Below are 54529 nucleotides of genomic sequence, written 5' to 3'. Positions count from 1 at the left end.
CGTTACCTAGTGCAAGGCCTTGTTCTTTCGGAGAAATGACGTGAACGCCATCGATACCGCCATCCGCACCGCGGCCACCAACATCACGCTTGCAGGCGTCACCAAGGCCTATGACACAAAGGCCGTCGTTATTCCGCCGCTCGATGTCGAGCTTCGCGCCGGCGAATTCACCGTCGTTCTCGGCCCGTCAGGCTGCGGGAAATCCACGCTGCTGCAGATGATTGCGGGGCTCGAAGCCGTCAGCGGCGGCAAGATCCTGTTCGGCAATCGCGAGGTACAGGGCCTGGAGCCGAAGCAGCGCGGCTGCGCCATGGTTTTTCAGAATTATGCGCTCTATCCGCATATGACCGTGTTCCAGAACATGGCCTATAGCCTGAGGGTCGCCGGCCTGCCGAAAGCCGAGCGTCAGGAGCGGGTCGGCGCTGTCGCCGAAATGCTCGGACTTGCCGCCTATCTCGATCGCAAGCCGGGGCAGCTCTCGGGCGGGCAGCGCCAGCGCGTGGCGATCGGCCGGGCGATCGTGCGCGAGCCCGGCGTGCTTCTCTTCGACGAGCCGCTTTCCAACCTCGATGCACAGCTGCGCCACGACATGCGCGTCGAACTTGCCGATTTGCATCGGCGCATCGGTGCGACTACGGTCTTCGTTACCCATGACCAGGTGGAGGCCATGACGCTTGCCGACCGGATCCTCATCCTCAACAAGGGCAGCGTCGAGCAGTTCGATACGCCGAAGGCGATCTATCATCGCCCGGCCTCGGTCTTCGTCGCAAAGTTCATCGGCGCGCCGCCCATGAATATCCTGCCGGTGACATCAGACGGCTCTGTGCTGCGCCTGGCGGACGGGCAGGCGGTTACGGGATACCACAAATCCGGCTCGTTCCAGCTGGGCATCCGCCCCGAGGATATCGCCGTTGAGACAAACGGCGCGATCAAGGGCCGGCTCAGGCATTTCGAAGATCTCGGCTCGCATGCGGTGCTTGCGGCCGATCTTGCCGGCACTTCCATCCGTATCGCCACACCCTTCGGCGCCGATATCAATCCCGCCACAGAGCTTTCCTTCTCCTTCCCACGATCCCGGTTGCACCTGTTTGACAGTGAGACAGGTCGCACCATTGCGGATGCATTCGCCGACCATTGAAAGACCTCTTCATGAACTACACTGACTATGTGCGGGACCCGGGCAGGGACTGCGCAATCGTGGCGCATCGCGGCATATGGCGCGATGCTCCCGAAAACAGCCTTGTTGCCATCGAAGCGGCGATCCACGCCGGCTGCGATGTCGTCGAGGTCGACGTGCGCCGCAGTGCGGATGGCGGCCTCTTCCTGCTGCATGACAAGACGCTGCAACGCATGGCCGGCATCGATGAGGCACCGGAGGTGATTACATCCGCGCGCCTTGCCAGCCTCGCACTGAAGAATCGCGATGGCGGCGAACAGAACGAGATGACCAGTGAAAAACTGCCGAGCCTGCGGCATCTCTTCGAGCTCACGCGAGATCGCATCTTCCTGCATCTCGACGTGAAGGACCGGGCCATCATCCCTGAAGTCATCGCCTGCGCCCGCGATATGGGCGTTGAGGCCCAAGTGGATTTTTGGGGCAATCTCCGCTCGGCAGAAGACCTTGCCTGGATACGCGAGACGGTCAGCCCGCACGGCGTGCTGTTCATGGCCAAGTCACGGATCGGCGCTACGCATGCTGAAGCCGAGCTGGATCTGCTGTTCCAGCTTTCACCTGATGTCTGTGAAGTCTGCTTCGACCACATCGAGGATATCGTCGCTCTCCGCGCCCGCCAGACGGGCATGGCGCTCTGGGCAAACACGCTCGATTCCGTGGCCTTTGCCGGCTTCACCGATACGGCGGCCATGCAGGATCCCGGCGCCATCTGGGGCCGGCTTATCGAAGCCGGCATCTCGCTGATCCAGACCGATGAACCGGTCGCACTGAAATCATATCTCGCCAGCCGCCGTGGCTGACACATAAGGACGTAAACATGAGCTACAAAGACTTCATCGCCGACCCGAACCGCAGCTGCGCCATCGTCGCCCATCGCGGCGCCTGGCATGGCGCGCCGGAGAACAGCCTGGCCTCCATCGAAAAGGCCATCGCCGTCGGCGCCGATATCGTCGAGATCGACGTGCGCAAGAGCGCCGATGGCGAGCTTTTCCTGATGCATGACGACACGCTCCTGCGCATGGCCGGCATCGACCGCGACGCCGAGACCTTCACCATCGCGGAACTGCAGGCGATCGCGCTGCGCGAAGACAATGGCGGTGAGGGCCGCGCCACCACCGACCAGCGCATTCCGACGTTGAAGCAGGTCTTCGAGACCATTCGCGGGCGCATGTTTGCCGATCTCGACCTGAAGGATCGCGGTCTGTTTTCGGAAGTCGCAGCCTGCGCCCGCGAGATGGGCGTGGCCTCCTCCGTCGACCTGAAGACAACAGTCATGACCCGCGAAGATCTCGCATGGGTACGCGCCCAGACTATCGAGGGCGTGCCCTTCATGGCGATGGCGCATTTCACCGCCGCCGGTATCCATGAGACGCTTTCGCTGCTCTCGGAAATCCGGCCCTTCATGTGCGAGCTGCGCTTCGATCAGCTCAACACGATCGCAAACAACCAGCAGCTCTTCCGGGATGCCAATATGGCGATCTGGTTCAACACGCTGGATATGGCGGCGAGCGGCGAATGGATCGACAGTAGAGCGCTCACCGAGCCCGACGCCATCTGGGGCCGCCTCATGGACGCCGGCATCAGCACTATCCAGACCGACGAGCCGGTCGCGCTGCGGGCCTATATCGAGAAGCGGAGAGCGGCGCAAAATCCCGTAGCAACCCGCGTCGCGGGTTGATCCTCTGCCGATCTGCGGGCCACCCGCCGACGCGTGGTGGCCCGCATCTTCCGCATTCGGGCCGCCCGACACAGTGAGTCTAGGAGTCCGTCCTGAAATTCAGATCTGCTGGTGACGTATCCTTTCGGCGCGATCGTCCGTCTTGGTTATTGTTGGCGGTCGTCCTCGACATCGCCCCCTAACAAATTGGAGCGTGACAATGGATAGCAAGCAGAGCTTGGCAAACAAGATATACTACGAAACGAACGCAGAGGCTTGGCGCAGCGGTCGAGAATTGCCGCCGGAAGCCTCCGAGTGGTCCGTTCTGACGGCGGAACCGGGCGGCGTCGATTACGTCGAGACGAACCTCGGCGACAAGACTGCGCTGTGGGTGCAGCCAAAACTGGCGGCCAGGGATCGGGTCATGCTTTACGTGCACGGCGGTGGATATGTCGGCGGATCGATCTGGACGCATCGCAAGATGGTCGGACACCTCGCCAAGGCGGTTGGCTGTTACGCTTTGATCGTCACTTACGACCACTCGTTTCAGAGCAAGTTCCCGCGGCAAATCGAACAGGTCGTGGCCGCGTTCGACTGGCTGGCCGGGCAGGGTATCGGGCCGAAGCATACTATAGGTGCAGGCGATTCCGCTGGCGCAGGCCTGATCATTGCAGCCGCGATGAGACTCCGTGATGCGGGACGTCCGCTGCCGGCCGCGCTCCTCAGCATCTCTGGCTGGCACGATCTGTCGGCGAGCGGCCTCTCTTACGATGCTAACCGCGAAAAGGACGCTTTCTTCCAGAAGGCGACCGTGGATATGCTGGCAGCACAAGTGCTCGGAGGTGCCGATGCTCGAAATCCATTCGCCAGCCCAATCTTTGCCGATCTCAAGGGCCTGCCGCCGATCTGTCTGCAAGCGGGCGAAGACGAAACCCTGCTTGACGACAGCCGAGTGCTCGCGGACCGCGCGAAGGCGGCCGGCGTCGAGGTGCGCTTAGAGGTATTTCCGGGGATGCTGCACTCGTTCCAGATGATGGCTGGCCGCGCTCCCGAAGCCGACGATGCGATAGAGCGGTTTGCACAGTGGGTTCGCCCCAAGCTCGGCCTGACCGAAGCCGCGGCAGCACGCGGTGAAAGTCACGAAGTCGCATGACTCGTATCTTCCTCAATGACGCCAGGATGTGACAGGTGAAGGACATGCGGGAGCGACCGGTCGGTTTATTTGACGTGCGATATCGAGCCTTCCTTGAGACGGTGTCAGACATTCGTGCCCAGTTGCATCGCTACTGCGCCCGCATGACCGGCTCACGGCTCGACGGTGAGGATCTCATGCAGGAAACGCTATTCGAGGCCTACATGAAGATCGAGACCCTCGATGAGGCCCGCAGGCTGAAACCCTGGTTGTTTCGCATCGCTCACAATCGCTGCATCGACTTTCTGAGGCGGCGCGATGCTCGCGAGCGCGCAGAGAGCGCCTATTCGGACGACATCGGCGGCGTCGCTGCGGAGCCGGCGACGACCGATGCACGTCGCGCCATCGAACGGCTGGTCGGCAGACTGCCGCCCAAGGAGCGCGCCTGCGTCCTGCTAAAGGATGTGTTCGACTATTCACTGGAGGAGACAGCAGAACTTGTGGATTCGACGGTTGGCGGCGTCAAAGCCGCGCTCTCCCGTGGACGGGCGAAGCTCGCCGGCTTGCCCGCTGAACCGACAGGCGAACCGAGCCGTCCGCTTGATCCCGACACCGCTCGGCTCCTGCAGCACTATGTTGACCTCTTCAACCGCCATGATTGGGATGGCGTGCGGGGTCTCACCAGCGCCGATGCCCGGTTGCGGGTCGCCGACTGCTTCGACGGTCTGCTCAGGAACTCTCCTTATTTCTTCGAATACGAGCGAAACCCGGAAACGTGGACCATGGAGTTGGGAGCGATCGACGGGGAGCCTGTCCTGCTCGTGCTCTTCCAGCGAGGAGGCCTGTGGCAGGTCGCGTGGCCGGTTCGCGTCCATGTCGCCGGCGGCATCATCGACCGCATCGAAGACTATTATGCCTGCCCGTGGGTCATTGGAAACGCCTCGGAGTCCGATCTAGAACTCATGACCGAACCGGCAGTATTGCGAGGAGCATGACGGAGGCGGGAAGTCTCGGCGGTGGCGATAGTGGTCTCGACGTCGTTGGCGAGGCGATGGTTTCGGGTGATCCAGGCGAAGAAGCACTCGACGAGCCGGCTGAAACCCGCGTCCGCGGGTTGATCCTCTGCCGGTAGGCCGGCCACCCGCCAGAGAGCGCGGTGGCCTGTATCTGCCGTTACTTCACAGGCACGACGAGCGGCGAACCCTTCGTGACGATATAGGTTGCCAGTTCCGAGGCCTTGCCGTCGCCGACATTCCGCGCCGAATGGGCAACGCCCGTGGGGATGAACAGCGACTGGCCGGCCTTCAGCGTTACCGGCTTCTGGCCATCGAGTTGATATTCCAGCACGCCCTTGATGACATAGGCGATTTCCTCGCCCGGATGATGGTGCTTGGGTGCAGAGGCGCCGGGTGCGAAATCGACGCGAACCTGGACGGCCTCATGGCCGGGCACATCGATGTCGTTCTGGACGAGATCGGTGCGCTGGATGGGCTCTTCCGCATTGGCCTTGGTCAGCTGCATTGCGCCGGCAATGACGAGAGCGCCTGCTGCCATGATCATGATGGTCCTCATCTGTCTATCCTTCCGTCAGATGGTTGAAGCCCGCAATCGGACGACGGGTTCATTTGAGCAGAGGGATGAATTGGAAATGTTTCAGCAGAGAGGGCTTTTTGTATCGCCGTGTATCTGCGAAGCGCTCCGTCAAGGCTTTGTCTGCACTGCTTCAAGATGCTCATCGAGCGTTATCCTGCCCCAACGGCGACGGGCGGGCATTTCAAAGCCGGTGTCGATGGTGACTTCGGTCATCTTCGCATAACAACGGGCGGCAGCCCATGAGAAGCCGAGCCCGAGGTAGTATTCCTCAAATTTTTCGCGAGGGATCGTCTCGGCCGTGACGGGGCGGCCGAGACGCGATGAAAACGCCTTGGCGACATCGGCAAAGGAATGGCGCTCCGGACCTTCGATATGGTCTATCCCGATGTCGCCGATCGGGCTTTTGAGGCGCGCGGCGGCGGCTTCTCCGAGATCCCTTGGCGAAACCATGGGCATCTTCATGTCCTCGGGGAAGGGCGTCGCCAGACGTCCGGTCTCTTTCGCGGGCTGCAGAAGCATGTCGAGATTGGTGAAGTAATATGCGCCGCGGTTGATGGCGGCCGGAATACCGCTTGCCTTCACGAGGCGTTCGAATTCGTACAGCACCGAGAGATCGCCGATGCCGGCGCCATCAAGCGCTCCGTAGGTCGAGGCCACGACCAGCTTCTCGAGCCCGGATCCTTCGAGTGCCGCGGCAATGCTCCTGGCGGTCTTCAACTCCTCAGCGTTCGTGTCGCCTTTGATATCGGCCGGCGGGTTCAGCAGAAAGGCTCGGCGCCCTTTTTGCAGAATGGAACGAAGCTGCCCGGTGTCGGCCACATCGGCAATGACGGTCTCAACGCCGTCTTGCTTGATTGCGGCAGCCTTTTGCGCGCTGTGAACGACGGCAATGATTGTCTCGCCCGACACCCGCAATGCGTCGATGACGGCAGAGCCTATGTTTCCGGATGCGCCGAGCACGACATACATGGTGAAACCTCGCAGACGCTCACATGCATAACTGCGCATACCGGCCTGAGGTTCCGTCACTGATACCGCCGAGCAACACGGGTGAGGACGCGCCGCGACAGCAATCATGAAATGTCGTAAAATCCGCGGCGGTTAGCTCCTACGAGGAGAGGGAGCTTGGGCAATCTTGGAGAAACGCCTTCGGGCGTCCCGTCGCTTTCCGCAGCCTCGGCTTGGCGATCCTTCTGATCGCCGTCCATGCGCTCGCCATGTTGTTTTCGCTGCGCCCGCACCGGGAGCTTCTTGCCAGGGTCAGCCACGCCGCCGAGGAAGAAAAACCCTCGCCGCTTGCTGTGCGCATCGGCGCGCTAGTGAGCGAGATTTTTACCGCCGCGAGTGTGCAGGCGCTCGATGCAGCGCCCGAACCGAGCAGGGTGATCTCACCGATACCAGATCGTAAGGCGTCACGCGGGTTGCATCACCCGTTTTCGATGCGCGATCAAACACAATAGTGTTGACTAATTGATTAGCGTCAGCTATTTGATTTTCCATGATCGAAGCCGAAACCATAACCGCAGTCATGCGTGCCCTTGCCGATCCCACGCGGCGGGCCGTGTTCGAGCGCATCGTCAATTCCAAAGAGATCACCGTGGTCGAGTTGACCCGCGGCAGCAATGTCACGCAGGGCGCCATCTCGCAGCATCTCAAGTCCCTGAAACAGGCCGGCCTCGTCTGCGAGCGCCCGGAGGGGCGCAATGTCTATTACCGCGCCGAGCCAAGCGGTCTGGAGCCGCTGGCCGACTGGATGGGCCATTACGGCACCTTCTGGCGCGAACGCTTCACCGATCTCAGAAAGCTCTTGAAGGAAATCGACCCTTGAACCAAGCCATGAATCCCGAAAGACACGCCTCCGACACGCAGGCCATCGTGGTCGATGAAGTCTTCCCGCATGCGCCTGATATCATCTGGAAGGCGCTGACCAGCGGTGCGCTGATCGGTCGCTGGCTGATGCCGCCTGATGGATTTGCGCCTGTGGCCGGCAAGTGTTTCACCTTTCAGACCAAACCGGCCGGCGAATGGGATGGCACCATCCATTGCGAGGTGCTCGAGGTCGTGCCGAACGAGCGGCTGTCCTATGCGTGGAAGGGCGGCAATGAGAGCAATGCTGACGGTTATGGCTCGAAACTGGAGACGGTTGTCACCTTCACCCTCGCCAGGACCGATACAGGCACACGCCTGCGCCTCGTCCATTCCGGCTTCGTGCTTCCGAAGAACGACACCGCCTATCGCAACATGGGCGAGGGGTGGAAGAAGGTCATCGAGCGGCTCGATGCTGTCGTCGCCGAAGAGGCGTCTACGCAGACACGGCATTGAATCAAGAGGAGAGCGAAATGACCAAGTCCTATACCGGTAGCTGCGCCTGTGGCGCGATCCGCTACGAGATATCAGGCGAACCGGCCGTTATGGTCGATTGCCAGTGCCGGCAATGTCAGCGTTCCAGCGGCACTGGACATCAATCGCATCTGACTTTCGTCGCAGTGGAGGTGAAAGTCGAGGGAGAGGCATCCCTGTGGCAGACGGTCGGCGAAGGAGGGACCGTCAAGCAGCGCGGCTTCTGCCCGACATGCGGTTCAGCCGTCTACATGACGTTCCCCGATATGCCCGAGGTCTTCATCGTCACGCCGGCAAGCCTCGACGACCCAAGCCGCTACCAGCCGCAACTGGTGTCCTGGACCGCAGCCGGCTTTGCTTGGGATCACCTCGACCCGGCCGTGCCGAAATTCGAGAGGATGCCGCCGGCGTGAAAGCGGGCGTCCTGACTTCGCGTCGAGGATGCGCCGGTACAGGGATTGTTGCTCTCGGCTTCGCCTGACATAGTGCTGCAAACACAGCAGGTGATGTCTTGCCTTTTGCCGTCTACATGGAGCTGGACCCGTACGGCGCCGCAGAGCTTCAGCCGATCGTCGAGCATGTGGAGCGTGTTTCGCCCAATGCCGTGACCCCAGGCCGTTTGAACATGGAGCCGCACATAACGCTCGCCGTCTATGACGGGCTGGACCCCGAGCCTATCGCAAAGGCGCTCGACCGCTTCAGCGCGGATATCAGCACTCCCAGCGTCAAACTTTCGAGCATCGGTCTTTTTCCCGGACCGGCCTCGGTTCTGTTCGCCGCGCCTGTCGTCTCCGCAGAATTGCTCGCCCTTCATCGGGACTTTCATGCCGCGGCCGCCTCGGCAGGGGTGGCGTGCTGGCCGCATTATCTGCCGGGAAACTGGGTGCCGCATATTACGCTCGGTGAGCAGCTGAGCCCCGAGGAGGCCGGAGCGGCAATCAGCGGTGCGATAGGCCTCTGGCAACCGGTGGCCGCAAGCCTGCACCGGATTTCACTCGTGCACTTCCATCCGGTCGAGCTGTTGTGGCACCGGCAGTTGCCGGGCTGAACCTTTCGGTGGCTTACGCACGCCAGAAGGGCCGGTGGCTCTGCTGGTAGGCGATTTCGCGTGTCATGCCGAAATCCCGGAGCGTTTCGTCGGGCAGGGTATCCAGTTCGCGAGCGAAGAGGCGGCGTTCGGTCCAGCGTTCGCGCCACAGGCGGAGTGTATCTGTCATGTGCATGATGAAGTTTCCCTTCTCTGTTGGCAAAGCTCACCTATTGTGAACGGAGATTTAAGCAGAAATTTCCGCTTGTTTGCTTGAATGTCATGATTTTATGGTAGTCTCAGAGACTGCGAAAGCGCGTTATCTTGACGACATCCGTTAGTAAAACTCACATAAGAGTAAACCATGGCCCGCAATCTGCCACCACTCTCCTATCTCCGGGCCTTCGAAGCCACCGCGCGTCTCGGCTCGGTGACACGGGCAGCCGATGAGCTGGGGCGCACGCATGGAGCCATCTCCAAGCAGCTGCAGCTTCTGCAGGAGCAACTTGGGCTTCCGGTGTTCGAGAAGTCAGGCACGGGCCTTCGGCTGAATGAGGATGGCGCTGCCTTCTTCACCACGGTGTCGCGGGCCTTCGATCTTCTGGAGGAGCGCTATCAGGACCTGAAGGCGAGCCGGAACGAGGCGAGCGTGCACCTTTCCTGCAGCGCCACCTTCGCCATGGTCTGGCTGGTGCCGCGTCTGGCGGAATTCTACAGCCTCTATCCGAATTGCCGCGTGCAGCTGACCATGTCATCGAGCGCGCGTGACGGCGGCACGAACCGGGCGAGGGACGGGGTGGATATCATGCTGAGCTGGGATCGCCTGTCGCGGCCGCAGCTCAGGCGCGAGCATATCCCGCTCGCCTCCGTTTCCTTTGGCCTGGTATCCGCACCGGATTATCCATTCAGTGCCGATGGCGATGATTTCAGTTTCCCGACCCGTATTTCGCCCGACCATATGAGCGAACAATGGACAAACTGGCAGGCGGCGACCGGGCACGGCATCTCGGCGCAGTCGGAGCTTTATTTCCCGCATATGTATCTTTGTGTCAGCGCCGCCGTGACCGGGCTCGGCGTGGCGCTGGTGGAGCGGCGTTTTGCGCTGAACGAGCTGAAAAGCGGCAAGCTGGTAGAGCGGTCGGAATTCCTGACTTACGAAAATGGTTTCGTGGCTGTCATTCAGCCCGGCCGGGCGCTCTCGCCAGCCGCAAGCCATTTCCTCGACTGGCTGCGGAGCGCCTTCGTGCGGGAATAGGCCGGCGAAAGCTCGCTTCAGCGTAGAAGAAGCAGATCCGATGCAAGCCAGATGCAGAGGGCGGCTGCGAGCAGCCAGATGATCACGACCGCCACAAGGCCCGCACGGCTGACCGGGCGCTGCGCGCGCTCGGTGGCCATGCCCCTGAACTCCGACATCAGAGGCGCGGGAACGAGGCGGATGGCGATGAGGATGCCCAGCGGGACGATGATGAGATCATCGAGATAGCCAAGCACCGGCACGAAGTCCGGGATGAGATCGACTGGCGAAAGCGCATAGGCAGCAACCGCGCCGGCGACAATCTTGGCCAGCATAGGCGTGCGGCCGTCGCGCGCCGCAATCCAGAGCGCGACCACATCGCGTTTCACGCTCCGCGCCCATTGTTTCGCCGCCTTCAACCATTCGCCCATTGTTGCGCTGCCTCTCTGTTTGAGCATTCGGTCCGGATCGTTGCAGGCGTGGTTTATAATTTGATCTATTGAGTGAGAGCGGAGCCCAAATGTTTTCTGTTTGTTCTTTTTCATCGCTCAGTTACATTGCACTCATACGCGACGCCGATTTTCGCGAAAAGGGAGTTTGCATGAAGGCGGTTTTGTTTGGGTTTTTCTTGTTGGCCGCCGGGAATGCGTCTGCTTCCTGCGAGCTGGTTTCGGCTCCATGCTCCACTGACAGTTCAGGCAATACCTATATCAGAGAGCAGAATCTCGGCGGCGGCTACAATACTTATCGAAACGGAGATCTCTACTCCCAGACACATCAGCAGCTCAATGGCAGCTATCGGGAGACCTATTCGGGCGGCGGCTACCGGACGTATTACAGCGAGCCCAATCGCAGCGACCCTTATCGGACCAATCCGCAAGGCATGGTCGGCCACTGAGCGAGGCCTATCTTCCTGCAGCACACTGAGCAGTGGTGACAGCGACAGCACTATCGCTGCAGAGGCCGGCCAGAGCATTTCCGGCCTTCCTCGAATGCCGGAAATGCTCCAGCTCTTTGTTATCACGTAATTCCGGACACTAAACCGCTGCGCACTTTTGCTGGAATTGCGCTAGTGATGCTTGAAGTACTGCACCTCACGCTCGTGCTTCTCAGCCGCTTCCCGGGTCTTGAAAGTGCCCAGGTTCTTGCGTTTGTGCGTCTTCGCGTCGGGCTTGCGGGAATAGAGACGATATTCGCCTGACTTCAGTTTGCGGATCATCGGAACCTCCTGTGCTGAGGGGTAAATCCCCCTCAGCCTCATCCGGTTCCCGCTTGCGAGAACAATCTCTCTCAAAGTCACCGTGCAGCGACAATAGGCCTGAGCGCGTCGATCAACTCGGTGGGGCCTTTGCGGACATCGCGTGCATTCGGCTCGACGTCGATGAGGCCACCCCTGCTATGCACGTCGTAGAGCTCGGTCAGAAGATCGGCAGCGCTGGCGCTCATCACCCGGCCCAGGCTTTCCCGCCATTGCGAGCGGGGCAGGGCTTGAGCAGTAATCGTGCGGCCCAGCAACTGGCTCAGCGCTGCAGCCACGTCGCTCGCGCTATAGCGGCGCGGGCCTTCTGCGTGAACGATCTGCTCGCGCGTTTCGATGTCGGGTCGAAGCAGGAGAGCTGCGGCAATCCGGCCGACATCCTGCGCCGAGACGTTGGGGATCGGCTTTTCGACCGGGTCATGAAAGCTCGGCAGAATGCCGGTTGCGATCGCTGCCGGCGCAACGCGACCCCAGCCTTCCATATGCTCTGCCGACCGCAGGAATATCCGGCGCATATCCAGTTGGCGAAGGCGCTGTTCGAATATGTGGAACATGCTCGGCATGGCGAAACCCTCGCCGAGATGGGCGCCATAGTCGGAAATGGCAAGCACGAGGGCGGGGCGCGCCTCTTCCAATGCCTCGGCAATGCTTTCCATCGAGCGGCGCATATCGCCTTTTATGTCTTCGGCCCGCGGGTCGGCCGGCAGGATGACCTGAACGCTGTCCGCACCTGATATCGCTCCGGCAAGCGCCTTGGCGTCCTGCAGATCGGCAAATGCGACATCGCAGCCGATGGCGGTCAGGCGGTCAGCCTTTGCCGGATCGCGCAGGATAGCGCGCACGGGCACACCTGCCTCGCGCAGTGCCTTGGCGGTCGAATAGCCGATTTTTCCGGCGGCTCCGAGGATTGCAATCATGTGTTTCTCCTTGCTGATGACGCGCAAGGACTAAAGGGCGAGCCCGAAGGCGTCGCACAAATTCAGGCCGGTCTTTGCAGTTTCGGGCGGAATTCGCCGACTTCGCGCAGGATCTCGCCGGGTGTCTGGCCCGTGAGCCGGCGCATGGTCGTTGCCATATGGCTCTGATGGGCAAAGCCCGCGGCAAGCGCGATCTCGCTTGCGGCCATATCCGTCGTCGTCATCAGGGCGCGGGCATATTCGACGCGCCGGCGGATGACATATTGGTGCACGGAAACGCCGGTGCTCTTGCGAAACAGGCTCTTCAGCCGTGTGATGCTGACACCGGCAACGACCGCAAGGTCGGCCAGATGCAGCTTCCGGTCCAGATGGGTCTCGATGAATTCCGTCAGCATCCGCAATTGCCGGGCCGAGAGTTTCGGTTCGCCGTTGATCTCGGGCCGCGGCGCGGCGGCGCTCGACGTCTCGATCAGCCGGATGGCGAGCGCGTTGGCAAGAAGATCGATGTAGAGCGGGTCGGAGGGCGTATCGGCTTCCAGATCCGCCTTGATCGCCCGGCAGATCGCCTCGATGCCGGCGTCACGCAGCTGAAATCGCGGCTGCAATTCGATCTTGCCGGCATCCCGTCCGAGATCTTCCGCGACCTGTTCCAGCCGCGAGGGATCGAGACTCACGCGCAGGATCCGGCAATCGGCATCATCCTCCCAGGACCCGTCGAGGCCGGCCGGGATGACATCGATATCGCCGGGCTTCTGCACGCGGCGCATGCGCCGGCCACCGCAGTGGCAATCGGCATTGACGGGCGGGCCGAAGTGGATGCCCAGACGATGCATGTCACCACCCGGAACACGAGAGATGCCGCGCGGAATATGCAGGAAGTCGGCCGCGAGCCCACTCCACGCCCGTCCGGCGCTGGTCAGCAGGATCTGCGGTGAGGTCTGCAGGGATGAAGCTGTCATGATCTGTCTTTGCTTTTAGCTTGGGGCTTTCGGCTTAAGGCCGGATGCTACGTCTCAATCGCCGCCTTGCCAACCGGCCATGCCTGAAAGCTCAGATGATCGCCTCGATGAGAAATGGTCCGCGGCGCCTGAGCGCGCTTTCGAAGAGATCGGCAAATTGCTCGCAGCTATGCGCACCCGCGGCATCGACGCCCATGCCCTTGGCGACCAACACCCAATCCCAGGCCGGGTGATCGAGGTTCATCATCCGCCGCGCGTTCTCGCCGATGCCGTCGACGCCGACATTGCGCATCTCGGCATGCAGAACGGCATAGGCGCGGTTGGCGAAGATGATCGTGATCACGTCGAGATTTTCCCGCGCCTGCGTCCACAGGCCCTGCACCGTATACATGCCGCTGCCATCCGCCTGCAGATTGATGACCTTGCGGTCGGGGCAGGCGACCGCCGCACCCGTCGCAAGCGGGATACCGCAGCCGATCGAGCCGCCGGTGTTCATCAGGTAGTCGTGTGGCGCCGAGCCGGCCGAAAGTTCGAAGAAGCGGCGGGCCGAGGTGACCCCCTCGTCGCAGATAATGGCATTGTCGGGAAGTCTTGCCGCCACCATCACTGCGATCGCATCCTCGGTCAGATGCCCGAACGGAACGATATCGTCGGAAAGGCCTGATGATCGCGACGGAGGTAGTGACTGCCTGACGCCGAGTTCGTCCCTGAGTGCTTCCAGCGCGCCTTTCAGATCTTCGCCATGCCTTGCAAGGGTCAGAACCTTGCAGCCTTTGCGCACCAGCCGTCCAGGCTTGCCCGGATAGGCAAAGAAGGCGACAGGCTCTGGCGCGCCTGCCAATATCAGCACATCAATATCGGCCAGCAGATCAAGGGCGGCGTCGATCGGATAGGGGATGCGGGTCAGAGCGACACGGCCGCGGCCGCGCTCGACCCTCGGCAATTGCATTTCACTGAAGAGACGCACATCCTTGGCGGCCGCAATTGCACCCGCAATCTCCAGGCAGTCGGCACGGGCAGCCGCACCGCTGACGAGGATTCCGGCCTCGCCGGGCGTATCTCTGATAGCGGAGGCAACCTCGCGCACGACGTCCATGTTCACGGCCGATGGCACCGGCCGGGACAGCCTGACCGGCTGATCCGTTTCGACATGGCCCCAGGCAGCGTCTGCCGGCAGGATCAGCGTTGCCACGCCAGGAGGTGACAATGAGGCACGGAAGGCAGCCTCCGTCGCGTCTGCCACATCCTCGGGGCCGCTGATGCGACGCACCCAGTTTGACATCGGCGCGGCGAGGCTTTCGATATCAGATGTCAGCGGCGCATCAAGGGCAAGATGATAGGAGGCGTGATCGCCAACGATGTTGATGACGGGAACCCTTGCCCGGCGCGCATTGTGAAGATTGGCAAGGCCGTTCGCCAGCCCCGGTCCGGTGTGGAGCAAGGTCGCTGCCGGTCGGTCGGTCATGCGCGCATAACCATCGGCCGCTCCAGTGACAACGCCCTCGGAGAGGCCGAGAACGCAGCGCATCTCGGGCTTGCGGTCGAGCGCCGCCACAAAATGCATTTCCGATGTGCCGGGATTGGCAAAGCACACCCTGACATCGTTTGCCAGCAGCGTATCACACAGGCTGTCTGCACCATTCATGGCCGTTTCCTCCTGTTTACAACAGCCTTGCACGGGAAGAATATAAGAACAACCTTGAATATTGCATCCGGCCGGCGTGAGCTTTTGTGATGGGGCTTCAAGCCGCCTTTATAATCATCGCGGCCGCGGCAGCCATTGGGGAAGTTGGCGATGAGCATGCTGTTCAGGAACGAGTTGCATGAGGATTTCGGCAGCTGGCCGATCGCCTATATTCCCTATGGCGGGGCGGATTTCGGCGAGATCCGGGCCGTGGCGGAAGCTGTCGGCGACGGCGATCACGGTGCTTTCTACGAGGCGTGGGTTTCGGCTGGCGACCGGCTGAAAGGCGAAGCCGAAGCTGCGCTTTCGGCGGGGCATAAGGTCAGCGCGCGCGAGCTTTATTTGCGGGCAAGCGTCTTCTACTCCGCCTCCTATCATCCGCTCTACGGCGCGCCTGTCGACCCGCGTCTGCTTACCGCCTTCCGCAAGCAGACAGATGCGCTGGAGATGGGGCTAGGGCTCTCGGCACCGACGATCGAGCGGCTTTCCATTCCGCTCGATGAGACGCCGATGCCTGGATATTTCATTCCGGCGCAGGGTCTCGAGCATGAGATGCGGCCGCTCATCATCTTCAACAACGGCTATGACTGCACCATCACGGACACCTATTTCGCCTGCGCGGTCGCAGCCTCGCGGCGCGGCTATCACAGCCTGCTCTTCGACGGCCCCGGCCAGGGCTCCATGCTCTATGAGCACAATATTCCGCTGCGGCCGGACTGGGACGTGATCATCAGGGCGGTGGTGGATTTTGCGGTCAACTATCCGCTCGTCGATCCCGATCGGATCGCGCTCAGCGGCTGGAGCCTCGGCGGGCTTCTGGCGCCGCGCGGGGCGGCGGACGAGCCGCGCATTGCCGCGCTTATTGCCGATCCCGGCACCTGGAGCATTGCCGATGGCTTTCGCAGGGTAATCATCCAAAAATTCGGCGTGCCTGCGGAAGCGGTGGCTGATCTCGGTGCTCTCGACCAGAAACTGATCGATACGATGGATGCCTTCATCCGTAGCAATCCAGTGCTGAACTGGAAGGTGGTGCAGCGGGGTTTCTGGGTGCATGGGGTGGATAGTCTGAGCGCTTTCCTCGCCTCGGCCGAGCTTTTCACCATGCGGGGACATGCGGAGCGCATTCAATGCCCCACATTGATCACCCAGGCGGAGAATGACGGGCTCGCCGCCGATGCCGGCTTTTTCTTCGATACGCTGCGCTGCCCGAAGACGCTGATACGGTTCACCGCCGCAGAGGGCGCGGATGGCCATTGCGAGATGAAGAACCGGTCACTTCTCAACAGGCGGGTTCTGGATTGGCTCGACGCGCAATTCGGGCCGGGCAGCAGCTAGGTGGTCCAGAAGTCTGCGGGCATGGACGGGCAGTTCCGCCCCTTGCGCCGTGCAGACGACCAGTTGCCGTGTCGCCCAATCATCTGACAGGCGGATGATGGCAATCCCGGACGATCGTTTTTGGCGGCGGACCGCCGTATCAGGCAAGATGCCGATACCGACGCCAGCACCGGCCAGCCGGCAGATGGCCTCGAAATCGCGCAGCCGCACGCGGATCTTCAGCCGAATGCCGATGCGGCTGGCCTGCGCATCGATATGATCCTGCAGGGCGCCGCCGGCGAGGCCTATGAAATGCTCATCGACGAGATCGGCGAAGCGGATGCTGCTCTCCAGGGCCAGGGGATGGCTGTTGCTTGCAACGACGACGAGCCGATCGGTCGCGAAAGGTCGCGCCGTCAGCCCGGCCATGTCAGCCGCGGCAGAGAGGATACCGATCTCGGCATGGCCAGCCGCCACGCTTCGGGCAATCTCGACGCTCTGCCGTTCTTTCAATCGCAGATCTACCTGCGGGTTGGTGGCCATCCAGTCCGCCAGCTTTTCAGGCAGGTGTTCCGATATGGCGGCCGTGTTGGCGAGGATGCTGATCGTCGAGCGCAAGCCCCGCGCATATTCGCCGAGCTCGCCATGCATCTGCCTGATCTGGCCGAGGATCACGCGGGCATGGTGAGCCAGCGCTTCTCCGGCCTCTGTCGGAGAGACGCCACGCCGGCCGCGTTCCAGCAGGGTGACTTCGCCGAGCGCCTCCATGTCGCGCAGGCGTTCGCTCGCAGCGGCCAGCGAAAGCCCCACGTCTGCCGCCCCATGGGTGATGCTGCCGGCATCGACGACGGCCAGGAACAGGCGAAGGTCGGTGAGATCAAAACGCATTTCGCCACGATAGGCCATTTCGTGCCTTCGGGCCAGCCGAAGGCAGGCTCGGGAACTTCCGCATTGTGCCGATATCGGAAGCTGCTAGCGATGCGTCATGTCCGATCTTTCCATCATTTTCATGTCAGCCGTCACCGCCACCTTCTTTGCCGCCGGCATCGTCAAGGGTGTCACCGGCATGGGACTTCCGACGGTCGCCATGGGCGTATTGGGGATTTTGACCTCACCGCTGACCGCAGCAAGCCTTCTCATCGCGCCGTCCTTCGTCACCAATGTCTGGCAGTTGTTCGCAGGACCGGGTTTCGGTCCGCTTCTGCGGCGGTTCTGGCCGATGATGACAGCCATTGTTGCAGGAACGATGCTTGGTTCGTCATGGCTTGCGGGCAGCGATACCAGCCTCACGACGAGGGGGCTCGGCGCAACGCTTGTGCTCTACGCGGTCTATGCGCTGTTTGCGCGTCAGCTACAGGTGCCGGAAGCGATGGAACCATGGCTTTCGCCCGTCATCGGTGTGGCGACGGGACTGGTTACGGGCAGCACAGGCGTCTTCGTCATTCCGGCCGTGCCCTATCTGCAGGCGCTGGGGCTTGCGAAGGATGATCTCGTGCAGGCGCTCGGCCTGTCCTTCACGGTTTCCACCATTGCGCTTGCAGCGTCCCTCGGCATACGCGGCGCCTTCGACAACGGCAATCTTGCGCTTTCGGTGCTTGCGATCTTGCCTGCGCTCGCGGGCATGGGGGCGGGGCAGGTGCTGCGCGGTCGGATCGCACCGGCAACCTTCCGCCGCTGGTTTCTCATTTGCCTCCTGCTGCTCGGCGCGGAAATGTGCCTCGGGCCGCATTGAGACTTCACTAGGGCTCCACACCCGTTACATTGCCCTCGGCGTCGGTCGTGAACGTGCCCTTGCTCTGGTCGAGCATGGTCAGCACGTTGCCGAAGGGATCACGCACGACAGCCGCCATGCCGATCGGCAGTTCGAACGGCTCGCAGACCCGCTCTCCGCCGGCGGCCTCGAAACGCGCGAGGGCGGGAGCAAGCTCGCGTACGAGAAGATCCACCTCCGGGCCGGTTTTGGTGTGCAGCACGAGTTCGGCGTCCGTATCCGCCATGGCAAGGCCTGCGGCATCGGGCGTGCGCCAGAGCAGTTTGTGGCCGAGGGTGTGGGAATAAAAGGCCAGGCCTTCGTCCAAGTCGGAGACCCTGAGGATGACGCAGTCGATTTTCTGGAACACGAGTATCTCCTGGCCGTTACGGCACGTCCCGCCGTGCCCCTGGAAATAGAGGGTGGCGGGTGGCGGGCAACGTGAAAAGCTATCACGAACAAGGAGCCTTGGGAGATAGGTGAAGGCATTGTGCCCCGGCACACCATCTCCACGCGATGCATCCACCGCCTTCTTTTGGCCCCGCTCGCTCATCACTAAACTGGCCCCACGCGATGCGCGATTCCTTTCCGTTCAACGAGGGTTTGAGAATGATCAAGACAATGACGATTGCGGCAACCGCCATGCTGGTTTCGGCTCACTATGCCGGCGCCTCCAGCGATGCTGCGTGGAATGCGCTCTTCGCCAAGGTGAACGGCACCTGCATCGGCCAGTCGGGCATGGATACACCAGAGGCGACCGCTCCTGTTGTCTTCGACGATGCGACAGGCAAGGTCGCCGTGCTGCTGCGCGGCTCGATGGGTAAGGGCAAGAGCAAGGTCAAGAACGTCAACCTGATCTGCCTCTACGACAAGAAGACCGGCAAGGCGTCGATCGAGGAATATCGCTGGCTCGGCCGCTAACAGGGCACCAGACCCGTGACCATCATGTGCAAGCATGATGGTCCGTTCGTCTGGCCCCGGCCGGACAATCGTTGCTCGATTCACTCGTGCATCTCACGGATTGGGCGAATTCCCGGCAAAACGAGATCGATGAAGCCCGCGCGATACGACGAGCGGTAGCGGCGGCTCCGCGCGCTGCAGCAGCATCTACCCGGCCAGCCGGATGGCGATTGCGCCCGCCAGCAGGACAAGCAGCACGCCTGCGGTCATCACGCTCACCAGAAAGTGCCGATAGATCTTCCGGCTTCGGGTGCGGCCGGCCATGATTTCGCGTTCACGCGCCAGATAAGTTACGCCGCTGCGGCCGAACATGGGTTTCTTCCTTGATGTCATCGACAGGGTTGCAGGGAGATTTTGCCGAAAAGCCCATATGAAATCGATATTGCTGCGGGGCAGGGAATATAAGAGCTGCGTAAACGCTGGAGCGCCCTTGCGGGCACCAGCTGCGCCCGAATTCTCGAACTAGAGCCTTTCCTGGTTAGATTGCAGCATTCTGTTGGCTCAAACGGAGTCGGATGGTCGACCGGCCGGCGCGCGTCGTAGCCCAGATCTACGGCCAAGCCGGCCGGTCGATCAGGCGGCCCGTTTCAGCCAACCCCGGTGGTTTGCTTGCAAACCAGCTAGGGCCGGGCATCTTTCCGCCAGGATCAAAGGCGATCGGCTCGGACGTACCGAGGGGTATGCCTTTCGCCAATCGCCTTTGCCCTGACGAAAACCTGCTCCAGCAGAATGCTTCAATCTAACCAGGAAAGGCTCTAGGCCCGGTAGCGATCGATCGCGGTGCCGAAGACGAGGGCGACGATATCCATCATGCCATCAGGGTTTGCGGGACGCCGGTCCGGATCGAAGGCGACGCCGATGATGGCTTGCTGGCCGGAGGCCGTCGCAACCGGCCAGAAGTCGAAGCGGGATTCGTCATAGGGATAGACGCCGCCGGTGACGGCGAGGCGAGAGTTCCATGCCGATTTTGCCGCCTCGATCTCGATCGCCGAAAGCTTTTCTGCGCCTTGCACCTCCGGCTCACCATCCACCTGTGCCGGGAAGACGACGACGGCCGGCGAGTGGAAGAAGCCGGTGACGGCAGCAAGCGTCAGCTTCGTGGATTCCTCCATCGAGCGGCTTGCCACCATCTTTCCCGCATAGGTCTTCAGCGCGGCCTGCATGCGGTGGGTACGCTCCAGATCGATGCCCTTGCGATGTCCCCAGGCGGTGATGGCGCTGATGATGCAGGCGATGACGAAGAGCAGGACGATCGCCCAGATATTGGCCGTATCGGCCACGGCAAGCGAAAAACGCGGCTCGGTGAAGAAGAAATTATAGGCGAGCGCACCGAGTACAGCGGAAAACAGCGACGGCCCGAGGCCGAACAAGACGCTGCCGATGACGACGGGAATGACATAGATGAGCGACAGGTTCGGAATGGCTTCGTAACGGTCGAAGCCCGCCGCAACGGCCGTCGCCATCGCCGTCATGACGAGGCAGATAACATAACGGGCGACCGGCGGCACTTCCGAGAAGTCCAGGCCCTCTTCGATATTGTAGTCGGCGATCGCCGCTTCGGTGTGCGGCGCAGTGAAATTCTTCCCAGGGGACATGATCGAATCCTCCTGGAAAGAAATTGGATTGCCTCGCATTTGAATTCCATGCGGAAAGAGGCGGAATTTTATAAGGGCCGTATAAAGGCCGATGCGGGATGAGCGATCGTCGTGGTCTTTATACGAAGCTTATGCCGCTGCCTGTCTCCTCCAATCGAAAACATATGCCCGAACCGATAACTTTGCATGGATGCGGACGGATCTTCGCCCGCTCGGACAAGTGTGAAAGGAAATGGCGATGTACGGTCGTTGGTGGGCTTATTACATGCAGGCGCGCATGCGCCATGTGGCTCCGTCTCATCCGTCCTTGAACGCGCAGCAACGCAGGACCGAGGTGATGTTCGATCACACGGACGATCTCTGGATATTCCTGAGGCTCGCCTTGGTTCTCGCCGTCTTCTTTGCCGGCCTTGCCTGCATCCTCTGGGTCGCGGGCTGACGGCACGATGAAGTCAATCGAGCTGGACGATATATCGAAGGCGACGGTCGGGCGCTTCATCTGGAAGTGTTATATTGCTTTGGCCATCGCCCTCCTTGTGCGGTCGAACACGCTGGAAACAGTATCCAAGTGCCTGCTTCTTTACGCCGCCCTGATGATCATCGTCGCGTCCTTCACACGGCAGCGCTACTACGCCGGCAGCTTCAACCACTGGAGCGAAGCGCTCTGGCTTGCCTTTGTCGCGGCCGGCCTGCATCTGCTGCAGTGAGCCACTGTCCGCCGTCACAGGCTGACGGCGGCTTCCACTGATACCGTCAGGCCTTGAGCTCAGGTGCGCCCTTCATTCACCTGCCGGCGCGATCCGAAATAAGGCCGGCGCTCCGTCTCGGTGACCCGCAGTGAATGGCGCAGCCGCAGCAGATCCTTGCGCGCGACGAGGCCGCGCAACTCTCCGTTTTCTGCATCGACGATCGGAATGCGGCCGGCATCGGTCGCCAGCATCAGATCGGCGACATAACCGACCGTATCGTCGGGATGGGCTGTTGGCAGTGAGCTGTCGGAGACGAGATCGCCGAGCGTCTGGTCGGCAAGCGTGCCATCTTGCTGCCAGCGGAGCGCATCGCCGCGCGAGACTAGGCCTTTCACGATGCCTTTGCCATCGACGACAGGATAGACGCGGTGGGTCTTCGGCGTCGCCATGAAGAAATGGGTCACGTCACCGACCGTCATATCCGCCGGGAAAGTATCGACCTCCTTGATCATGATGTCGCGGGCGCGGGAGAACTCGAAGGGATCGATGCCGTATTCACGGGTGATGTGCTGGCCGCGGCGGGCGATCTTCTCCGTCAGGATCGAGCGGCGCAGCAGCAGGACCGTGACCGCATAAGCAGAGACGGTCGCCGCCAGTAGCGGCAACAGCGCCGAGACGTCGCCCGTGAGCTCGACGGCAAAGAAGGTGCCCGTCAGCGGCGCGCGCATCGTGCCGCCCATCATGGCGGCCATGCCGAGCAGCGCCCAGAAGCCGGGATCGCCGGGAAGGAAGACGCCGACCAGCCAGCCGAGCGCACCGCCGAAGATGAGCAGCGGTGCCAGCACACCACCCGAGGTGCCCGATGACAGGGCAACCAGCCAGATCGCGGCTTTCACCAAGAGGATCGTCAGCACGGATGCCGGCAGGATGCTGCTGTTCAGCAGGCCGTCGATGATATCGTAACCGACACCAAGCACCCGCGGCTCGATCAGGCCGCCGAGACCGATGACGAGGCCACCGAGCGCCGGGCACCACATCCAGTGGATCGGCAGCGCCTCGAACAGATCCTCGATCTTGTAGAGCAGCGTCGTCAGGATGCCGGATTGCAGTCCGGCGATGATACCGACAGCGGCGCAGAGCAGGATGCCCCACCACGGCAGGTCCATGTGGAACTGTTTCGGGAAGAGCGGCCCGGCCTGAAACAGGAAGGGGCGCCAGCAGATCGACACGCAGGCCGCGACCGCGACCGGGATGAAGCTGCGCGGCTTCCATTCGAACAGCAGCAGTTCGACGGCGAGCATGATCGCGGCGATCGGCGAGCCGAAGATTGCCGTCATGCCGGCGGCGGCACCGGCCACCAGCAGCGTCTTGCGCTCGGCCGAACTCAGATGAAAGCATTGGGCAAAGAGCGAGCCGATCGCGCCGCCTGTCATGATGATCGGGCCCTCCGCGCCGAAGGGGCCACCGGTGCCGATCGAGATCGCCGAGGAGAGCGGCTTCAGGATCGCCACTTTCGGCGACATGCGGCTGCCGCCGATCAGGATAGCCTCGATCGCCTCGGGAATGCCGTGGCCGCGGATCTTTTCGGAGCCGAAGCGGGCCATCAGCCCGATGACGAGGCCGCCGATGACGGGAATGATAACCATCCACACGGAGCGCGGCGCCTGCGCCATCGAAACGGCCGCAATGCTGAAGCGGTGGAACCAGACGAGGTTCGTCACCAGCGAGATGAGGCTGACCAGAACCCAGGCGGCAAAAGCGCCGCCAGTGCCGACGATCAGCGCCATGCCGACGAGGGCCAAGACACGCTTGTCCGTGGTGAAATCCCCGGCCTCGCGCCGGGAGAGGCCACCCATGAAATCATGGGGGCGATGTGGGGTTTTCAGGGGAGGCATTGCAGGTCCTGTTGACGGCTTCATCCTCGATGGCAAATATATCGTAGAACGATATAAATCAACAGCCAAAATCAGGAGCTGGAACCATGCCGAACAAAGACCAGGCCCTATCGGCGATCGAATATGAGGCGCTCGCCAATCTCAGATACAGGATCCGCAAGTTTCGCCAGTTCAGCGGGAAGGCGGCCGAAAAGCTCGGCCTGACGCGGCAGCAGCATCAGGCGCTGCTCGCGATCAAAGGGCTCGGCGTCGGCGGGCGCATGAACCTGCCGGATCTTGCGGACAAGCTCTTCCTTTCGACGGCCGAGGCCGCAGAGCTTGCGGCTTCGCTGCAGGAGGCCGGCCATGTCACGATCGACGCGAAGCAGAAACGCCGGCCGGCAGTCATGTTGACAGCACAGGCAGAAGAGCTATTGCGTCGTCTAACGCCCGCTCATCTCTATGAGATCCGCGAGATGGCGCCAGAACTCATGCAGGCGCTGCGCATGCTGCAGGATCACCGGCAGATGGAGGTGGCCGCATGGATGCAATGATCGCAGGGGACGCAAGGTGAAGACGCCAAAAAACGATCTGACGGATGCCGATTACGAGGCGCTCTCCAACCTGCGCTATACGCTGCGCCGCTTCATGGATTTCAGCGCCTCGGCCGCTCAGGAAGAGGGCCTGCCGACGCAGCAGCATCAGGCGCTGCTGGCGATCCGCGGTCATCGCAGTGAAGACGCCATGACGATCGGCATTCTGGCCGAACGTCTGCTGATCGCGCCGCATTCGGCAACCGAACTCGTCGGCAGGCTGGTCACCGCAGGCTATGTCTTGCGCCAAACGGACCCGGCCGACAAACGTCGCCAGACGCTGGAGCTGACCGAAAAGGCGGATGCCGTGCTGAGGCGGCTGACGGCCATTCATCTTACCGAAATCAGGGAAATGGCGCCGAAACTCATCGATATGCTGCAGAGCCTGCAGGCGGGTGGCGAACTCAAGTCCGATCCCTGGCCGAGCTAGCGTGAGGTCATCGGGCAGTCAGGCCCGCCGGTTGTTCGCCTGCTTCAGGTGATGGCGAATGCCGTGACCGGCAAGCGGCTCGTCGGCAAAACGACCGATGACATGGAGATGGGCGTGCTGGACAGTCTGCCCCGCGACCTCGCCGACATTCCAGCCGATATTATAGCCGTGCGGCTCGGCACGATCGAGATGGGTGCGAGCGTTCTCCAGAAGGTCGAAAGTGTCAAACCATTCCTCTGATGTGAGCTCGAACGGCGTTTCCACATGCCGGAAGGGTACGATGATGCCGGAGCATTGCAGCACCGGATCGTTGGTTTCCAGGAAATAGCAGCTGTTGTTGGAAAAAAGCGGCGGGGCTTTTTCCGCACGGTTTGCGGCACAGAAGGGGCACATAGGCATCATTCCTGACCAATTTCAGTCATTGCGTCGAGCAGGGCAATAGCGCGCGGCGGCGACGTATATGTGACGTGCTGATATCCGAGCACGGAAGCCGGCAGGGCTGTCCAGAAATAGCCGTGCTGCCGGCTGTTAGAGCCGACAGCACGCTGGGTCTCTTCCTCATGGCTGCTTCGTGAAGACGCCGAGATTGTAGAGCTGGACGCGCCGGTTATTGGCCGCCTCCGATTTCGAGCCCTCGATCGGGAAATATTCGCCGACACCGACGGCATAGAGACGGCTGGCATCGACGGCGAATGTGGTCGACAGGATCTCCTTGATCGCCTCGGCCCGCTGCTGGCTGAGATCGAGATTGTGCTTGTCGCTGCCGGTCGAACTCGTATGGCCGACGACGAGGAATTTGTAGGCCCAGAGGTTCGGGTGGTGCAGCGCATCGGCGATCATGCCGAGCGTGCGGTAGGATTCGGGCTCGATGGCGACGGAGTCGTTCGCGAAGGCGATTTCGACCACCATCTGCGGCAGGCGCGCAACCTTGCTCCAGTTCGGCAGGCCGGACATCTGCTTGCCCGATCCGTTCATGGCCTCCTGCCGCAGCAGTTCGACATCGACGATCGGGGCGGCGCCCTGCAGCTTGCCAAGCCCGTTGATGATGCGCTGTTCGGAGATCTGCTGCGCAGGGGCAAGGGCAGGGATCGCCAATGTTGCAACAAAGACGGCGAGGGCGGTTTTTCTCATCCTCATAGCCTTATCTCCAGCCTGCATCTGATATTGCCTGATTGCATTGGGCGCCAACATGTTTCGTCGTCTTGATCAGACAGGCAAGAATATAGCCGTCGCCTTTGACGCCATTGCAGCGCCGCGCCATGTCACCGGCGCAGACTTTGCTGTAGGAGGCCTGCGCCTGTTCCCGTTTCTGAATGGATGCTGCGACGCTCGCAAGCGTAGACGTGCAGGTCGGCGAGACCTTGCCCGCATTCTGTGCAAGACAATCGGCAATCCTGTTATTGCCGAGGTTCAGCCCCTTGCAGAGTTTCTTGATATCGGCGCCGCAATCCTTTGCGAGCACGGTCACCGCATCGGCATAGCTGATCGTGTCGGCCTTGGCGGCACAAGTCCAGGCGATGACGATCGCCGCCGCGCCAATCAGTCTCTATCCTCTCGGCATGCGTGAACCCTCCTGCTACGGCCGCCGGAATGGCGTCCCCTCGGGAGCTATTGAACGCAGATCGGGAGTGCTCGGATAAGTACGTTACGGTAAATCGGGTTGTAAATCGGAGGGCAGCTATGCGCTCGCCCGCCGATAAAGCGCGAGAGAGCCGGCTAGCGTCAGCAAGGCGCCGCCGCAGATCCGGTCGAGCCACAGCGCGCCCGATTTCCGCAACAGCCGGACGGCCTGAGAGCCGAGCAACGCGTAGCCGAACATGACCACGAAATCGATGGCGGCAAAGACGAGGGCGAGCACGGCATATTGCTCGACCTGCGGGCTGGCGGGATCGATGAATTGCGGCAGGAAGGCCGAGAAGAAGAGGTAGCCCTTGGGATTGGTGACGGCGACGAGAAAGCTCTTCAGGAAGATCGTCACTGATGAAGCGGATGCATTCCCGCTTTCAGAGCGCAGCGATACATCCAGCATTCCCTTCGAACGCAGCAGCATGACGCCGAGGAAGGCGAGGTAGCAGACGCCGACCCATTTGACGACAGTGAACCAGAATTCCGAGGCAGCCAGCAGCGCACCGAGGCCGAGAGCAACGGCGCCGATCAGCACGAAGTCGGACATGACCGCGCCGATCATGCCTGATATCGCCCGGCGCACCCCGAATTTGGAACCGTTGGTCAGGGCGAGAAGCACCGTCGGGCCGGGTGTGGCGATGCCGATGAATGCCACGAGCGCAAATGCAAGAACCGTCATTTCAGTCATGTCGTCCTCCACCGTCGTCGGAATCGAGTTATGGCATTCAGCGGATATTTACGGAAGGGCCTTTGATCAAAGCCAATATCCTGCTCCGGATCAAAACACAGACCTATGTATCCGGACCATTTACGGCGCCGTTTACTGTAACGTACTTCCGGATATACGCCCGGTATGTTTCGCTTTGCATGAAAGGTCGCTCAGCAGGTCGCCAGTATCTTGGCCATCTTGGTCTTGCCAAAGATGCGCCGGCGTCAATCGGGTCCGGCTGGGTTCTTCATTTCATTCCGGGGGAAACCGCACATGACAATTCAGATCGGGATCAGACGCCTGTTGCGAACGCCTATGTCGTTCGCTTTCCTGGCAATTGCTTCGATGGCCATTCCGGCCGCACCTGAGGCCAGGGCCGCTGCCGCTTCTCTGACGGAAGAGGAAGCGCGTGAGATCGGCATCGAAGCCTATGTCTATTTTTATCCGCTGATAACGATGGACATCACGCGCAAGCAGCTGACCAATATGGAACCGAAGGAGGGGTCGATCGGCGGTCCGGCCAACCGGTTCGCCAATGTCCGCGAATTTCCGGCTGCAGACATGAAGGCCGTGGTCCGGCCGAATTTCGACACGCTCTATTCGAGCGGCTGGCTTGATCTCACCAAGGAACCGGTGGTGGTTACCGCGCCGGATACCGGAGGCCGCTATTACCTCCTGCCGATGCTGGATATGTGGACGGATGTGTTTGCCGCGCCGGGCTGGCGAACGACCGGAACATCAGTCGGAAACTTCCTGATCGCCTCGCCCGGCTGGAGGCCCGAGCTTCGCGACACGTTCGGCGAATTCAAGCTGCCGGAGGGAACTGAACGCATCGACGCTCCGACGCCTTATGTCTGGATCATCGGCCGCACCAAAACCGATGGCCCTGATGACTACAATGCCGTTCACAAGATCCAGGACGGTTACAAGATCACGCCGCTGTCGCAATGGGGCAAAGGCGCCAAGCAGGCCGAGGTCAAAATAAACCCTTCCATCGACATGAAGACGCCACCGAAGACGCAGGCCGATACAGCTTCGGCGGAAGATTATTTTGCTTACGCTGCCGAACTCTTGAAACTTCATCCGCCGCACAGCACCGATCAGCCGATCATTGCCCGCATGAAGCAGATCGGCATCGAGCCCGGCAAGAGCTTTGACCTGTCCAAGGCCGATCCCGTCGTCCAGAAAGCGCTGAAGACAGCGCCGCAGGATGCGCAGGCGCTCATGGGTTGGAAGCTGAAGACATTGGCACGGGTGGTCAATGGCTGGTCGATGAATACCGACACGATGGGCGTCTACGGCAATTACTACCTGAAACGGGCGATCGTGGCGCAACAGGGGCTTGGCGCCAATCTGCCTGAGGACGCCATCTATCCGCTGAACCTTGCGGATGAAAGCGGCAACGCGCTCAATGGACAAAGCAATTACACGCTCCATTTCGAAAAGGAGAATATTCCGCCGGTCAACGCCTTCTGGTCGGTCACTCTCTATGACAATGATGGGTTCCAGGTCGCCAATCCGCTCAATCGGTTCGCTGTCAGCAGCTGGATGCCGTTCCAGTTCAACGCCGACGGCTCGCTCGACCTCTATTTCCAGACGGAAAGTCCCGGCAAGGACAAGGAATGGAACTGGCTGCCAGCGCCGAACGGCCCCTACAATCTGACGATGAGGCTCTATGCGCCGAAGGGCAGCGCGCTGATCGGCAAGTGGAACCCGCCGCCGGTGACGCGTGCGGCGCCAGCAGCTCCGCTCGCGGCTCAGTGACAAAGCTAAGTGTGTCGGGCGCGCCATGATCCAAGCGCGCCCCGCCAAGCCTTTCTTTTCCATCGACAGTTCGGCCCGCATCGAAGCATTTCACGCCCGCAGCCGTTAAACAGGCGGTCGGTTTCGTACGCTGAGGAACGGTACTGCGATGGAAAAGACGGCGACGATGACAACAGAGCTGGCGCTGCTGCTGGCGCTTTCGACGCTCTGGGGAGCCTCCTACACCTTCATCAAAATCGGCGTCGAAACCATCCCGCCTGTGACGCTGGTGGCAGCACGGACGCTTGTCGCCGGCTTGCTGCTTCTCGCTATCATCCGCTGGCGCGGCCTCAAGATGCCGCGCGACCGGCAGACGTGGGTCTACTTTCTGGTCCAGGCCTGCCTGAACAGTGTGCTGCCATTTACACTGATCGCCTGGGCCGAGCGGACGACCGATGCCGGCCTTGCAGCAATCCTGAATTCCACGACGCCGATCTTTGCCTTTCTGATCACGGCGCTGATCACACGGCACGAGGTCCTCACAGGCCGCAAGCTGTTCGGTGTATCGGCGGGATTGATCGGAACCGCGCTGATCATCGGTATCGGAGCGCTTGACAGCATGGGAGATGCTCTCTGGGCGCAGCTCGCGATCGTGACCGCCACGATCTGCTATGCAGGCGCCGCGGTCTTCGGCCGGAATTTCAGGGGGCTCGATCCTATGATGCCAGCTGCCGGCTCGCTGATATCGGGGGCGGTAATCCTGATCCCGGTCAGCGTCATCGCCGATCGTCCCTGGACGTTGCAGCCGAGCCTGCATTCCGTCCTCGCTCTCCTTGCCCTCTCTGTCTTTTCGACGGCGCTTGCCTTTGTGATCTATTTCCGCCTCGTGCAGACGCTCGGATCGGTCTGCGCCACGGCTCAGGCCTATCTGAGGGTACCGATCGGCGTTGCAATCGGTGTCGTCTTCCTCGGCGAAACGCTGTCCTCCACGGCAGGCATTGGGCTTGCCTGCGTCATGGCCGGTGTCATTGCAATGACGCTGCCCACCCGAGCGCGGGTCCGTCAGGCGGTCTAATCCGCAATCGCTTGTTCGACAAAAATCGAAAATCGCCTGTTGTCATCGCGCTGTCATTAATGATGAGGATACGGGTCGGCGCAGCGGGGGAATATTGGCGTGGATGCAAAAGAAATGACCGAGGACAAGACGGCAGCTCCACCGGCAGGTACGCCTGCGGAAGTCTTCGGCGCCTTCCTGAAGCTTGGCCTCACCTCGTTCGGCGGACCGGTCGCGCATCTCGGCTATTTCCGCAACGAGCTCGTGACGCGTCGCAAATGGATCGACGAGAAGGGTTATGCCGATCTCGTCGCCCTCTGTCAGTTTCTTCCCGGTCCCGCATCGAGCCAGGTCGGCTTCGCCATGGGCCTGCTGCGCGGCGGGCCGCTGGGGGCGCTTGCGGCGTGGAGCGCATTCACGCTTCCGTCCGCGCTGATCCTCATCATATTCGCAACTGCCGCCACTGCGCTCGACAATCCTCTCGGACAGGGCCTGCTGCACGGATTGAAGCTCGTTGCCGTCGCGGTCGTGGCACAAGCCGTCTGGGGTATGGCACGATCGCTGACGCCCGACAAGCCGCGCGCAGGCATCGCGCTGGCCGCGATTTTCATCGTGACATTGGGCGGAGCGTTCGGCCAGCTCGCAGCCATCGTGCTGGGTGCGGTTTCCGGGCTCGTGCTTTGTCGCGAGGCCGCCATCGAGCACAAGGCAAGTTTTTCGTTCGGTATATCGCGATCATCAGGCGTCACCTGCCTGCTGGCGTTCCTGCTCCTTCTGTTCGGACTGCCGCTTATCGTTTCCATCATGGATTGGCAGGGGCTGCGCCTCTTCGATGCCTTTTATCGCTCAGGCGCGCTGGTGTTTGGCGGCGGCCATGTTGTCCTGCCGCTGCTCGAGGCGGAGGTCGTGAGGCCGGGCTGGGTTTCGGAAAACGCGTTTCTCGCCGGTTACGGTCTCGCACAGGCCGTGCCTGGTCCGCTTTTCACGTTTTCGGCCTATCTCGGGGCAGTGATGGGGCCGGCTCCCAACGGTATCGCGGGCGCGGCCATCGCTCTGGCCGCCATCTTTCTGCCGGGCTTTCTGCTGCTTGTCGGCACCCTGCCTTTCTGGGACAAGCTCAGCACCTATCCGCTGGCGCAGGCAGCCATGCGCGGCGCAAATGCCGCCGTGGTCGGCGTGCTGGGTGCCGCACTCTACAATCCGGTATGGACAAGCGCGGTCCTTACATCGCCTGATTTTGCTCTTGCCCTGTCGGGCTTCCTTCTGCTGGTGGTCTGGAAGGCACCGCCATGGATCGTCGTGGTGCTGATGGCAGCAAGTGCGATCCTGCTGCAGCTTTCCGCCTGAACCGTATCGGGCCAGTCAATTCTTTGGCGACAAGGCGGCTTCTATCGCCGCCCATGCCGCCCGACCAAGCCTTTTATCCGCCGCATCGTTGCCGCCATGGGCGCGAAGGCTGGAGCGGGGCGTCGTCTCGCCTGGAAGCAGCACCCGATGACCCGCCTCGGGGTCAACGACCAGTGACGCCGGCCTGCCGCCTTTTTCGCGCCGGCTGGCAAGCTCATGCGCAGACCTCTCCGAGGGCCAGAGTGCATCGTCTCCGCCAGCCACGAGGACGAGATCTGCGGTGGCCCTCTCGACGGGAATGCGCGCTCGCCACAAGGTTTGCTCGTCCGTATCCAGGCAGCTTTCGAAGAAGGAGCGATAGGACACCAACCCATCGCGATAGTCCCGTTGCCAGGCGGGATCGGCGGGGACGAATTCCAGTGGCTCTCCCTTCCAGGTCCAGGATGAACGTTCGGGCCATTCTCTGCCGTCCTTGCCAGGCCCGATATTGCCCCAGACAACCGAGCTCGGGCTGATCGCTATAACAGAGTTCACGCGCGCGTCCAGGGTGGCGACAAGCAAGGCCGCCTCTGCGCCTTTCGATGTCCCGACGAAGACGATGCGCCGGCATCCCCGCGAAATCAGGTAGTCCGTGGCGTCACTGAAGGTTTCCAGCGGGATTTCGCAAATGCCGGGCGATTGCCCCGTTGCGCCGAACCATTGCAGCGCCAGTGCTTTCGCGCCGGCCCCGGCAAACAATCTCGCACGATCGATATCGACCCTGCCGCTGGAACCGCTGAGCACGACGACACCGGTCTCATTCGCATCGGGCCGGGAGACGAATGCGCCGTTTACCCGGCCTTCGAGCCGTTCGATTTTGCAGCTGTCCATCGCGCTTGTTACCATGCTGACATCTTGTTGAATTATCGGATGGTTCTCGACTGTCACTGAGGACGGAGCCTATCATGGTCGAGCATGCGCGTGCAGGGGCCTCTTTCGAGGATGCCGATGTCGTCAGCAACTATCCTTACCGTCCGCCATATCCCGAGGCGATCTACGGGAAGTTGCTTGCCATCGCGCCTAAGCGCAGCTGTCTGCTGGATATAGGCTGCGGCCCCGGCAAGATTTCACGGCCGCTCTCGCGGCATTTCGAAAAGGTCATAGCCGTCGATCCCTCCCGCCACATGGTCGAGCTCGGTCAGAGCCTGGAGGAGGGGCGCGCACGCAATCTTCACTGGATCGTCGGTTTCGCCGAAGATGTCGATATCCCCGATCGTCCCGATCTCATCGTTGCTGCTGCCAGCATCCACTGGATGGATCACAAGCGCCTTTTCGCGCGGCTGAAAACCTACGCCGCCGCCGATCACCGGGTGGCGGTCATATCAGGAGATGCGCCTTTCCAACCGGCCTGGGAAGCGGACTGGCAGTCTTTTCTCACCAGATGGGTTCCTGCCATAACAGGCGAGGCGTTCGATCCCATTGGCAAGCGAGAGAACTGGTCGGCCTATAAGGCGTTCCTCGACGTCGAAGGCTCCGAGCATTTCCACTCCGCTCCATTCGAGCAAAGCGTGGAAGACTTCATTCGCTGCCAGCATTCGCGCGATACGTTCGCGCCATCCCGTCTGGCCGGCAGGATGAACGAGTTCGACGGAGAGCTCGGCGAGATGCTGGCTCCCTATGCTCGCGAACGAAAACTGAGTTTCATCGTCCGGACGAAACTGGTCTGGGGCTCGATCAGCTTGTGATCTGCTTGTGCCCAAAACCGCAATCCGGCCGGTCAAGATGTTGAACCTCTAGACCACTGCCATGATGACATGGGCCTGAATTTTGGCGGTAACCTCACTGTCGCCATGCCGGTCGGCGATCGCGGATGCGGCACAATCGGTCGCAACGTCCAGTTTTCCCGGGGCTCTGGCTTCGATTTCGCTCCGAAGGACTGTCCCGTGGCAATAGGCGAGGGCAGGAATCCGGGGCGAGGATGCGCGGCTTTGTTCGGCTTTCGTTTCGATCACCACATGGGAGAAACCTGCCTCTTCCAGCTCGGCGCGGATCAGCGCCTTGTCATGATAGCCGTGCGGCGTGCGGACCAGGAAGCGCGGCGGATCATCCGGAAACATCGTCGCAAGGGCATTCGTCACGTCGTCGGCAAAAACATTCTCCTCGATGCGGTCCCATACGTTGAACAGGAAATGTCCGCCGGGCTTCAAGACACGCTTTGCTTCGCGGTAGCCGGATATGCGGTTCGGGAAGAACATCGCGCCGAACTGACAGCAGACGAGATCGAAGGCGGCATTTTCAAAGGGCAGCGCCAGAGCATCCGCCTGGCGCCATTCCAGGCGACTATCGAAGCCTTGCTGCGAAGCGGCATAGTCGAGCATCGGCTGGTTGAGATCGCTGATGATATAGCGTGCGCCCGACGACAGTTTCGGCGCCAGTGCGCGGGTGACGACCCCGGTGCCTGCTGCTGTTTCCAGAACGACGCCGGGCGACAGCGAAGCCGCTCTCCGGGCAAGATCCATGGCGAAGGGCTCAAAAATCAGCGGCACCATATAGTGGTCGTAGTTTTCCGGGATCGAGCCGACAAACAGCTTGTCCTTTTCCAGCATTGTCGTCACCTTCCGCCGCCCAATAGGGCTTCAATCACATCGGGTTCACTGCCGCTCACAGCCGCAGGCTGTCGTCCAGCCAGACCCGGAAGCCGCCGCGGAAGGCGTTGTCGTTGTTGCCACGCCGGCATTTGGGCGGCATATCCTTCAGCTTTTCGACGTTGCCGCCACCGATGACGATATAATCAGGCAGCAGGGCGGCGGCCAGGCGGTCGGCGACGTCGAAGACCGATTTTCGCCATCTGCCCTTACCGCGACCTTCCAGGCCGCGTTCGCCGACATAGTCCTCGAATGTCGCCTTCTTGTAGGGCATGTGCGCCAGTTCGAGCGGCATGCAGACGTTCTCGGCGATCATCGCCGAGCCTAGGCCGGTGCCGAGGCCAAGAAAGAGCGTACGGCCGGCCTCGTAGCTGCCGATCGCCTGCATCAGCGCGTCGTTGACCATGCGCACGGGCTTGCCGAGGGCTTTTTCGAAATCGAAGCCCTTCCATCCCGGGCCGAGGTTGAACGGTTCAGCCGCGGGGCGGTGGGCAGCGACGGGGCCAGGATAACCCATGGCGACGACATCATAGTGCCAGTCGGCCGTCAGATCGGTAAGGGCTGCGACCATCTTCGCCGCCGTCATCGCGCGCCCCGATACGACCGAGCGTCGCTCGCTGCCGCTGCTGAGTTCCGCCTTCACATGCGAGCCGCCGATATCGACGGCGAGCACGATGCGGCCGGCCGGCGCCGCAACCTTCGGCTTGGCTCGCTCACGCGTCTGCTTTTCTTCCATTACGTCGGCCATGGCTGGCGCTCCTCTCGGCTGTACCCTTATTCCTTCCCGCGCTATTCTATAGGGCTCGCGCTATTCTATCGGGCGCAAGATCGTAGCCGGCTGTCAAGCCGGTATATTGCGGATCGCTTAATTTCATCTCACGATGGCACGGAAGACGAGCAAATAGAGCGGAGGAACAGCACTTGGCCTTTCCGACACGACCACCCGGTTCCGTCGAGCCGCCAGGTGCGCCGGGCATCGAGCCCCGATGGACGTCCAGTGACAAGAGTGCTGTTGGTACCGCCGTCAGTTCGGCGAGCTGCGTCTGGTTCACGGCAAGCCACGGCATCCTCAACGAGATCTACGCGCCACGGCTCGATATGGCCTGCGTGCGGGATTTCGGTTTCATCGTCACGGCTCCGGGCTATTTCTCCGAGGAGAAGCGCGACGCCGATCACAGCGTACAGGCGATCGAGGACGGCGTCCCGGCCTTCCGCCTCGTCAATACCGCCCGCGACGGGCGCTATCGCATCACCAAGACCATCTTTTCAGACCCTGAGCGCGAGGTGGTGCTGCAGGACATCTGCTTCGAGGCACTGATAGGCAATCTCTCAGACTACCGGCTGCATGCGCTTGTCGCCCCACATCTCGTCAATGGCGGCGCCGACAACAACGGCTGGTATGATGATTTCAAGGGCAGGCAGATGCTCTTTGCCGAGGGTTCCGGGCGGTCGCTCGCCATTGGCGCTTCGGTGCCCTGGCTTGCGCGGTCAGTGGGCTATGTCGGCATTTCCGACGGCTGGCAGACGCTGTCGCGCGGCGAGGGGCTGAATGAGGAGTACAGCTGCGCCACATCAGGCAATGTCGCGCTGTCAGGGACACTGGATATGCAGGCGGGCAAGGGCCAAGCTGACCAGGGAAGGGCGCTGATCGCCATCGGCTTCGGCACGCAGCCGGAGGAGGCTGCCCTGCGCACGCTGCTCAGCCTTCAGCAGGGCACGGAACCGGCGCTGAAACATTATCGCAGCGGCTGGCGGGAATGGCAGGCCGGCCTGCTTGCGCTCGACGAACCACATGATCCTGACAAGCTCAACCGTTACCGCGTCAGCACCGGCGTGCTTGCCACGCACCGCGATGATGCGTCCGGCGCCATCATCGCCAGCCTTTCCATCCCCTGGGGCTTCAGCAAAGGCGATGACGACCTTGGCGGTTATCATCTGGTGTGGACGCGCGATCTGGTGGAAACGGCGGGCGGTCTGCTTGCGGCCGGGGCCACAGCGGATGCACGCTCCGTGCTCGACTATCTCGCTGTCATCCAGGAAGCGGACGGCCATTGGGTGCAGAATGCCTGGCTGGACGGCAGACCCTACTGGTACGGCATCCAGATGGATGAGACGGCCTTTCCGATCCTGCTCTATGACATGTTGCTGCGTGCGGGCGCGATCGATGCCTCGGAGAGGGGACGCTATCTGCCCATGGTCGAGGCGGCTGCGGGCTATATCGTCAGAAACGGCCCCGCCACCCAGGAGGATCGCTGGGAGGAGGATGCCGGCTACTCGCCGTTTACGCTCGCCGTCGAGATCGCCGGCCTGCTTGCGGCGGCCGATGCCATGGAAGCGGCGGAGCGGCTGGATGCGGCGCACTATCTGCGCGAGGTCGCCGACGGCTGGAACGAGCGCATCGAGGAATGGACCTACGCCACCGATACCGAACTGTCGCGCCGTCTCGGCATCGAAGGCTATTATGTGCGCATCGCCTCGGCGACCGATGGCAGCCTGTCACTGCGGCGTGACTTCATTCCGATCCGCAATCGGGACGATCTCGGCGAGGTGCTTGAAGCGGACCTGCTGATAAGCCCGGATGCGCTGGCGCTGGTGCGCTTCGGCCTCCGCGCCGCCGACGACCCGCGCATGCTCGGCACAGTCGCGGCAATCGATGCGGAGTTGCGCCGCGACCTTCCGGCCGGTCCCTACTGGTATCGCTACAATGACGACGGGTATGGCGAGCGCATCGGCGGTGCGCCCTTTGCCGGCAGCGGTGTCGGCAGGCTCTGGCCGCTCTTGACCGGCGAGCGCGCCCATTATGAACTCGCCGCCGGGCGAGCGGACGAAGCGCAGCGGATGCTTGCTGCGCTGGAAGCTTCGGCAAGCGAAGGTGGGCTCTTGCCTGAACAGATCTGGGACAGCGAGGACGTGCCGCAGCGCGAGCTTTTCCTCGGCCGACCCTCGGGCAGCGCCATGCCGCTCGTCTGGGCGCATGCCGAACATATCAAGCTGCTGCGCTCGCTGCGCGACGGCGTGATCTTCGACATGCCGCCCCAGACCTTTGCCCGCTATGTCGCAGCAAAGCCGGCGCCGGCACCGTTCTCCTGGCGGCTGACGGCCCGACGCGACCAGATGCAGGCGGGCCGGCGGCTCCGCATCGAACTGCCCGAGCCTGCTCTGGTACGCTGGTCCACCGACGGCTGGGCAAGCGCCGCCGACAGCCCATGCCACGACACCGGCTTCGGCACTCATGTCGTCGACCTCCCGACAAAGACGCTCGGCCCCGGCATGATCGACTTCACGATCTTCTGGAAGGATGCGCAGCGCTGGGAGGGCGCGGATTTTCAGATCGAGGTGGTTTGAGGCGGAATCCATTTCCGCCAGTCTCGCGGAATTCCAGCCAATAACAAAAGTGGCCGTTTCCGGCCGCTAAAGGGATTTGTTCCAGTTTCTCTGTATTTCCGGAAGTATTTCCGAAAAACCTTGGGATCCGGTCAGAGGCCAGCCCCAGGGGATCAGGACTAAAGTCCAGACCCAGGGATCAGGACTAAAGTCCAGACCCAGGGATCAGGACTTGTAGATCAGCCAGCTCTTGGTGAATTCTTTCTGCATGCCGTCCTCATAGACGACGGTGCAGTTGCGGCCGGCGTTTTTCGCGCTGTAAAGCGCGATATCGCTCTTGGAGTAGAGCTCGCCGGCATCGTCGGCGTGCGAGGCCATGCAGATGCCGATGGAGACCGTGACCGGGCCGTAATTGACGCGGGTGCGGGAATTCTTGAAGGGGGTGGATTCCAGCGTCCGGCGAATGCGCTCGGCGACCGCCGTCACTTCGTCCAGCGTGTTGCCGTCGATGATGAGCGCGAATTCCTCGCCGCCGGTGCGGGCGACGAAAACATCGCGCCGGACATTGGTGCGGATGACGGAGGCGACCGTCGCCAGAACCTTGTCGCCGACCGGATGGCCGTAGGTATCGTTGATCTTCTTGAAATTGTCGATGTCGGCCAAGAGCAGGGCGGTGACCGGACGCAACGCCGGATTATTGAAGACGGCGGCCAGCCGGTCGTCGAAGGCGCGGCGGTTGGACAGGCGTGTCAGCGAGTCGGTATTGGCGATGCGCTTGTATTCGTCGAGTTCCTTACGGACCTGATCCATCTCCTGCGAGCGCTGCACCATGTCTTCTACGGTCTTTTCGCCATGGGTGATCGTATCGCCGGTTGCCTGGGTGAGCAGGTCGATGGCGTTTTCGATGAGATCGGCGCTCGTCGTGCTCTTGGAACTGATGCGCTTGCAGGTTTCGTTCAGCAGCCGGTTATAGCTTTCGAGCGAGGTCTGCTCCTGGCGCAGCACGCGCAGCAGGCCTTCCAACTCGCCGGCAATGCGGCTGTGGGCATCATCGAAGATCTTGGCTGGTGCAGTGTGGGAGCAATGCTGGGTGCCGAGAGCGTCGAGCTCGGCCTGCGTCGCCTGGCTGCCGAGCGCAGCAAGGTCACGGGTGAGCGCCGGGTTGGAGCCAATATAGGCTTCGTAGAAGAGTTCGTAGTTGCGGGGAATTGGTGCAACGCCCATGGAGCGCATGGCATAGGTGATCTGACCCGCCACATCGGGAACCTGCACCTTGGGCGCAACGGCCGTATTCATTCCGGCAACTCCTCATCCAATTCTTAAGCAATCTTCTATTTGTTATCTTAGATTTCTTGGGAAATGATTAAAGCGACATATACCAAAGATTACATACGATAAGTTTGATGGGGATCAATACTACGATCAGCCCTATGATTTTTCTGAAATATTTGTAAGTTCGACTGTAACGGAGACACCTCTTATGCGCGAGGTGCCCCAAAAAAGTTCAATCGTTTTCTCTTTTCAGGAATTGTTTTCGTTTTGTTGACGGTCGGTATCTTTGGTCTGGTCTACTGGCGGGCAGGGCGAGGCGACAGATTCTGTCTCAAGAGACCGGATTTATGGGGATCGGATCGCGGTCCCCTGTCGAAGGCATGAGATTATGGAATCGCCTCGCCACACTTCTCCCGCCATACTTGCGCTCGCCATCATTGCCGGCTGCGCTTTTCTCTTACAGCAGACCGGCTTCTTCAACGGCATCTTCAGCACGGATATCCTCGCCAGCGTAAAGGCGGAGGATATTCTCAGCGCATCCGATATCGCCGCCATGGAAAGACCCGTAATCCAGCCCATGACGGCGGCCCATATCGATCCGGCCGAGACGGCCTCTGTGCGATAGCTAGCAGCCTTAGTCTCAGCCGAGGTTCAGTTCCTGGAAGAAGTCGTTGCCCTTGTCGTCGATGACGATGAAGGCCGGGAAGTCTTCCACCTCTATCTTCCAGACCGCTTCCATGCCGAGTTCGGGATATTCCAGCACATCGACCTTGCGGATGCAGTCCTGCGCCAGGCGGGCGGCCGGGCCGCCGATGGAACCGAGATAGAAGCCCTGATGCTTCTTGCAGGCTTCGCGCACGGCGCGTGAGCGGTTGCCCTTGGCGAGCATCACCATGGAGCCGCCGAAGGACTGGAACTGGTCGACATAGGAATCCATGCGGCCGGCGGTCGTCGGGCCGAAGGAGCCGGACGCGTAACCGGCGGGCGTCTTGGCCGGGCCGGCATAATAGACCGGGTGATTCTTCATATAGTCCGGCATGCCTTCGCCCTTTTCGAGCCGTTCGCGGATCTTTGCATGTGCAAGGTCGCGGGCGACGATGATCGTGCCCGATAGCGACAGGCGCGTCTTGACCGGATGCTTTGAAAGCTCGGCGAGAATATCGGCCATCGGCTGGTTCAGATCGACACGCACGACGGATTCGGACAGCTTCGCCTCGTCGATGTCGGGCATGTACTTGGACGGATCGGTTTCCAGCTGCTCGATGAAGATGCCGTCGCGGGTGATCTTGCCCTTGGCCTGGCGGTCGGCGGAACAGGAGACGCCGAGGCCGATCGGCAGCGAGGCACCATGGCGGGGCAGGCGGATGACGCGCACGTCATGACAGAAATACTTGCCGCCGAACTGGGCGCCGACGCCGAGGCTCTGCGTCAGCTTGTGGATCTCCTTTTCCATCTCGATGTCGCGGAAGGCGTGTCCATTTTCGGAGCCTTCGGTCGGCAGCTCGTCGAGGTAGCGGGTGGAGGCGAGCTTGACGGTCTTCAGGTTCATCTCGGCCGAGGTGCCACCGATGACGATTGCCAAATGGTAGGGGGGACAGGCTGCCGTACCCAAGGTGAGGATCTTCTCCTTGAGGAAGTCCAGCATGCGGTCATGCGACAGGAGCGAGGGCGTGCCCTGGAAGAGGAAGGTCTTGTTAGCCGAGCCGCCGCCCTTGGCGACGAAGAGGAAGTCGTAGCTGTCGGTGCCTTCCTCATAGATATCGATCTGCGCCGGCAGATTGTTCTTGGTGTTCTTTTCCTCGAACATCTTGATGGGAGCGAGTTGCGAATAGCGCAGGTTCTTCTTTTCATAGGCGTCGAGCACGCCCTTAGAGAGAGCAGCCGTATCGCCGCCTTCGGTCCACACGCGACGGCCCTTCTTGCCCATGATGATCGCCGTGCCCGTATCCTGGCACATGGGCAGCACACCACCGGCGGCGATATTGGCATTCTTCAAGAGGTCGTAGGCAACGAAACGGTCATTGTCGGTCGCTTCCGGATCGTCGAGGATCGAGGCGAGCTGCTTCAGATGGCCGGGGCGCAGCAGATGGTTGATGTCGGCAAAGGCGGTTTCGGCGAGCAGGCGGATGCCCTCAGGGTCGACCGTCAGAATCTCCTGACCCTTGAAGCTGTCGACCGAGACATAGTCGCTGCTGATCTTGCGGTAAGGGGTGGTGTCGGCGCCGAGGGGGAAGAGATCGTCAGCCATCGAAGTGACCTTTCTGGTGGGATATTTTTGGAACCGGTCTAAAACTGGCTGGGGGTAAAAGCAATCGCGGAAGGCGCCGGATTGTTGTCAAAAATGCCGCGGCAGGAGTGGCGTTTCTGAGAATTGACGGCGACGTGTCGAGGCGAGAGGTCTCTTGTTCACGCGGCGTCATCCTCGGCCTTGTTGTAAAGCCCGCAGACATACCTGACGGATGTTCGGAGACAGCCTGACAGTCAGTCGGGGCTTTTAAGGTCGATTTCTGCGACCTGAGTTGCACCGAAGAAGACGCTGTAGAGGCCGTCCTGCTGGAGTGGTCGGATGGCGAGATATTCGGTTCTGAAGGCATTAGGCACGCGCCAGAAGCAGAAGCTATCCCAGAAACAGCCAGTATCCGCTCTCGGACTCGTATAGGACATTGGATTGCAAGTTCGCCTTGGTATGTCCTTGATATGCTGCCTTGGCCGGCTTCAAGCAATCCCGCCGCCCGCATACCCCGGCGGTCTGATCTGCCAGCGCCGCATGGCCAGTGACCGATGCTGCTTGATCGGGCCGCCATAGCTTTGTGAGCTTGCGGGTGGCCCGACTGGGGTCTCTGAATGTCGCCGCTCGACGGTGACCAGGCAGCCTACATGCGATGCGAGATGCAACGTCAGGATGGCTATTCAATGAGCCTCACGGGCGATTGCTACAGCCTGGGGAAAACTAGCTGCCTTGGCCATCGTCACGTCGCTCAGTCGAGGCTGGCCGGCGAGGAAAACGGCCGATTGGCGTCCACCACGAAGATGGCCAGCTCATCGAGATCGGTTGTGCCGGCGTTGAACACCTCCATCGGCGTATCGGCCCCGTGTCCGGTCATGGTCATGCCGGCTTCAGTATAGGTCACGCCGTGGGGCGTTTTCTGACCGAGCTTGCCAGTCAGCACATAGAATGCCTCGGATCCCGGATGCGTATGGATTGGCGTCTTAGTGCCGGGCGCTCCGCCAGCGCGATTGACGCGCAGCAAATACTCGCTCGCGCTGATCGGCGGAAGGGGGCCGATCTCGACGACCTTGGTTCCGCCTGTTGTGGATCCATTCTTCGGTCCGAGCGTGAACAGCCAGATCTTGTCCGCAACTTCCGCCGCAAGCGAGGTCGGACCCGCCGCGCCCTGGGCATCCTTCAGCGTCGGGAAATTCTCCAGCCGCCAGTACAATGGCCCAGACGGCAGCTCTGTGACCTTCTTCTCAGCCACCGGCTTGATGAAGAACTTGTTTTCTTCGGACAATGTGGCTGAAGTCATCAGCCCGAAAGCAGATAGGGAAATCATAAGCGCGCCGATATGGCGTACGCTGAGGAATCGCAGCTTCATGGTTGGTCCTCCTACTGATGCTTCGTTGGCGGGCCGCTCGACGGTGAGTGCGATGTCCTGCAATCAGGCGACCGTAGGCGATGCGCCGCCCTCCAGTCTCTCACTGTCAAGGCATGGCGATGGCCGCAAGAAGCGCAAATATCGTTGCTCGAATGTCGTGGAGAAGTGACGAGCGGCAATCGCGCCGTTGATGGCAAACACCTAACCCGCCCGCATATCCATGCGGATTCCCCCTTCGATTGCATTTCCGATAAGTCATTCTACCACAGTTTGGAGGCTGAGGGACCATGTCCAGAACGGCTCCGTTCGCAAAATTTCGGCAGATTTGAGAAATGATCGGATGGTGGGAGGCGTGTGATCGAAATCTATACGCATGGCCGGTTCTCCGCTCTTCGCCTGAAGCCATGAAATGGATCGCGACGCCGCTCCGCCTGCCCGAATGCGTAGCATTGGAGCCGAGTGGGCTGCCCGTGCATGCAGTCCCGACGTTACGAGGTGGTTGGTTGGATGGCATGGTTCCACCCATTGCGGTCCTTCCGGATCGTGGGATGTGGGGAGGCTTCGGGACCAAAAGAGGTCGTGGTTCAAAAATGTGAGATCTGTAAAGCTTGAGCGATTCCACATTTAGGTCAGGGGCTGGGGCAGAGCCGGCCCTTTCACTATATTATCGGCGATCGGCTCACATCGGGCTGATCATCGTCTCCGGGCGCACGATCGCGTCATATTCCTCCGATGTCACCAGCCCACTCGCTAGCGCCTCTTCCTTCAGCGTCGTACCATTCTTGTGTGCCGTCTTGGCGATCTTGGCGGCGGCATCGTAGCCGATCTTGGGGGCAAGGGCGGTCACCAGCATCAGCGAGCGTTCGAGGCCGGCCTTGATATTGTCTTCGCGGGCCTCGATGCCGACGACGCAATTGTCGGTGAAGGAGACGGCTGCATCGCCGAGAAGCTGCACCGACTGCAGGAAGTTATAGGCCATCATCGGATTGTAGACGTTGAGCTCGAAATGGCCCTGGCTGTCGGCAAAGGTGAGGGCCGCGTGGTTGCCGAAGACATGGATGCAGACTTGTGTGAGCGCCTCGCACTGGGTGGGGTTCACCTTGCCGGGCATGATCGAGGAGCCGGGCTCGTTTTCAGGCAGCGCCAGTTCGCCGAGGCCGGCGCGCGGGCCGGAGCCGAGAAGGCGGATGTCGTTGGCGATCTTGAAGAGGGCAGCCGCTGCCGCGTTGATCGCGCCATGGGCGAAGACCATCGAATCATGCGAGGCGAGCGCCTCGAACTTGTTCGGCGCCGTCACGAAGGGCATGTGGGTGATGGCGGCGATCTCTTCGGCGACCTTTTCGGCAAAACCGACCGGCGCGTTGAGACCGGTGCCGACGGCGGTGCCGCCCTGGGCGAGTTCGCAAAGGCCGGGCAGGGTCATTTCGATACGCTTAATGGCGGAGCCCACCTGCGCGGCATAACCGGAAAATTCCTGGCCCAGCGTCAGCGGCGTCGCATCCTGCGTATGCGTGCGCCCGATTTTGATGATGTGGCTGAATTCCGTGACCTTCATGTCGAGGGCGGCATGCAGGTGCTTCAGCGAAGGCAGCAGGTGATGGGCGATCTGTTCGGCGCAAGCGATGTGCATGGCCGTCGGGTAGGTATCGTTCGACGACTGGCTCATATTAACGTGATCGTTCGGGTGCACCGGCTTCTTGGAACCCATGACCCCGCCGAGCATTTCTATGGCACGATTGGAGATCACCTCATTGGCGTTCATGTTGGATTGCGTGCCGGAACCGGTCTGCCAGACGACCAGCGGGAAATGGTCGTTCAGCTTGCCGTCGATCACTTCCTGGGCGGCATCCACGATGGACTTGCCGATGTTGGAATCGAGCTGGCCGAGCGCCATGTTGGCACGCGCCGCCGCCTGCTTGACGATGCCGAGCGCCCGCACGATCGAGAGCGGCTGCTTTTCCCAGCCGATCTTGAAATTGCCGAGCGAACGCTGCGCCTGCGCGCCCCAGTAACGGTCGCTGGCGACTTCGATCGGGCCAAATGTATCGGTTTCGGTGCGGGTGGAACTCATGGCTTCGTGCCTTCCTGTCACATGCTGTTAAGAGCAGTCTTTGAAGATGAGGGACTTATAGGGTGGAAAGCTTTTCAAGAAAACCGGAGCTTATGCGAAATATTGAAGACGGATCTCATGTTTTGCATCGCCATTCAGGCGCTATATGGCCGTGTTTTTTCGGCCACGCCGGGAAATTAATGCAAAGAGTGGCAGAAAGTGCCCTTTCTCACGGTGGAAAATTCGGTAAAAAATTAACTAATAATTTCATAATTTTGTGTGAACTGGCGCACGGCGCTTGCGTTCGACCCCGTCACACAAAGTTGAGCCTGAAAGCGCTGGCAGCGCAGTCCGATTTCTGATGAATGGGCCGCAGCTGCCGGGGAAATTCTGGAAGAATTGATCAGAGCCTTTTTGCTCGACAACAGCATGGTACTGGGACTGGAAAACAAGATGAAATTCGTTTTGAAAAGCGCGGTTTCCGCATTGGCACTTTCCTGCGTGATGGGCGCGGTTCCTGCGCATGCCTATACGCTGATGGACATGTTGCGCGGCGACCGGGCAAGAAGCGGCCAGAGCACGATCATCATGGACCCTTCGGCTCCGGTTCGCGGCAATCCCGGCAATCGTAACGGCCTTGGCGGCGATATCGATCCGGAAGCCGCGATGCCGAAGGTTTCCAGCCCGCGCTACTACACGTACAAGGCTGAAACGCTGCAGTTCGTCGATACGACGAAGTTTGCCGATCCTGTTGTCACCGGCGCGGTCGCCGACGTCTCGGGCGCGGCCACGACCGACGGTGCTCCACAGCGCCACTTCCTGACGGAAGCCAAGGTTCGCGCCAATGCCGATGTCGCCAAGGCCCTGCAGGCCTATTACGGTGACGGCAAGAACCCGCTGGTCTGGGTTTCCAACGATGGCATTAATGATCACGGCAAGGCGGCCCTCAGCGTGCTCGCCGATGCTGCAAGCGTCGGCCTCGATCCGGCCGATTATGCCGTGTCCGAACCGACCATCGATCCGGCCAATCCGGATCCCGATGTCCGCGACCGGGCACTGACGCAGTTCGAACTGGCGCTTTCCTCCAAGGTTCTTGCCTATGTGCAGGACACGACGCGCGGCCGCGTCGACCCCAACAAGCTCTCCGGCTACCATGATTTCCAGCGCAAGGTCGTCAAGCTCGATCCGGTGCTGAAGCTCTCCCGCATGAGCCCTGACGTCGCTGCCTATCTCAACAGCCGCAACCCCGACAGCACGCAGTTCCTGGCGCTGAAGGCCGAGCTTGCCAAGCTGCGCGCCGCCGACGGCGGCAATGAAGCGCCGATCACCATTTCGCTCACTTCCCTGCTGCACCCGGGCGACAGCTCGCTGGAAGTCGCCAACATCGTCAAGGCGATCCAGAAGAATGGTTCGGAAGAGCTGAAGACAGCACATGCTGCCACCTTCTCGGCCTATACCGGCAGCAGCGATTATTCGCCCGAGATCGTGTCACTGGTCGAGGACTTCCAGAAGGAACATGGCCTGAAGCCTGATGGTGTCATCGGCCAGGCGACCGTGCGCACCATGACCGGCGGCGACAGCAACGGCTCCAAGATCGACAAGCTCGTCGTTGCCATGGAGCAGGCGCGCTGGTTGCCTGATGATCTCGGCCCGCGCTATGTGATGATCAACCAGCCGGCCTTCATGGCCTACTACTATAACGACTCCAAGCAGCAGCTCGCGATGCGCACGGTCGTCGGCGGCAAGAACAACCAGACCTATTTCTTCGACGACGAAATCGAGACGGTCGAGTTCAACCCGTTCTGGGGCGTGCCGCAGTCGATCATCATCAACGAGATGCTGCCGAAGCTGCGCTCCGACCCGAACTATCTGGACCAGATGGGCTACGAGGTCGAAGTCGGCGGCCGTGCCGTTCCGTCTTCCAGCGTCGATTGGTATGGCTCGACGCAGAACATCTCGGTCCGCCAGCCGCCCAGCAGCGACAATGCGCTGGGTGAACTGAAGATCCTGTTCCCGAACAGCCATGCCATCTACATGCACGACACGCCCTCGAAGAGCTTCTTCAAGCGCGACATGCGTGCGCTGAGCCACGGTTGCGTGCGCCTTGCAGACCCGCGCGCCATGGCGGCCGCCGTTCTCGGCACGACGGTGGATGATGTGGCGAAGCAGATTGCGACAGGCCAGAACCATGCGGTGAAGGTGCCGCAGAAGATCCCGGTCTATGTGTCCTATTTCACGGCATGGCCGAACAAGGATGGCGTGATCGAGTATTTCGACGACGTCTATGGCCGCGATGCCTATGTCGACAAGGCATTCGATGTGACGACGAAGTCGCGTGAGGCGCAGATCTGACGCCAAGCGTTTGACTGGTAATTTGAACGGGCGGTCTTTGGGTCGCCCGTTTTGTTTTTGGGTGTTTGCCTACGGGAAATATGAGGAGAGGGGTCGTGACTGCAGATGCATCAACCCGATCGCCAACCCTCAGACAATAGCAACCTTCGCCGCAGAACCGTTCAGCAGACTCTCCACCAGTTCCGGCGTCAGTTCATCGAAATGCGTGATGATCACGTCAGGATCGAGGCTCGACACCGGCACATCCGAATAGCCGAAGGGTACAGCGATCGCCGGCACACCGGCATTCTTCGCCACAGCAATATCATTGACACTGTCACCGATCATCACGGCGCGGGCAACATCGCCGCCGGCGCGTTCAATCGTGCCGGTCAGATGCCGCGCGTCGGGCTTGCGGTATTCGAACGTATCACCGCCGGTGATCGCGTCGAAATAATGCGTCAGCCCGAGCTTCTCCAGGAGTACGGTCGCGAGCCCTTCCATCTTGTTGGTGCAGACGGCGAGCGCATAGCCCGATGCCTTCAGGCTATCCATCGCGGCGACGAGACCGGGGTAGGGCTCGGTATGGCCCGGCATGTTTGCGCTATAATGGGCCACGAAACGCTCCACCAGTGCCGGCAGCTCTTCCTGCGAGATCGGGCGGCCCTGCAGCTTGCAGGCGCGCTCGATCATCACACGGGCGCCCTGGCCGACCAGATGCGTCAGGTCGTCATAGGTGACGGGCTCAAGATTGAGCGCTGCGATCGTGTAGTTCAGGCTTTCGACCAGATCGACATGGGTGTCGAGCAGCGTACCGTCGAGATCGAAGACAACAAGGGCCCTATTCTGGGGAAGAGCTTGGCGGGCATTTTCGGGAGCGGGGGTCAAAGTGATGCCTCTTTGCAGGGTAGGATCATCCGGGAGTAGGCGATGAACAGGCGAAAAGCAACGCCAGGACGGCTGATAGAAAAGTCGCAGCCGAAACGCGTGGCTTTCAATCGCAGGACGATGATTTTGGCTTTCGTTTGCAATACGAGCCGTGTAAACAGCACATCCAACGCAATATCAGGAGCTGGCGGCGCATGGATGCCCGCGAAATGAAGATCAAGGCCGCTGAGGCCGCGCTTGTCCATGTTGAGTACGGCATGCGTCTTGGAATCGGGACCGGAAGCACGGCGGAGGAATTCGTTCGCGTGCTCGCTGAAAAGGTTGCAGCCGGTTTCAAGGTCGAAGGCGTTCCGACGTCCGAGCGCACCGCGCGGCTCTGCGTCGAACTCGGCGTTCCCCTGAAATCGCTGGATGAGCTGCCGCAACTGGATCTCACCATCGACGGGGCCGACGAAGTCGATGCAGACTTGCGGCTCATCAAGGGTGGGGGCGGTGCGCTGTTGCGCGAAAAGATCGTCGCCGCAGCCTCGACTCGGATGATCGTCATTGCCGACGAAAGCAAGCTGGTGCAGACGCTCGGCGCTTTCGCATTGCCGATCGAGGTCAATCCCTTCGGCCTCGTTTCGACGCGCATCGCGATCGAAAGGACCGCCTCGCGCCTTGGTCTCTCCGGCGAACTGACACTGCGTCAGTCCGGCGACGGAGACTTTACGACTGACGGAGGACATCACATCATCGATGCATCTTTTGGCCGCATTCCTGATGCAGAGGCGCTTTCGAGGGAACTGAATTCCATACCCGGTGTCGTGGAGCACGGGCTTTTCATCAACATGGCGGCGCTTGCGATCATTGCCGGTCCTGCAGGCGCCCGCACGCTGCAGGCAAACAGATAACAGGAGCATAGAAACTCATGATGAACATTGCAGGTCTTGGCCGTCTTGCCGCTGCGACCATCGTTCTTTCCGGGCTTGCCTTTGGCTCTGCCGCAAGAGCGCAGGAAGTGTCCGAAGAGCAGCTGAAGGCTGCCCGCGCAGCCATGGATGCCATCGGCGCAACCACCCAGTATGACAACATCCTGCCGGGTCTGGCCGAGCGTCTGAAGGCCGGCCTCATCCAGGATTCGCCGAACTATCAGGATGTCATCTCCGCGACCGTCGATGCGCAGGCGCTGGCTCTGGCACCGCGCCGTGCCGACCTCGAGAAGGAAGCGGCTCTGACCTATGCCAAGGCCTTCTCGGTCGAAGAGCTTAAGGCGATTGCCGACTTCTACAATTCCGACGTCGGCAAGAAGCTGCTGCGCGACGGCCCGGTTGCCTCGCGCGAAACCGCCAAGGCTGCCGACATCTGGGCGCAGGGCATTTCCCGCGACCTCGAAAAGCAGAGCAATGTCCAGCTCTCCAAGGTCATCAAGGCTCCGCCGCCGGCGACCGACAGCCCGGCGACGCCGGCTCCGACCGCAGCACCGGCACCGGCCAAGCCGTAAGGCCGCCTTCACCTTTCGCAAAAGCCCGGCATCGTCCGGGCTTTTGTTTTTCTAATCCTCCCTCCTATATGTGAACCACCCATCCAGCGATTCCCTCCGGAGATCATCATGCCTTCCTTCGACTACGACCTCTTCGTCATCGGCGGCGGTTCGGGTGGCGTGCGCAGCGCGCGCGTCGCGGCCTCGCTCGGCAAGAAGGTGGCGATCGCCGAGGAATACCGCTATGGCGGCACCTGCGTGATCCGCGGCTGCGTGCCGAAGAAGCTCTTCGTTTATGCCTCGCAGTTCCACGAGCATTTCGAGGATGCAGCCGGCTTCGGCTGGACGGTCGGCGAAAGCTCGTTCGATTGGAAGAAGCTGATCGCCGCCAAGGATGGCGAGATCGCGCGGCTGGAAGGGCTCTACAAGAAGGGACTTGCCGGCGCCAATGCCGAGATCCTGGAGACGCGCGCCGAACTTGTCGATGCGCATACGATCAGGCTGCTGAAAACAGGCGAAACGGTCACCGCCAAGACCATCGTGATTGCGACCGGCGGCAGGCCGAACCCGCATGAGGCACTGCCCGGCCACGAGCTCTGCATTTCCTCCAACGAGGCTTTCCATCTGGAAGAACTGCCGAAATTGATCCTGATTGCCGGCGGCGGCTACATCGCCGTCGAATTTGCGAATATCTTCCACGGACTTGGCGTCGAGACGACGCTGATCTACCGCGGCACCGAAATCCTTTCGCGCTTCGACGAAGACCTGCGGCGCGGGCTGCATGAGGCGATGGCTGCCAAGGGCATCCGCATCCTCTGCCAGGACGTGATGCAGAAAGTGACGAAGGGCGAAGACGGCCTCGTCATCGAGACGCTGAAGAACGGCACGCTCAACGCCGGTGTCGTCATGCTGGCGCTCGGCCGCGATCCGAATACGAAAGGGCTCGGGCTCGAAAAGGCGGGTGTTGCGCTGAACGAGCGCGGCGCCATCATTGTCGACGACTATTCGCGTACCAATGTCGACGGTATCTATGCGCTCGGCGATGTCACCGACCGGGTACAGCTGACGCCGGTGGCGATCCATGAGGCCATGTGCTTCATCGAGACGGAATACAAGAACAATCCGACCAAGCCGGATTACGACCTGATCCCGACGGCGGTGTTCTCGCAGCCGGAGATCGGCACGGTCGGCCTTTCCGAGGAAGAGGCGGGCAAGCGCTACAAGGAGCTGGAAGTCTACCGCGCCCAGTTCCGGCCGCTGAAGGCCACACTTTCGGGCCGGGCCGAAAAGATGATGATGAAGCTGATCGTCGATGCCGCAGGCCGCAAGGTTGTTGGCGCCCATATCCTCGGCCACGACGCCGGCGAGATGGCGCAGATCCTCGGCATCACGCTGAAGGCCGGCTGCACCAAGGATGATTTCGACCGCACCATGGCGCTGCACCCGACGGCTGCCGAAGAGCTGGTGACCATGTATGCGCCGAGCTACCGTATCCGTGACGGCCAACGCGTTTAATCTGGGCGTCTGATCGCTTCCTCTGGAGTGACGCCTGCCGCACGAGCGGCAGGTGAGGGTGGTTAGCTGGTTAGCCGCGGCGCGCGGATGACCTTCAGGAACAGTGCCTTCATGGCATCGGCAATGCCTTCGGTCGGCGACACCTCGAAATAGAGGCCGGGCGAGGCGCAGGCGGCCATGCGCGTAGGTATCTCGTTCTGGAAGGGCTTGATCCAGGTATTGTACCAAGCGTTGCTCGGCAGCGGCAGGTAGGTGGTGTAGAGCACGGCGATCTTGACGCCGCGATCCTTCAGCGGCTTGCAGAAGGACGTGTCGATCGGCTCCTGGCAGCGGCCGCCGGTCGTCTTCTTCGTGCAGGTCGAGGGCTTGTTGCTGTCGCCGACGCCATCGGAGACGAAGAACAGGATCTTTTCCGGTTTGGTATTCGACGTTCCGTCGCCGGCCGGATCGATGATGGTGTTCATCTGCGTCATGGCGCTGTCGAAGCTGGTGAGCTGGTCCTGATTGTAGTTCTGATAGGGAATGGTCATCAGGTCGACGGCGTTGGTATAGTTCTTCACCTGCGTCAGATCCGAGGTGAGGCCTGATATCGTCGTCAGCTTGGCATCCTCGGCCTTGGTGCCGAAGGTGTAGACGCCCATGCGGAACTGATCGGCACTGACGCGCTCGGTCTTGGCCGTGTCGGTCAGCGCCTGGGTTGCCTGGCGCACCACATCGATGCGCATGGCGACGCCGAGGCTCTTGGCGATCGTGTAATTATTGCTGGCCTGGTCCATCTGGTGGCAGGCAAAGGCGCAGCCGGTCTTGGCCTCCAGCTTGGAAACATCGGTCGGGGTCGCGGCGACACCCATAGATGGCGTATTATCGAGCAGGATGTAGAAATCCATGAAGGAGGCGGTCTGATATTCCGCCGTCGCCGTGCCCGATATGGTGATCGAGTCCTGGCCGAGGACATGCATGAAGGTGGTGGGCACGGAGGCGCTGAAGGAGACGAACGAATTGATCTTGTTTGCCGTCTTGGTGACATCGATGCTGAGCTCTACAGGCACCGAGGTCAGTTCACCGGACATCTGTGAAAAGAAGATGCTGCGGGCATCCGTCTTGGCAACGGAGATGGTGCCGTTGCCCTTCATGGTCATGGCGGCTGCCACCGCATCCGATTTTTCGGAAACGGCGCCGACGGCTGCGGCATCAGCGGCGGCATAGAGCTGGGTGCGCAGGCTCAGCGCATGGGCATAGTCCAGCGCCAGACCGGCAGAGCCGACCAGCGGCACCATCAGCAGTGCCGTCATGATGCCGAAATTGCCAGACCGGTCCGAAAGGAAAGCGGACGAAAGGATACCCATGCTGAACCCCTATTTTATTAGGGTATTCTGTACATTCGAAATCTAAATTAGCCGGAAAATAGCATGGTATATATCGTCTTAACGCCAGTTTCGATGTCATATTGGCGCAGCCAGAGTGACGCTGCGAGCCGCCGATCGAAACTCTCCCGGGGCGCCGAATGCGCTAGGCAAGGGGAGCCGAAAGGTTTATAAGCCGCCGCATTCTTTAACGGGCAGGCATCCGGGGCAAACTGGATGGGGAAGCAGATGAGTGACATGGCACAGAATTGGACCCCGAGCAGCTGGCGGAGCAAGCCAATCCAGCAGGTTCCGGAATATCCTGACGCGGCTGCGCTGGCCGCGACGGAAGCCGTGCTTTCCACCTATCCGCCGCTCGTTTTTGCCGGGGAAGCCCGCCGCCTGAAGAGCGCGCTTGCCAATGTGGCCGAAGGCAATGCCTTCCTGCTGCAGGGTGGCGACTGCGCCGAGAGCTTCCTGGAGCATGGCGCCGACAATATCAGAGACTTCTTCCGCGCCTTCCTGCAGATGGCCGTCGTGCTGACTTTTGGCGCCCAGCTTCCCGTCGTGAAGGTTGGCCGCATCGCCGGCCAGTTCGCCAAGCCGCGCTCGGCACCGATGGAAACGCAGAACGGCGTGTCGCTGCCGAGCTACCGCGGCGATATCGTCAACGGCATCGAATTCACGCCGGAATCCCGTATCCCGAGCCCGGAGCGCCAGCTCGACGCTTACCGCCAGTCGGCCGCGACGCTGAACCTGCTGCGCGCCTTCGCGATGGGCGGCTATGCCAATCTCGACAACGTGCACAAGTGGATGCTCGGCTTCGTCAAGGACAGCCCGCAGGGCGAGCGCTACCGCAAGCTTGCCGACCGCATCAGCGAAACCATGGATTTCATGAAGGCGATCGGCATCACCCCGGACAACAATCCGAGCCTGCGCGAGACGGATTTCTTCACCAGCCACGAAGCGCTGCTGCTTGGCTATGAAGAAGCGCTGACCCGCGTCGACTCCACCTCGGGCGACTGGTACGCGACGTCAGGCCATATGATCTGGATCGGCGACCGCACACGCCAGCTCGACCATGCGCATGTGGAATATTTCCGCGGCATCAAGAACCCTGTTGGTCTCAAGTGCGGCCCGTCGCTGCAGCCAGACAACCTGATCGAACTGATCGACGCGCTGAACCCTGCCAACGAAGCCGGCCGCCTGACGCTGATCTGCCGCTTCGGCCACGACAAGGTGGCCGACAGCCTGCCGAAGCTCATCCGCGCCGTCGAACGTGAGGGCAAGAAGGTCGTCTGGTCCTGCGATCCGATGCACGGCAACACGATCACGCTCAACAGCTACAAGACGCGCCCCTTCGAGCGGATCCTCTCGGAAGTCGAAAGCTTCTTCCAGATCCACCGCGCCGAGGGCACGCATCCGGGCGGCATCCACATCGAGATGACCGGCAAGGACGTGACCGAATGCACCGGCGGCGCCCGCGCCGTAACAGCCGAGGACCTGCAGGACCGCTACCACACCCATTGCGACCCGCGCCTCAACGCCGACCAGGCACTGGAGCTGGCATTCCTGCTGGCCGAGCGCATGAAAGGCGGCCGGGATGAGAAGCGGATGGCTGCCAACGCTTAAGGCGAGTAGTGAGCAGCGAATTAAGTTGAAAGGCCCGGCCCAGCGCCGGGCCTTTTGTTTGTGGAGAAGCGCTCATCCACGCTCCCTCATCTCTGTGCCTGTCACGGAAATACGACGACTGCGAAGAGGAAGGCGAAGCGAACTATTTGATGTTTTTCTAAACCGGAAGCTGTAGTTATCTTCCATTGCCATTCTGATGAGCGATGACACAAGAGGGTAAGTTTGATGCGAACACGTCCGTCTGCGCGGCTGCTTCTGCTCGACCAGTTCGACTGCGTCCTGCTGTTCAAGTTCGTCTTCAGGTCCGGCGCCCTTGCGGGCAGCCAATATTGGGCGACACCGGGCGGCGGGCTCGAGGAGGGGGAAACGTTTGAGGAGGCGGCTCTACGCGAACTGCGGGAAGAGACAGGCCTTCATGCGGAGCAGGTAGGAACATCGATCGGCAGCCGGTCCTTCGATCTGCGGCTGCCCGATGGCGAGACAGTGTGGGCCGAGGAGCAGTTCTTCGCCGTGCGCGCCGAACGCGGCGCGATCTCCGACAGCGGTTGGACGGATTTGGAGCGGGAAGTCATGGCCGATCATCACTGGTGGTCGGCCGCGGAACTGGTCGGCAGTACCGAGATCATTTTTCCCGACGGAATCCTCGATCTGATGGAGGCCGCCGCCGCGCAGCCGGCCTTGCCGAGTGCCGTGCGTCGTTGACCACACCCCTCTTGTGGTCGGATCACAGGCCCTGTATGCAAGCTGCATGACCAGTATACCGACCCTTTCCGGCCTGTATTACGCGCTGCTCCCATAGAGCGGCGATGGTTATCTATTCGAAACCCGAAACGCCGCACGGTCGGCGGCGCGTGTTTCAGCAGAAGGTCTCCGGCCTGATAGGCCCTCATGGAGACCCTTGTGACCCTCAATTTCCAACCATCCACCAGACCCCGGTCGGAGTTCCTGCGTGTTCTCTCGGAGCGCGGATTCATCCAGCAATGCACCGACCTCGAAGCGCTCGATAGCTGGCTCGGTGCCGGGAGCGGTACGGCCTATAACGGCTTCGATCTGACGGCCGACAGCCTGCATGTCGGCCATCTCATCCCCATCATGATGCTGCGCTGGTTTCAGAAGACCGGTAACAGGCCGATCGCACTGATGGGCGGGGCGACGACCCGGCTCGGCGACCCGAGCTTTCGCGATACGTCGCGCCCCTTGCTCAGCGAAGAGCAGATCGCCGGCAATCTCGCCGGTATCCGGCGGATCTTCGAACGGTTCCTCACCTTCGGCGACGGGCCGACCGATGCGCTCATGGTCAACAATGCCGATTGGCTGGGCAGTCTGAAATACCTGGATTTCCTGCGCGATGTCGGCCCGCATTTTTCCGTCAACCGCATGCTGACATCCGAAAGCGTGCGCCAGCGGCTGGAGCGGGAGCAGTCGCTCTCGCTGCTCGAATTCAACTACATGGTCATGCAGGGCTATGACTTTCATGTGCTTGCCGAAACGCATGCCTGCCTGCTGCAGCTCGGCGGTTCGGACCAATGGGGCAATATCCTCAGCGGCGTGGAATTCGGCCGGCGCGCCGGCGGGCGAACGCTGTTCGGATTGACGGCGCCGCTCTTGACGACCGCCTCGGGCGCGAAAATGGGCAAGAGTGCTGCGGGCGCCGTGTGGCTGAATGCCGACCGGCTTTCGCCTATGAGTTCTGGCAATTCTGGCGCAATACCGAGGATGCTGATGTCGGCCGCTTCATGCGGCTCTTCACCGACTTGCCGCTTGACGAGATCGCCCGGCTGGAAATGCTGAGCGGCTCCGAAATCAACGTGGCGAAGAAGGTGCTGGCGGATG

At 61.2% G+C, this 54529-nt stretch carries 61 protein-coding genes and 2 pseudogenes (2 of these 63 only partly in view); 35 read left to right on the top strand and 28 right to left on the bottom strand.

Translation table 11 applies throughout. From position 1 onward, the window contains the following. The 7 genes from AB8B33_RS09690 to AB8B33_RS09660 all read left to right on the top strand — a co-directional run. Positions 1-39, top strand: partial view of a carbohydrate ABC transporter permease gene (locus AB8B33_RS09690; RefSeq protein WP_439015176.1) — the end only. Its footprint begins 879 nt before the window's first position; the window shows 39 of its 918 coding nt (coding positions 880-918); the start codon falls outside the window, past its left edge; the stop codon is at positions 37-39. Position 40: 1 nt separating this feature from the next. Then, positions 41-1138, top strand: a complete 1098-nt coding sequence (locus AB8B33_RS09685) for an ABC transporter ATP-binding protein (RefSeq protein WP_439015175.1) — start codon at positions 41-43, stop codon at positions 1136-1138. An 11-nt stretch (positions 1139-1149) separates the two neighbouring features. Then, the gene (locus AB8B33_RS09680) at positions 1150-1974 is read left to right on the top strand and encodes a glycerophosphodiester phosphodiesterase family protein (protein WP_439015174.1); all 825 of its coding nucleotides are present in this window, start codon (positions 1150-1152) and stop codon (positions 1972-1974) included. Between the two features lie 17 nt (positions 1975-1991). Continuing rightward, positions 1992-2852 carry a glycerophosphodiester phosphodiesterase family protein gene (locus AB8B33_RS09675; protein WP_439015173.1) on the top strand — a complete coding sequence of 287 codons (861 nt, stop codon included), beginning with the start codon at positions 1992-1994 and terminating at the stop codon, positions 2850-2852. Positions 2853-3126: 274 nt separating this feature from the next. Further along, positions 3127-3984 (top strand): alpha/beta hydrolase fold domain-containing protein, encoded by an 858-nt coding sequence (locus AB8B33_RS09670; protein ID WP_439015172.1) that lies wholly within the window; start codon positions 3127-3129, stop codon positions 3982-3984. Between the two features lie 101 nt (positions 3985-4085). Continuing rightward, positions 4086-4958, top strand: a complete 873-nt coding sequence (locus AB8B33_RS09665; RefSeq protein WP_439015171.1) for an RNA polymerase sigma factor — start codon at positions 4086-4088, stop codon at positions 4956-4958. Beyond that, positions 4955-5095: a hypothetical protein gene (locus tag AB8B33_RS09660; protein ID WP_439015170.1), complete on the top strand. Its 141-nt coding sequence runs from the start codon at positions 4955-4957 to the stop codon at positions 5093-5095. Before AB8B33_RS09665 ends, AB8B33_RS09660 begins: the two co-directional genes overlap by 4 nt. Before the next feature lie 41 nt (positions 5096-5136). Here AB8B33_RS09660 and AB8B33_RS09655 read toward each other — a convergent pair whose 3' ends face one another. Both AB8B33_RS09655 and AB8B33_RS09650 read right to left on the bottom strand, forming a co-directional pair. Next, positions 5137-5535, bottom strand: a complete 399-nt coding sequence (locus AB8B33_RS09655) for a cupin domain-containing protein (RefSeq protein WP_439015169.1) — start codon at positions 5533-5535, stop codon at positions 5137-5139. A 129-nt stretch (positions 5536-5664) separates the two neighbouring features. Then, complete coding sequence (locus tag AB8B33_RS09650) at positions 5665-6585, bottom strand: NmrA family NAD(P)-binding protein (protein WP_439015168.1); 921 nt, start codon at positions 6583-6585, stop codon at positions 5665-5667. Between the two features lie 152 nt (positions 6586-6737). Between AB8B33_RS09650 and AB8B33_RS09645 the strand changes: the two genes are divergently transcribed. From AB8B33_RS09645 to AB8B33_RS09625, 5 genes are all read left to right on the top strand, one after another. After that, the gene (locus AB8B33_RS09645; RefSeq protein ID WP_439015167.1) at positions 6738-7016 is read left to right on the top strand and encodes a hypothetical protein; all 279 of its coding nucleotides are present in this window, start codon (positions 6738-6740) and stop codon (positions 7014-7016) included. 38 nt (positions 7017-7054) lie between these two features. Next, entirely contained in the window at positions 7055-7384 is a 330-nt protein-coding gene (locus AB8B33_RS09640; protein WP_439015166.1) for an ArsR/SmtB family transcription factor, read from the top strand. An 8-nt stretch (positions 7385-7392) separates the two neighbouring features. Further along, positions 7393-7878 (top strand): SRPBCC family protein, encoded by a 486-nt coding sequence (locus AB8B33_RS09635; RefSeq protein ID WP_439017218.1) that lies wholly within the window; start codon positions 7393-7395, stop codon positions 7876-7878. A gap of 17 nt (positions 7879-7895) precedes the next feature. Then, positions 7896-8309, top strand: coding sequence for a GFA family protein (locus AB8B33_RS09630; RefSeq protein WP_113325169.1), 414 nt, complete (start codon positions 7896-7898; stop codon positions 8307-8309). Positions 8310-8407: 98 nt separating this feature from the next. Continuing rightward, positions 8408-8944 (top strand): 2'-5' RNA ligase family protein, encoded by a 537-nt coding sequence (locus tag AB8B33_RS09625; RefSeq protein ID WP_439015165.1) that lies wholly within the window; start codon positions 8408-8410, stop codon positions 8942-8944. Between the two features lie 13 nt (positions 8945-8957). Here the strand turns inward: AB8B33_RS09625 and AB8B33_RS09620 are convergent, their stop codons facing one another. Further along, positions 8958-9119 carry a DUF1127 domain-containing protein gene (locus AB8B33_RS09620; RefSeq protein WP_081928581.1) on the bottom strand — a complete coding sequence of 54 codons (162 nt, stop codon included), beginning with the start codon at positions 9117-9119 and terminating at the stop codon, positions 8958-8960. A gap of 168 nt (positions 9120-9287) precedes the next feature. Here AB8B33_RS09620 and AB8B33_RS09615 point away from each other — a divergent pair, with 168 nt between their 5' ends. Beyond that, the gene (locus tag AB8B33_RS09615; RefSeq protein WP_439015164.1) at positions 9288-10178 is read left to right on the top strand and encodes a LysR substrate-binding domain-containing protein; all 891 of its coding nucleotides are present in this window, start codon (positions 9288-9290) and stop codon (positions 10176-10178) included. Between the two features lie 17 nt (positions 10179-10195). Here the strand turns inward: AB8B33_RS09615 and AB8B33_RS09610 are convergent, their stop codons facing one another. Next, on the bottom strand, positions 10196-10588 hold the full coding sequence (locus AB8B33_RS09610) for a YkvA family protein (protein WP_439017217.1): 393 nt from the start codon (positions 10586-10588) through the stop codon (positions 10196-10198). 170 nt (positions 10589-10758) lie between these two features. Between AB8B33_RS09610 and AB8B33_RS09605 the strand changes: the two genes are divergently transcribed. Beyond that, the gene (locus tag AB8B33_RS09605; RefSeq protein WP_439015163.1) at positions 10759-11055 is read left to right on the top strand and encodes a hypothetical protein; all 297 of its coding nucleotides are present in this window, start codon (positions 10759-10761) and stop codon (positions 11053-11055) included. Between the two features lie 171 nt (positions 11056-11226). Here AB8B33_RS09605 and AB8B33_RS09600 read toward each other — a convergent pair whose 3' ends face one another. The 4 genes from AB8B33_RS09600 to AB8B33_RS09585 form a co-directional block, all read right to left on the bottom strand. Further along, positions 11227-11376 (bottom strand): hypothetical protein, encoded by a 150-nt coding sequence (locus AB8B33_RS09600; RefSeq protein ID WP_113308362.1) that lies wholly within the window; start codon positions 11374-11376, stop codon positions 11227-11229. Positions 11377-11453: 77 nt separating this feature from the next. Continuing rightward, entirely contained in the window at positions 11454-12332 is an 879-nt protein-coding gene (locus AB8B33_RS09595) for an NmrA family NAD(P)-binding protein (protein WP_439015162.1), read from the bottom strand. A 62-nt stretch (positions 12333-12394) separates the two neighbouring features. Next, entirely contained in the window at positions 12395-13291 is an 897-nt protein-coding gene (locus AB8B33_RS09590; protein WP_310387722.1) for a helix-turn-helix domain-containing protein, read from the bottom strand. A gap of 91 nt (positions 13292-13382) precedes the next feature. Then, positions 13383-14936: an acetolactate synthase large subunit gene (locus AB8B33_RS09585; RefSeq protein WP_439015161.1), complete on the bottom strand. Its 1554-nt coding sequence runs from the start codon at positions 14934-14936 to the stop codon at positions 13383-13385. Positions 14937-15086: 150 nt separating this feature from the next. Here AB8B33_RS09585 and AB8B33_RS09580 point away from each other — a divergent pair, with 150 nt between their 5' ends. Then, a complete protein-coding gene (locus AB8B33_RS09580) occupies positions 15087-16310 on the top strand; it encodes an alpha/beta hydrolase family protein (protein ID WP_439015160.1) in 1224 nt (407 codons plus the stop codon). Here AB8B33_RS09580 and AB8B33_RS09575 read toward each other — a convergent pair. Continuing rightward, the gene (locus AB8B33_RS09575) at positions 16248-17177 is read right to left on the bottom strand and encodes a LysR family transcriptional regulator (protein ID WP_439017216.1); all 930 of its coding nucleotides are present in this window, start codon (positions 17175-17177) and stop codon (positions 16248-16250) included. The genes AB8B33_RS09580 and AB8B33_RS09575 overlap by 63 nt on opposite strands. 97 nt (positions 17178-17274) lie before the next feature. Between AB8B33_RS09575 and AB8B33_RS09570 the strand changes: the two genes are divergently transcribed. Further along, entirely contained in the window at positions 17275-18021 is a 747-nt protein-coding gene (locus AB8B33_RS09570) for a sulfite exporter TauE/SafE family protein (RefSeq protein ID WP_439015159.1), read from the top strand. 7 nt (positions 18022-18028) lie between these two features. Here the strand turns inward: AB8B33_RS09570 and AB8B33_RS09565 are convergent, their stop codons facing one another. After that, positions 18029-18409, bottom strand: coding sequence for a VOC family protein (locus tag AB8B33_RS09565; protein ID WP_439015158.1), 381 nt, complete (start codon positions 18407-18409; stop codon positions 18029-18031). A gap of 239 nt (positions 18410-18648) precedes the next feature. Here AB8B33_RS09565 and AB8B33_RS09560 point away from each other — a divergent pair, with 239 nt between their 5' ends. Further along, positions 18649-18960, top strand: coding sequence for a hypothetical protein (locus AB8B33_RS09560; RefSeq protein ID WP_192733019.1), 312 nt, complete (start codon positions 18649-18651; stop codon positions 18958-18960). A gap of 186 nt (positions 18961-19146) precedes the next feature. On the opposite strand, the gene AB8B33_RS09555 is transcribed toward AB8B33_RS09560, so the two are convergent. After that, positions 19147-19311, bottom strand: coding sequence for a hypothetical protein (locus AB8B33_RS09555; RefSeq protein ID WP_439015157.1), 165 nt, complete (start codon positions 19309-19311; stop codon positions 19147-19149). 203 nt (positions 19312-19514) lie between these two features. Here AB8B33_RS09555 and AB8B33_RS09550 point away from each other — a divergent pair, with 203 nt between their 5' ends. Further along, positions 19515-19742: a hypothetical protein gene (locus AB8B33_RS09550; protein WP_439015156.1), complete on the top strand. Its 228-nt coding sequence runs from the start codon at positions 19515-19517 to the stop codon at positions 19740-19742. Between the two features lie 12 nt (positions 19743-19754). Here the strand turns inward: AB8B33_RS09550 and AB8B33_RS09545 are convergent, their stop codons facing one another. Next, on the bottom strand, positions 19755-20594 hold the full coding sequence (locus AB8B33_RS09545; RefSeq protein ID WP_439015155.1) for a DUF4118 domain-containing protein: 840 nt from the start codon (positions 20592-20594) through the stop codon (positions 19755-19757). A 238-nt stretch (positions 20595-20832) separates the two neighbouring features. Here AB8B33_RS09545 and AB8B33_RS09540 point away from each other — a divergent pair, with 238 nt between their 5' ends. Further along, a complete protein-coding gene (locus AB8B33_RS09540; RefSeq protein ID WP_113323482.1) occupies positions 20833-21033 on the top strand; it encodes a hypothetical protein in 201 nt (66 codons plus the stop codon). Between the two features lie 7 nt (positions 21034-21040). Continuing rightward, on the top strand, positions 21041-21301 hold the full coding sequence (locus AB8B33_RS09535; RefSeq protein ID WP_113323481.1) for a hypothetical protein: 261 nt from the start codon (positions 21041-21043) through the stop codon (positions 21299-21301). 59 nt (positions 21302-21360) lie between these two features. On the opposite strand, the gene AB8B33_RS09530 is transcribed toward AB8B33_RS09535, so the two are convergent. Next, positions 21361-23178 carry a chloride channel protein gene (locus AB8B33_RS09530; protein WP_439015154.1) on the bottom strand — a complete coding sequence of 606 codons (1818 nt, stop codon included), beginning with the start codon at positions 23176-23178 and terminating at the stop codon, positions 21361-21363. An 86-nt stretch (positions 23179-23264) separates the two neighbouring features. Here AB8B33_RS09530 and AB8B33_RS09525 point away from each other — a divergent pair, with 86 nt between their 5' ends. Both AB8B33_RS09525 and AB8B33_RS09520 read left to right on the top strand, forming a co-directional pair. After that, positions 23265-23711, top strand: a complete 447-nt coding sequence (locus AB8B33_RS09525) for a MarR family transcriptional regulator (RefSeq protein ID WP_439015153.1) — start codon at positions 23265-23267, stop codon at positions 23709-23711. 94 nt (positions 23712-23805) lie between these two features. Then, positions 23806-24180 (top strand): MarR family winged helix-turn-helix transcriptional regulator, encoded by a 375-nt coding sequence (locus AB8B33_RS09520; RefSeq protein WP_439017215.1) that lies wholly within the window; start codon positions 23806-23808, stop codon positions 24178-24180. Between the two features lie 18 nt (positions 24181-24198). Here the strand turns inward: AB8B33_RS09520 and AB8B33_RS09515 are convergent, their stop codons facing one another. From AB8B33_RS09515 to AB8B33_RS09500, 4 genes are all read right to left on the bottom strand, one after another. Further along, positions 24199-24573, bottom strand: a complete 375-nt coding sequence (locus tag AB8B33_RS09515; protein WP_439015152.1) for an HIT family protein — start codon at positions 24571-24573, stop codon at positions 24199-24201. A 165-nt stretch (positions 24574-24738) separates the two neighbouring features. After that, positions 24739-25311 carry an OmpA family protein gene (locus AB8B33_RS09510; protein WP_439017214.1) on the bottom strand — a complete coding sequence of 191 codons (573 nt, stop codon included), beginning with the start codon at positions 25309-25311 and terminating at the stop codon, positions 24739-24741. A gap of 10 nt (positions 25312-25321) precedes the next feature. Beyond that, positions 25322-25723: a hypothetical protein gene (locus AB8B33_RS09505; protein ID WP_439017213.1), complete on the bottom strand. Its 402-nt coding sequence runs from the start codon at positions 25721-25723 to the stop codon at positions 25322-25324. A gap of 135 nt (positions 25724-25858) precedes the next feature. Further along, complete coding sequence (locus AB8B33_RS09500) at positions 25859-26494, bottom strand: LysE family translocator (RefSeq protein WP_113323475.1); 636 nt, start codon at positions 26492-26494, stop codon at positions 25859-25861. A gap of 294 nt (positions 26495-26788) precedes the next feature. Between AB8B33_RS09500 and AB8B33_RS09495 the strand changes: the two genes are divergently transcribed. From AB8B33_RS09495 to chrA, 3 genes are all read left to right on the top strand, one after another. Beyond that, positions 26789-28279 (top strand): DUF1254 domain-containing protein, encoded by a 1491-nt coding sequence (locus AB8B33_RS09495; protein WP_439015151.1) that lies wholly within the window; start codon positions 26789-26791, stop codon positions 28277-28279. Between the two features lie 148 nt (positions 28280-28427). Further along, entirely contained in the window at positions 28428-29333 is a 906-nt protein-coding gene (locus tag AB8B33_RS09490) for a DMT family transporter (RefSeq protein ID WP_439015150.1), read from the top strand. A 114-nt stretch (positions 29334-29447) separates the two neighbouring features. Further along, positions 29448-30659, top strand: a complete 1212-nt coding sequence (gene chrA, locus AB8B33_RS09485; RefSeq protein WP_439017212.1) for a chromate efflux transporter — start codon at positions 29448-29450, stop codon at positions 30657-30659. Positions 30660-30674: 15 nt separating this feature from the next. Here chrA and AB8B33_RS09480 read toward each other — a convergent pair whose 3' ends face one another. Then, positions 30675-31529 carry an acyl-CoA thioester hydrolase/BAAT C-terminal domain-containing protein gene (locus AB8B33_RS09480; RefSeq protein ID WP_439017211.1) on the bottom strand — a complete coding sequence of 285 codons (855 nt, stop codon included), beginning with the start codon at positions 31527-31529 and terminating at the stop codon, positions 30675-30677. Between the two features lie 74 nt (positions 31530-31603). Between AB8B33_RS09480 and AB8B33_RS09475 the strand changes: the two genes are divergently transcribed. Next, positions 31604-32383 carry a class I SAM-dependent methyltransferase gene (locus AB8B33_RS09475; protein WP_439015149.1) on the top strand — a complete coding sequence of 260 codons (780 nt, stop codon included), beginning with the start codon at positions 31604-31606 and terminating at the stop codon, positions 32381-32383. Positions 32384-32431: 48 nt separating this feature from the next. On the opposite strand, the gene AB8B33_RS09470 is transcribed toward AB8B33_RS09475, so the two are convergent. Beyond that, positions 32432-33244, bottom strand: coding sequence for a class I SAM-dependent methyltransferase (locus tag AB8B33_RS09470; RefSeq protein ID WP_439015148.1), 813 nt, complete (start codon positions 33242-33244; stop codon positions 32432-32434). 55 nt (positions 33245-33299) lie between these two features. Continuing rightward, positions 33300-34031 carry an ROK family protein gene (locus tag AB8B33_RS09465; protein ID WP_439015147.1) on the bottom strand — a complete coding sequence of 244 codons (732 nt, stop codon included), beginning with the start codon at positions 34029-34031 and terminating at the stop codon, positions 33300-33302. Between the two features lie 173 nt (positions 34032-34204). Here AB8B33_RS09465 and AB8B33_RS09460 point away from each other — a divergent pair, with 173 nt between their 5' ends. After that, a complete protein-coding gene (locus tag AB8B33_RS09460; RefSeq protein ID WP_439015146.1) occupies positions 34205-36628 on the top strand; it encodes a glucan 1,4-alpha-glucosidase in 2424 nt (807 codons plus the stop codon). 204 nt (positions 36629-36832) lie between these two features. Here the strand turns inward: AB8B33_RS09460 and AB8B33_RS09455 are convergent, their stop codons facing one another. Next, positions 36833-37903, bottom strand: a complete 1071-nt coding sequence (locus AB8B33_RS09455) for a GGDEF domain-containing protein (protein ID WP_113323468.1) — start codon at positions 37901-37903, stop codon at positions 36833-36835. A 364-nt stretch (positions 37904-38267) separates the two neighbouring features. Between AB8B33_RS09455 and AB8B33_RS09450 the strand changes: the two genes are divergently transcribed. Then, positions 38268-38504 carry a hypothetical protein gene (locus tag AB8B33_RS09450; RefSeq protein ID WP_113323467.1) on the top strand — a complete coding sequence of 79 codons (237 nt, stop codon included), beginning with the start codon at positions 38268-38270 and terminating at the stop codon, positions 38502-38504. Between the two features lie 15 nt (positions 38505-38519). Here the strand turns inward: AB8B33_RS09450 and AB8B33_RS09445 are convergent, their stop codons facing one another. The 4 genes and pseudogenes from AB8B33_RS09445 to fumC form a co-directional block, all read right to left on the bottom strand. After that, positions 38520-40127: a fumarate hydratase gene (locus AB8B33_RS09445; RefSeq protein WP_113323466.1), complete on the bottom strand. Its 1608-nt coding sequence runs from the start codon at positions 40125-40127 to the stop codon at positions 38520-38522. 233 nt (positions 40128-40360) lie between these two features. Then, a pseudogene (locus AB8B33_RS09440) lies at positions 40361-40486 on the bottom strand (IS481 family transposase); the annotation flags it as partial. Positions 40487-40857: 371 nt separating this feature from the next. After that, positions 40858-41475, bottom strand: a complete 618-nt coding sequence (locus AB8B33_RS09435) for a cupin domain-containing protein (protein WP_439015145.1) — start codon at positions 41473-41475, stop codon at positions 40858-40860. A gap of 679 nt (positions 41476-42154) precedes the next feature. Beyond that, positions 42155-43546: a class II fumarate hydratase gene (gene fumC, locus AB8B33_RS09430; protein WP_439015144.1), complete on the bottom strand. Its 1392-nt coding sequence runs from the start codon at positions 43544-43546 to the stop codon at positions 42155-42157. Positions 43547-43978: 432 nt separating this feature from the next. Here fumC and AB8B33_RS09425 point away from each other — a divergent pair, with 432 nt between their 5' ends. Further along, complete coding sequence (locus AB8B33_RS09425; RefSeq protein WP_439015143.1) at positions 43979-45877, top strand: L,D-transpeptidase family protein; 1899 nt, start codon at positions 43979-43981, stop codon at positions 45875-45877. A gap of 129 nt (positions 45878-46006) precedes the next feature. On the opposite strand, the gene AB8B33_RS09420 is transcribed toward AB8B33_RS09425, so the two are convergent. Next, a complete protein-coding gene (locus tag AB8B33_RS09420; RefSeq protein WP_439015142.1) occupies positions 46007-46744 on the bottom strand; it encodes an HAD family hydrolase in 738 nt (245 codons plus the stop codon). Beyond that, the gene (locus AB8B33_RS09415) at positions 46741-46989 is read right to left on the bottom strand and encodes a hypothetical protein (RefSeq protein WP_167669466.1); all 249 of its coding nucleotides are present in this window, start codon (positions 46987-46989) and stop codon (positions 46741-46743) included. Before AB8B33_RS09415 ends, AB8B33_RS09420 begins: the two co-directional genes overlap by 4 nt. On the opposite strand from AB8B33_RS09415, the gene rpiA reads away from it, so the two are divergent. From rpiA to gor, 3 genes are all read left to right on the top strand, one after another. Then, positions 46939-47637, top strand: a complete 699-nt coding sequence (gene rpiA / locus AB8B33_RS09410; protein WP_113325577.1) for a ribose-5-phosphate isomerase RpiA — start codon at positions 46939-46941, stop codon at positions 47635-47637. The two genes, AB8B33_RS09415 and rpiA, sit on opposite strands and share 51 nt — an antisense overlap. Positions 47638-47654: 17 nt before the next feature. Next, positions 47655-48227, top strand: a complete 573-nt coding sequence (locus AB8B33_RS09405; RefSeq protein WP_439015141.1) for a DUF2059 domain-containing protein — start codon at positions 47655-47657, stop codon at positions 48225-48227. 108 nt (positions 48228-48335) lie between these two features. After that, positions 48336-49721 (top strand): glutathione-disulfide reductase, encoded by a 1386-nt coding sequence (gene gor, locus AB8B33_RS09400; protein WP_439015140.1) that lies wholly within the window; start codon positions 48336-48338, stop codon positions 49719-49721. 62 nt (positions 49722-49783) lie between these two features. Here gor and AB8B33_RS09395 read toward each other — a convergent pair whose 3' ends face one another. After that, positions 49784-51067, bottom strand: coding sequence for a pilus assembly protein TadG-related protein (locus tag AB8B33_RS09395; protein WP_439015139.1), 1284 nt, complete (start codon positions 51065-51067; stop codon positions 49784-49786). 255 nt (positions 51068-51322) lie between these two features. Between AB8B33_RS09395 and AB8B33_RS09390 the strand changes: the two genes are divergently transcribed. The 3 genes and pseudogenes from AB8B33_RS09390 to tyrS all read left to right on the top strand — a co-directional run. Next, positions 51323-52696, top strand: a complete 1374-nt coding sequence (locus tag AB8B33_RS09390; RefSeq protein WP_439017210.1) for a class II 3-deoxy-7-phosphoheptulonate synthase — start codon at positions 51323-51325, stop codon at positions 52694-52696. Positions 52697-52921: 225 nt separating this feature from the next. Beyond that, a complete protein-coding gene (locus AB8B33_RS09385) occupies positions 52922-53398 on the top strand; it encodes an NUDIX hydrolase (protein ID WP_439015138.1) in 477 nt (158 codons plus the stop codon). 186 nt (positions 53399-53584) lie between these two features. Then, positions 53585-54529: pseudogene (tyrS, locus tag AB8B33_RS09380) on the top strand (tyrosine--tRNA ligase) (it continues 341 nt past the right edge of the window).

Origin of the sequence: Rhizobium sp. 768_B6_N1_8, from assembly GCF_051811225.1 — a bacterium.
Lineage (GTDB): Bacteria > Pseudomonadota > Alphaproteobacteria > Rhizobiales > Rhizobiaceae > Rhizobium.
Note: the sequence above shows the minus strand (reverse complement) of the source record. Positions and strands in the feature narration are given on the sequence as shown.

Coding starts and splice junctions, on each gene's coding strand:
- AB8B33_RS09680 (WP_439015174.1), top strand. CDS start 1,150: ATGAACTACACTGACTATGTGCGGGACCCGGGCAGGGACTGCGCAATC.
- AB8B33_RS09675 (WP_439015173.1), top strand. CDS start 1,992: ATGAGCTACAAAGACTTCATCGCCGACCCGAACCGCAGCTGCGCCATC.
- AB8B33_RS09660 (WP_439015170.1), top strand. CDS start 4,955: ATGACGGAGGCGGGAAGTCTCGGCGGTGGCGATAGTGGTCTCGACGTC.
- AB8B33_RS09655 (WP_439015169.1), bottom strand. CDS start 5,535: ATGAGGACCATCATGATCATGGCAGCAGGCGCTCTCGTCATTGCCGGC.
- AB8B33_RS09640 (WP_439015166.1), top strand. CDS start 7,055: ATGATCGAAGCCGAAACCATAACCGCAGTCATGCGTGCCCTTGCCGAT.
- AB8B33_RS09635 (WP_439017218.1), top strand. CDS start 7,393: ATGAATCCCGAAAGACACGCCTCCGACACGCAGGCCATCGTGGTCGAT.
- AB8B33_RS09630 (WP_113325169.1), top strand. CDS start 7,896: ATGACCAAGTCCTATACCGGTAGCTGCGCCTGTGGCGCGATCCGCTAC.
- AB8B33_RS09620 (WP_081928581.1), bottom strand. CDS start 9,119: ATGCACATGACAGATACACTCCGCCTGTGGCGCGAACGCTGGACCGAA.
- AB8B33_RS09615 (WP_439015164.1), top strand. CDS start 9,288: ATGGCCCGCAATCTGCCACCACTCTCCTATCTCCGGGCCTTCGAAGCC.
- AB8B33_RS09610 (WP_439017217.1), bottom strand. CDS start 10,588: ATGGGCGAATGGTTGAAGGCGGCGAAACAATGGGCGCGGAGCGTGAAA.
- AB8B33_RS09605 (WP_439015163.1), top strand. CDS start 10,759: ATGAAGGCGGTTTTGTTTGGGTTTTTCTTGTTGGCCGCCGGGAATGCG.
- AB8B33_RS09600 (WP_113308362.1), bottom strand. CDS start 11,376: ATGATCCGCAAACTGAAGTCAGGCGAATATCGTCTCTATTCCCGCAAG.
- AB8B33_RS09595 (WP_439015162.1), bottom strand. CDS start 12,332: ATGATTGCAATCCTCGGAGCCGCCGGAAAAATCGGCTATTCGACCGCC.
- AB8B33_RS09590 (WP_310387722.1), bottom strand. CDS start 13,291: ATGACAGCTTCATCCCTGCAGACCTCACCGCAGATCCTGCTGACCAGC.
- AB8B33_RS09585 (WP_439015161.1), bottom strand. CDS start 14,936: ATGAATGGTGCAGACAGCCTGTGTGATACGCTGCTGGCAAACGATGTC.
- AB8B33_RS09580 (WP_439015160.1), top strand. CDS start 15,087: ATGAGCATGCTGTTCAGGAACGAGTTGCATGAGGATTTCGGCAGCTGG.
- AB8B33_RS09575 (WP_439017216.1), bottom strand. CDS start 17,177: ATGCGTTTTGATCTCACCGACCTTCGCCTGTTCCTGGCCGTCGTCGAT.
- AB8B33_RS09570 (WP_439015159.1), top strand. CDS start 17,275: ATGTCCGATCTTTCCATCATTTTCATGTCAGCCGTCACCGCCACCTTC.
- AB8B33_RS09560 (WP_192733019.1), top strand. CDS start 18,649: ATGATCAAGACAATGACGATTGCGGCAACCGCCATGCTGGTTTCGGCT.
- AB8B33_RS09555 (WP_439015157.1), bottom strand. CDS start 19,311: ATGTTCGGCCGCAGCGGCGTAACTTATCTGGCGCGTGAACGCGAAATC.
- AB8B33_RS09550 (WP_439015156.1), top strand. CDS start 19,515: ATGGTCGACCGGCCGGCGCGCGTCGTAGCCCAGATCTACGGCCAAGCC.
- AB8B33_RS09545 (WP_439015155.1), bottom strand. CDS start 20,594: ATGTCCCCTGGGAAGAATTTCACTGCGCCGCACACCGAAGCGGCGATC.
- AB8B33_RS09540 (WP_113323482.1), top strand. CDS start 20,833: ATGTACGGTCGTTGGTGGGCTTATTACATGCAGGCGCGCATGCGCCAT.
- AB8B33_RS09535 (WP_113323481.1), top strand. CDS start 21,041: ATGAAGTCAATCGAGCTGGACGATATATCGAAGGCGACGGTCGGGCGC.
- AB8B33_RS09530 (WP_439015154.1), bottom strand. CDS start 23,178: ATGCCTCCCCTGAAAACCCCACATCGCCCCCATGATTTCATGGGTGGC.
- AB8B33_RS09525 (WP_439015153.1), top strand. CDS start 23,265: ATGCCGAACAAAGACCAGGCCCTATCGGCGATCGAATATGAGGCGCTC.
- AB8B33_RS09520 (WP_439017215.1), top strand. CDS start 23,806: ATGGATTTCAGCGCCTCGGCCGCTCAGGAAGAGGGCCTGCCGACGCAG.
- AB8B33_RS09515 (WP_439015152.1), bottom strand. CDS start 24,573: ATGTGCCCCTTCTGTGCCGCAAACCGTGCGGAAAAAGCCCCGCCGCTT.
- AB8B33_RS09510 (WP_439017214.1), bottom strand. CDS start 25,311: ATGAGAAAAACCGCCCTCGCCGTCTTTGTTGCAACATTGGCGATCCCT.
- AB8B33_RS09500 (WP_113323475.1), bottom strand. CDS start 26,494: ATGACTGAAATGACGGTTCTTGCATTTGCGCTCGTGGCATTCATCGGC.
- AB8B33_RS09495 (WP_439015151.1), top strand. CDS start 26,789: ATGACAATTCAGATCGGGATCAGACGCCTGTTGCGAACGCCTATGTCG.
- AB8B33_RS09490 (WP_439015150.1), top strand. CDS start 28,428: ATGGAAAAGACGGCGACGATGACAACAGAGCTGGCGCTGCTGCTGGCG.
- chrA (WP_439017212.1), top strand. CDS start 29,448: ATGACCGAGGACAAGACGGCAGCTCCACCGGCAGGTACGCCTGCGGAA.
- AB8B33_RS09480 (WP_439017211.1), bottom strand. CDS start 31,529: ATGGACAGCTGCAAAATCGAACGGCTCGAAGGCCGGGTAAACGGCGCA.
- AB8B33_RS09475 (WP_439015149.1), top strand. CDS start 31,604: ATGGTCGAGCATGCGCGTGCAGGGGCCTCTTTCGAGGATGCCGATGTC.
- AB8B33_RS09470 (WP_439015148.1), bottom strand. CDS start 33,244: ATGCTGGAAAAGGACAAGCTGTTTGTCGGCTCGATCCCGGAAAACTAC.
- AB8B33_RS09465 (WP_439015147.1), bottom strand. CDS start 34,031: ATGGCCGACGTAATGGAAGAAAAGCAGACGCGTGAGCGAGCCAAGCCG.
- AB8B33_RS09455 (WP_113323468.1), bottom strand. CDS start 37,903: ATGAATACGGCCGTTGCGCCCAAGGTGCAGGTTCCCGATGTGGCGGGT.
- AB8B33_RS09450 (WP_113323467.1), top strand. CDS start 38,268: ATGGAATCGCCTCGCCACACTTCTCCCGCCATACTTGCGCTCGCCATC.
- AB8B33_RS09445 (WP_113323466.1), bottom strand. CDS start 40,127: ATGGCTGACGATCTCTTCCCCCTCGGCGCCGACACCACCCCTTACCGC.
- AB8B33_RS09435 (WP_439015145.1), bottom strand. CDS start 41,475: ATGAAGCTGCGATTCCTCAGCGTACGCCATATCGGCGCGCTTATGATT.
- fumC (WP_439015144.1), bottom strand. CDS start 43,546: ATGAGTTCCACCCGCACCGAAACCGATACATTTGGCCCGATCGAAGTC.
- AB8B33_RS09425 (WP_439015143.1), top strand. CDS start 43,979: ATGAAATTCGTTTTGAAAAGCGCGGTTTCCGCATTGGCACTTTCCTGC.
- rpiA (WP_113325577.1), top strand. CDS start 46,939: ATGGATGCCCGCGAAATGAAGATCAAGGCCGCTGAGGCCGCGCTTGTC.
- AB8B33_RS09415 (WP_167669466.1), bottom strand. CDS start 46,989: ATGGACAAGCGCGGCCTCAGCGGCCTTGATCTTCATTTCGCGGGCATC.
- AB8B33_RS09405 (WP_439015141.1), top strand. CDS start 47,655: ATGATGAACATTGCAGGTCTTGGCCGTCTTGCCGCTGCGACCATCGTT.
- gor (WP_439015140.1), top strand. CDS start 48,336: ATGCCTTCCTTCGACTACGACCTCTTCGTCATCGGCGGCGGTTCGGGT.
- AB8B33_RS09395 (WP_439015139.1), bottom strand. CDS start 51,067: ATGGGTATCCTTTCGTCCGCTTTCCTTTCGGACCGGTCTGGCAATTTC.
- AB8B33_RS09390 (WP_439017210.1), top strand. CDS start 51,323: ATGGCACAGAATTGGACCCCGAGCAGCTGGCGGAGCAAGCCAATCCAG.
- AB8B33_RS09385 (WP_439015138.1), top strand. CDS start 52,922: ATGCGAACACGTCCGTCTGCGCGGCTGCTTCTGCTCGACCAGTTCGAC.